Annotated in this window: 51 protein-coding genes (2 of these 51 running past the window's edge); 23 read left to right on the top strand and 28 right to left on the bottom strand. The window is 72.0% G+C overall.

From position 1 onward, the window contains the following. A protein-coding gene (locus ACQPZ4_RS44610) for a sigma-70 family RNA polymerase sigma factor (RefSeq protein WP_433050683.1) crosses the window boundary here: on the top strand, window positions 1-372 show its 3' portion. It extends 465 nt beyond the left edge of the window; only the last 372 of its 837 coding nucleotides appear in the window; its start codon lies off the left edge, out of view; the stop codon is at window positions 370-372. Here the strand turns inward: ACQPZ4_RS44610 and ACQPZ4_RS44615 are convergent. Then, complete coding sequence (locus ACQPZ4_RS44615) at window positions 338-1054, bottom strand: HAD family hydrolase (RefSeq protein WP_433050686.1); 717 nt, start codon at window positions 1052-1054, stop codon at window positions 338-340. The two genes, ACQPZ4_RS44610 and ACQPZ4_RS44615, sit on opposite strands and share 35 nt — an antisense overlap. Window positions 1055-1253: 199 nt before the next feature. On the opposite strand from ACQPZ4_RS44615, the gene ACQPZ4_RS44620 reads away from it, so the two are divergent. From ACQPZ4_RS44620 to ACQPZ4_RS44635, 4 genes are read left to right on the top strand one after another with little or no spacing between them, the layout of a single operon-like run. Next, entirely contained in the window at window positions 1254-4466 is a 3213-nt protein-coding gene (locus ACQPZ4_RS44620; protein WP_433050689.1) for an FtsK/SpoIIIE domain-containing protein, read from the top strand. 15 nt (window positions 4467-4481) lie between these two features. Further along, window positions 4482-5375 (top strand): GTPase Era, encoded by an 894-nt coding sequence (gene era, locus ACQPZ4_RS44625; RefSeq protein WP_433050692.1) that lies wholly within the window; start codon window positions 4482-4484, stop codon window positions 5373-5375. Beyond that, complete coding sequence (recO, locus tag ACQPZ4_RS44630; protein WP_433050695.1) at window positions 5375-6169, top strand: DNA repair protein RecO; 795 nt, start codon at window positions 5375-5377, stop codon at window positions 6167-6169. Before era ends, recO begins: the two co-directional genes overlap by 1 nt. Then, window positions 6166-6963 carry an isoprenyl transferase gene (locus ACQPZ4_RS44635; RefSeq protein ID WP_433050698.1) on the top strand — a complete coding sequence of 266 codons (798 nt, stop codon included), beginning with the start codon at window positions 6166-6168 and terminating at the stop codon, window positions 6961-6963. Before recO ends, ACQPZ4_RS44635 begins: the two co-directional genes overlap by 4 nt. 484 nt (window positions 6964-7447) lie before the next feature. On the opposite strand, the gene ACQPZ4_RS44640 is transcribed toward ACQPZ4_RS44635, so the two are convergent. From ACQPZ4_RS44640 to ACQPZ4_RS44655, 4 genes are read right to left on the bottom strand one after another with little or no spacing between them, the layout of a single operon-like run. Continuing rightward, a complete protein-coding gene (locus tag ACQPZ4_RS44640; protein WP_433050701.1) occupies window positions 7448-7786 on the bottom strand; it encodes a cytidine deaminase in 339 nt (112 codons plus the stop codon). Further along, window positions 7779-9101 carry a hemolysin family protein gene (locus tag ACQPZ4_RS44645; RefSeq protein WP_433050704.1) on the bottom strand — a complete coding sequence of 441 codons (1323 nt, stop codon included), beginning with the start codon at window positions 9099-9101 and terminating at the stop codon, window positions 7779-7781. Before ACQPZ4_RS44645 ends, ACQPZ4_RS44640 begins: the two co-directional genes overlap by 8 nt. A gap of 4 nt (window positions 9102-9105) precedes the next feature. After that, window positions 9106-9561: an rRNA maturation RNase YbeY gene (gene ybeY, locus ACQPZ4_RS44650; protein WP_433050707.1), complete on the bottom strand. Its 456-nt coding sequence runs from the start codon at window positions 9559-9561 to the stop codon at window positions 9106-9108. A 14-nt stretch (window positions 9562-9575) separates the two neighbouring features. Further along, window positions 9576-10649, bottom strand: coding sequence for a PhoH family protein (locus tag ACQPZ4_RS44655; protein WP_433050710.1), 1074 nt, complete (start codon window positions 10647-10649; stop codon window positions 9576-9578). 289 nt (window positions 10650-10938) lie between these two features. On the opposite strand from ACQPZ4_RS44655, the gene ACQPZ4_RS44660 reads away from it, so the two are divergent. Continuing rightward, window positions 10939-11724 carry a VOC family protein gene (locus tag ACQPZ4_RS44660; RefSeq protein WP_433050714.1) on the top strand — a complete coding sequence of 262 codons (786 nt, stop codon included), beginning with the start codon at window positions 10939-10941 and terminating at the stop codon, window positions 11722-11724. Window positions 11725-11736: 12 nt separating this feature from the next. Here ACQPZ4_RS44660 and ACQPZ4_RS44665 read toward each other — a convergent pair whose 3' ends face one another. Beyond that, complete coding sequence (locus ACQPZ4_RS44665) at window positions 11737-13059, bottom strand: serine hydrolase domain-containing protein (protein ID WP_433066962.1); 1323 nt, start codon at window positions 13057-13059, stop codon at window positions 11737-11739. A gap of 59 nt (window positions 13060-13118) precedes the next feature. On the opposite strand from ACQPZ4_RS44665, the gene ACQPZ4_RS44670 reads away from it, so the two are divergent. Next, complete coding sequence (locus ACQPZ4_RS44670; RefSeq protein WP_433050717.1) at window positions 13119-13841, top strand: SDR family NAD(P)-dependent oxidoreductase; 723 nt, start codon at window positions 13119-13121, stop codon at window positions 13839-13841. A gap of 12 nt (window positions 13842-13853) precedes the next feature. On the opposite strand, the gene ACQPZ4_RS44675 is transcribed toward ACQPZ4_RS44670, so the two are convergent. The 3 genes from ACQPZ4_RS44675 to hrcA are packed head-to-tail and all read right to left on the bottom strand — an operon-like array spanning window position 13854 to window position 16722. Continuing rightward, window positions 13854-14552, bottom strand: coding sequence for a 16S rRNA (uracil(1498)-N(3))-methyltransferase (locus tag ACQPZ4_RS44675; protein WP_433050720.1), 699 nt, complete (start codon window positions 14550-14552; stop codon window positions 13854-13856). Then, window positions 14549-15673 (bottom strand): molecular chaperone DnaJ, encoded by a 1125-nt coding sequence (gene dnaJ, locus ACQPZ4_RS44680; protein ID WP_433050723.1) that lies wholly within the window; start codon window positions 15671-15673, stop codon window positions 14549-14551. Before dnaJ ends, ACQPZ4_RS44675 begins: the two co-directional genes overlap by 4 nt. Window positions 15674-15699: 26 nt before the next feature. Continuing rightward, window positions 15700-16722, bottom strand: a complete 1023-nt coding sequence (gene hrcA / locus ACQPZ4_RS44685) for a heat-inducible transcriptional repressor HrcA (protein WP_433050726.1) — start codon at window positions 16720-16722, stop codon at window positions 15700-15702. A 183-nt stretch (window positions 16723-16905) separates the two neighbouring features. On the opposite strand from hrcA, the gene ACQPZ4_RS44690 reads away from it, so the two are divergent. Further along, the gene (locus ACQPZ4_RS44690; protein WP_433050729.1) at window positions 16906-17496 is read left to right on the top strand and encodes a DUF4870 domain-containing protein; all 591 of its coding nucleotides are present in this window, start codon (window positions 16906-16908) and stop codon (window positions 17494-17496) included. Between the two features lie 21 nt (window positions 17497-17517). On the opposite strand, the gene hemW is transcribed toward ACQPZ4_RS44690, so the two are convergent. Next, window positions 17518-18714: a radical SAM family heme chaperone HemW gene (gene hemW, locus ACQPZ4_RS44695; RefSeq protein ID WP_433050732.1), complete on the bottom strand. Its 1197-nt coding sequence runs from the start codon at window positions 18712-18714 to the stop codon at window positions 17518-17520. 17 nt (window positions 18715-18731) lie between these two features. On the opposite strand from hemW, the gene ACQPZ4_RS44700 reads away from it, so the two are divergent. The 3 genes from ACQPZ4_RS44700 (at window position 18732) to ACQPZ4_RS44710 (ending at window position 21548) form a co-directional block, all read left to right on the top strand. Continuing rightward, window positions 18732-19508 (top strand): enoyl-CoA hydratase-related protein, encoded by a 777-nt coding sequence (locus tag ACQPZ4_RS44700; RefSeq protein ID WP_433050735.1) that lies wholly within the window; start codon window positions 18732-18734, stop codon window positions 19506-19508. 79 nt (window positions 19509-19587) lie between these two features. Beyond that, window positions 19588-20481 (top strand): hypothetical protein, encoded by an 894-nt coding sequence (locus ACQPZ4_RS44705; protein WP_433050738.1) that lies wholly within the window; start codon window positions 19588-19590, stop codon window positions 20479-20481. A 146-nt stretch (window positions 20482-20627) separates the two neighbouring features. After that, window positions 20628-21548, top strand: coding sequence for a phytanoyl-CoA dioxygenase family protein (locus ACQPZ4_RS44710; protein ID WP_433050741.1), 921 nt, complete (start codon window positions 20628-20630; stop codon window positions 21546-21548). Between the two features lie 72 nt (window positions 21549-21620). On the opposite strand, the gene ACQPZ4_RS44715 is transcribed toward ACQPZ4_RS44710, so the two are convergent. From ACQPZ4_RS44715 to ACQPZ4_RS44750, 8 genes are all read right to left on the bottom strand, one after another. Then, on the bottom strand, window positions 21621-21899 hold the full coding sequence (locus ACQPZ4_RS44715) for a GlsB/YeaQ/YmgE family stress response membrane protein (RefSeq protein WP_433050744.1): 279 nt from the start codon (window positions 21897-21899) through the stop codon (window positions 21621-21623). 72 nt (window positions 21900-21971) lie between these two features. Then, the gene (locus tag ACQPZ4_RS44720; protein ID WP_433050746.1) at window positions 21972-22361 is read right to left on the bottom strand and encodes an NUDIX hydrolase; all 390 of its coding nucleotides are present in this window, start codon (window positions 22359-22361) and stop codon (window positions 21972-21974) included. Between the two features lie 107 nt (window positions 22362-22468). Further along, a complete protein-coding gene (gene lepA / locus ACQPZ4_RS44725; RefSeq protein ID WP_433050749.1) occupies window positions 22469-24346 on the bottom strand; it encodes a translation elongation factor 4 in 1878 nt (625 codons plus the stop codon). A 412-nt stretch (window positions 24347-24758) separates the two neighbouring features. Continuing rightward, a complete protein-coding gene (locus ACQPZ4_RS44730; RefSeq protein WP_433050752.1) occupies window positions 24759-25313 on the bottom strand; it encodes a YbjN domain-containing protein in 555 nt (184 codons plus the stop codon). Window positions 25314-25482: 169 nt separating this feature from the next. Continuing rightward, entirely contained in the window at window positions 25483-26106 is a 624-nt protein-coding gene (locus tag ACQPZ4_RS44735; protein WP_433050755.1) for a hypothetical protein, read from the bottom strand. A 3-nt stretch (window positions 26107-26109) separates the two neighbouring features. Then, window positions 26110-26517, bottom strand: a complete 408-nt coding sequence (locus ACQPZ4_RS44740; protein ID WP_433050758.1) for an acyl-CoA thioesterase — start codon at window positions 26515-26517, stop codon at window positions 26110-26112. Window positions 26518-26534: 17 nt separating this feature from the next. Next, window positions 26535-28214, bottom strand: a complete 1680-nt coding sequence (gene ettA / locus ACQPZ4_RS44745; RefSeq protein ID WP_433050760.1) for an energy-dependent translational throttle protein EttA — start codon at window positions 28212-28214, stop codon at window positions 26535-26537. A 99-nt stretch (window positions 28215-28313) separates the two neighbouring features. Then, the gene (locus ACQPZ4_RS44750; protein WP_433050763.1) at window positions 28314-28883 is read right to left on the bottom strand and encodes a hypothetical protein; all 570 of its coding nucleotides are present in this window, start codon (window positions 28881-28883) and stop codon (window positions 28314-28316) included. A gap of 110 nt (window positions 28884-28993) precedes the next feature. Between ACQPZ4_RS44750 and ACQPZ4_RS44755 the strand changes: the two genes are divergently transcribed. Together ACQPZ4_RS44755 and otsB are read left to right on the top strand one after the other, a co-directional pair. Next, entirely contained in the window at window positions 28994-30394 is a 1401-nt protein-coding gene (locus ACQPZ4_RS44755; protein WP_433050766.1) for an alpha,alpha-trehalose-phosphate synthase (UDP-forming), read from the top strand. Between the two features lie 93 nt (window positions 30395-30487). After that, a complete protein-coding gene (gene otsB, locus ACQPZ4_RS44760; protein WP_433050769.1) occupies window positions 30488-33046 on the top strand; it encodes a trehalose-phosphatase in 2559 nt (852 codons plus the stop codon). Window positions 33047-33096: 50 nt separating this feature from the next. Here otsB and cobA read toward each other — a convergent pair whose 3' ends face one another. Genes cobA through cobC form a run of 3 tightly spaced genes read right to left on the bottom strand, consistent with a single transcriptional unit; the run spans window position 33097 to window position 36358 of the window. Continuing rightward, window positions 33097-34296 carry a uroporphyrinogen-III C-methyltransferase gene (gene cobA / locus ACQPZ4_RS44765; RefSeq protein WP_433050772.1) on the bottom strand — a complete coding sequence of 400 codons (1200 nt, stop codon included), beginning with the start codon at window positions 34294-34296 and terminating at the stop codon, window positions 33097-33099. After that, window positions 34293-35336 (bottom strand): nicotinate-nucleotide--dimethylbenzimidazole phosphoribosyltransferase, encoded by a 1044-nt coding sequence (gene cobT, locus ACQPZ4_RS44770; RefSeq protein WP_433050775.1) that lies wholly within the window; start codon window positions 35334-35336, stop codon window positions 34293-34295. The genes cobA and cobT overlap by 4 nt, the downstream gene beginning before the upstream one ends. A gap of 5 nt (window positions 35337-35341) precedes the next feature. Next, entirely contained in the window at window positions 35342-36358 is a 1017-nt protein-coding gene (gene cobC, locus ACQPZ4_RS44775) for an Rv2231c family pyridoxal phosphate-dependent protein CobC (protein WP_433050778.1), read from the bottom strand. A gap of 47 nt (window positions 36359-36405) precedes the next feature. On the opposite strand from cobC, the gene ACQPZ4_RS44780 reads away from it, so the two are divergent. Continuing rightward, on the top strand, window positions 36406-38595 hold the full coding sequence (locus ACQPZ4_RS44780; protein WP_433050781.1) for a transglycosylase domain-containing protein: 2190 nt from the start codon (window positions 36406-36408) through the stop codon (window positions 38593-38595). A gap of 88 nt (window positions 38596-38683) precedes the next feature. On the opposite strand, the gene ACQPZ4_RS44785 is transcribed toward ACQPZ4_RS44780, so the two are convergent. Together ACQPZ4_RS44785 and ACQPZ4_RS44790 are read right to left on the bottom strand one after the other, a co-directional pair. After that, the gene (locus ACQPZ4_RS44785; protein WP_433050783.1) at window positions 38684-39259 is read right to left on the bottom strand and encodes a GNAT family N-acetyltransferase; all 576 of its coding nucleotides are present in this window, start codon (window positions 39257-39259) and stop codon (window positions 38684-38686) included. Next, on the bottom strand, window positions 39260-42859 hold the full coding sequence (locus ACQPZ4_RS44790; protein WP_433050786.1) for a cobyrinate a,c-diamide synthase: 3600 nt from the start codon (window positions 42857-42859) through the stop codon (window positions 39260-39262). A gap of 97 nt (window positions 42860-42956) precedes the next feature. Between ACQPZ4_RS44790 and ACQPZ4_RS44795 the strand changes: the two genes are divergently transcribed. Next, window positions 42957-43781 (top strand): SURF1 family cytochrome oxidase biogenesis protein, encoded by an 825-nt coding sequence (locus ACQPZ4_RS44795; protein ID WP_433050789.1) that lies wholly within the window; start codon window positions 42957-42959, stop codon window positions 43779-43781. A 4-nt stretch (window positions 43782-43785) separates the two neighbouring features. On the opposite strand, the gene ACQPZ4_RS44800 is transcribed toward ACQPZ4_RS44795, so the two are convergent. Together ACQPZ4_RS44800 and ACQPZ4_RS44805 are read right to left on the bottom strand one after the other, a co-directional pair. Further along, window positions 43786-45324 (bottom strand): ATP-dependent DNA ligase, encoded by a 1539-nt coding sequence (locus ACQPZ4_RS44800; RefSeq protein WP_433050792.1) that lies wholly within the window; start codon window positions 45322-45324, stop codon window positions 43786-43788. Between the two features lie 38 nt (window positions 45325-45362). After that, a complete protein-coding gene (locus tag ACQPZ4_RS44805; RefSeq protein ID WP_433050795.1) occupies window positions 45363-45608 on the bottom strand; it encodes a hypothetical protein in 246 nt (81 codons plus the stop codon). Window positions 45609-45718: 110 nt separating this feature from the next. On the opposite strand from ACQPZ4_RS44805, the gene ACQPZ4_RS44810 reads away from it, so the two are divergent. Next, window positions 45719-46660, top strand: a complete 942-nt coding sequence (locus ACQPZ4_RS44810; RefSeq protein WP_433050798.1) for a GGDEF domain-containing protein — start codon at window positions 45719-45721, stop codon at window positions 46658-46660. 7 nt (window positions 46661-46667) lie between these two features. Here the strand turns inward: ACQPZ4_RS44810 and ACQPZ4_RS44815 are convergent, their stop codons facing one another. Then, complete coding sequence (locus tag ACQPZ4_RS44815; RefSeq protein ID WP_433050801.1) at window positions 46668-48203, bottom strand: putative bifunctional diguanylate cyclase/phosphodiesterase; 1536 nt, start codon at window positions 48201-48203, stop codon at window positions 46668-46670. Window positions 48204-48364: 161 nt separating this feature from the next. Between ACQPZ4_RS44815 and ACQPZ4_RS44820 the strand changes: the two genes are divergently transcribed. Beyond that, a complete protein-coding gene (locus ACQPZ4_RS44820) occupies window positions 48365-48538 on the top strand; it encodes a hypothetical protein (protein WP_433050804.1) in 174 nt (57 codons plus the stop codon). Between the two features lie 159 nt (window positions 48539-48697). Here the strand turns inward: ACQPZ4_RS44820 and ACQPZ4_RS44825 are convergent, their stop codons facing one another. After that, window positions 48698-48916: a DUF7455 domain-containing protein gene (locus ACQPZ4_RS44825; protein ID WP_433050807.1), complete on the bottom strand. Its 219-nt coding sequence runs from the start codon at window positions 48914-48916 to the stop codon at window positions 48698-48700. A gap of 421 nt (window positions 48917-49337) precedes the next feature. On the opposite strand from ACQPZ4_RS44825, the gene ACQPZ4_RS44830 reads away from it, so the two are divergent. The 6 genes from ACQPZ4_RS44830 (at window position 49338) to ACQPZ4_RS44855 (ending at window position 56840) form a co-directional block, all read left to right on the top strand. Beyond that, on the top strand, window positions 49338-50987 hold the full coding sequence (locus tag ACQPZ4_RS44830) for a CBM96 family carbohydrate-binding protein (RefSeq protein ID WP_433050810.1): 1650 nt from the start codon (window positions 49338-49340) through the stop codon (window positions 50985-50987). Between the two features lie 277 nt (window positions 50988-51264). Further along, window positions 51265-52914 carry a S8 family serine peptidase gene (locus ACQPZ4_RS44835; RefSeq protein WP_433050813.1) on the top strand — a complete coding sequence of 550 codons (1650 nt, stop codon included), beginning with the start codon at window positions 51265-51267 and terminating at the stop codon, window positions 52912-52914. A gap of 140 nt (window positions 52915-53054) precedes the next feature. Further along, window positions 53055-53747 carry an SRPBCC family protein gene (locus ACQPZ4_RS44840; protein ID WP_433050815.1) on the top strand — a complete coding sequence of 231 codons (693 nt, stop codon included), beginning with the start codon at window positions 53055-53057 and terminating at the stop codon, window positions 53745-53747. A 92-nt stretch (window positions 53748-53839) separates the two neighbouring features. Then, window positions 53840-54214 (top strand): response regulator transcription factor, encoded by a 375-nt coding sequence (locus tag ACQPZ4_RS44845; RefSeq protein ID WP_432978563.1) that lies wholly within the window; start codon window positions 53840-53842, stop codon window positions 54212-54214. After that, window positions 54211-55341 carry a HEAT repeat domain-containing protein gene (locus ACQPZ4_RS44850; RefSeq protein WP_433050818.1) on the top strand — a complete coding sequence of 377 codons (1131 nt, stop codon included), beginning with the start codon at window positions 54211-54213 and terminating at the stop codon, window positions 55339-55341. The genes ACQPZ4_RS44845 and ACQPZ4_RS44850 overlap by 4 nt, the downstream gene beginning before the upstream one ends. After that, window positions 55341-56840, top strand: coding sequence for a glycosyltransferase (locus ACQPZ4_RS44855; RefSeq protein ID WP_433050821.1), 1500 nt, complete (start codon window positions 55341-55343; stop codon window positions 56838-56840). Before ACQPZ4_RS44850 ends, ACQPZ4_RS44855 begins: the two co-directional genes overlap by 1 nt. On the opposite strand, the gene ACQPZ4_RS44860 is transcribed toward ACQPZ4_RS44855, so the two are convergent. Continuing rightward, window positions 56800-56909 carry the final stretch of an ATP-binding protein gene (locus ACQPZ4_RS44860; RefSeq protein WP_433050824.1) on the bottom strand. Its footprint extends 1564 nt past the window's final position, so the window shows 110 of its 1674 coding nt (coding positions 1565-1674); its start codon lies off the right edge, out of view; it ends in the stop codon at window positions 56800-56802. The two genes, ACQPZ4_RS44855 and ACQPZ4_RS44860, sit on opposite strands and share 41 nt — an antisense overlap.

Below are 56909 nucleotides of genomic sequence, written 5' to 3' on the forward strand. Positions count from 1 at the left end.
GGCGTCGCCCCCGACGACAAGGTCCGGGAGCAGGCCGCCCGGTACGCGCGGGCCTGGGAGTCGGGCGACGTCGACGCGATCGTGGCGATGCTGACGCAGGACGCGCGGTACTCGATGCCGCCCCTGGAGGAGCGCTATGCCGGCCGCGACGCCGTCCGCGCGCTGGTGGCCGACCTGGCGGGGTTCGAGTGGCGGTTCCTGCCCGCCACGGCGAACGGACAGCTCGCGTTCGGCACCTACCGGAGGGTGGACGGCGGGTTCGTGCCGTCCGGCCTGGACGTGCTGCGGTTCGAGGGGCCGCTCGTGGCCGAGGTGGTGTCGTTCCTGGAGGCCGACTTCAGCCGGTTCGGCCTGCCCGCAGCGCCGCCGTAGCGAGCTCGTCGTACAGCGGCCGGGCCCGGTCCACCAGGCCCCGGAGGTGCTCGGGGACGTCGGCGGGCCTCGGGTCCCAGGGCGAGAAGCCGGTGGAGCGCTCGACCGCGGCGTACCAGTGCGGCGCCCAGACCCCGTCGGTGTCCCGCCGCCCGGCCGGCCAGCTCAGCATGGCCGGGTCCCAGTCCAGGCCGAGCGCGGCGCACAGGGCGGACAGCGTGCCCGCCGGGTCGCGCAGCACGTCCGCGGCGTCGACGACCGGGCCGCCGTGGGAGCGGAAGATCTCGACCTGCTGGGGGTACCCGAGATCCTCCAGCGTCGGCTCGCCGCGCACCTTGGCGTAGGAGGCGACCACGTACGCCGGGTCGCGGATCAGGAACGCGTTGCTGACCTGCCCGAGCCAGTCCCGCCCGATCTCCGTTAACAGGTGGTGGGTCATGTGCTTCTGGTAGAACACCGCGGCGTCGACGGGCGCGAGCAGCCCGGCCACGGCGTCCTGCCACCGCCGCGGCTGGGAGCCGAGGATCTCGTCCCGCCCCGGGTGCTCGAGGCCGGTCTCGGCCAGGTAGTGCGCGTAGAGGGGCTCGTCGACGACGACCGTGTCGGGCCGCGCGCCGAAGCTGCGCATCATCGCGGTGGAGATGTTTCTGGGCCCGGACCACATCGCCACTCGCGTTGTCATGGTCCACGAGGGTAACCCATACGGCTTTCGGCCCGTTTTATGAGGGAATAGCAGGAAATCCTGGCGCGCGTCGATGCGATCCACTCGGCGTCGCGGCGCTTACTGTCGAGGGCGGAGCCTCGCAGTGCGTCCGCCCCGCCACCAGGCTTTCTCGGGACCGACGACGGATTTCGCTGCGCGGGAAGAAAGGGGCCGGTCCATGGACCTGCTGATCGACGTGCGAGTGGCCAGGCGCGACTCGGCCGCGACCCTGGATCGCACCGTCCGGTTGCGGGCCGACCCGGGCGGGGCCGTGGCCGACCTCGTCGCCGCCCTGCTGGGGCTGCTCGACCCGGCCGACCGGCCGCAACAGACCACCTGGGCCTGGCTGGCCCGCACCGGCCGCCGCCTCGACCCCAACCGCCCGCTGGGCGACCAGGGGATCCGCTGCGGCGACGCGATCCTGCTGGCCCCGCCCGAGCAGCGCCCCGAGCGGCCGCAGCGGGCCGAGGGGCACCGCTTCGAGCTGCTGGTGCTGGCCGGGCCGGACGCCGGGGTCTGGCTGCCGCTGAGCCCGGGCGAGTTCGTGATCGGCACCGATCCGGCGAGCGACCTGGTGCTCACCGACCCGACGGCCGGCCGGCGCCACCTGCACCTGGGCATCGGCAGCCACGAGGTGGCCGCCACCGACCTGCGCTCCCCGGGCGGCACCCGGCTCGACGGGGAGCCGCTGGCCGGGACGGCCACGCTGGCCGGCGGGCAGCTGCTGCGGCTCGGGGCCACGCTGGTCACGGTCGAGGAGGTGCCCGCGGACGATCCGCTGCCGAAGGGTCCTCCGCCGGCGGTCTGGCTTCCCGTGGTACCGCAACCGCTCAAACGCCGCCGCCTGGCCCTGCGCCGCAAGTCCGCCGACCCCGCCGCCGAGTTCGACGCGGCCATGGAGCGGGCCGAGGCCGACGCGGCCATCAAGCACCGCGCCGTCGTGCAGGCCCGCCGCACCGAGGTGCCCAGCGTGGCCCACCTGGCCCGGGCGGCCGACCGGCAGGAGAAGCCGGCCCGCCGCCCCGACGACCGGGACTTCCTCACGCTGCGCATCGCCACCGCCGACCAGCCGAGCCGGCTGCGCTTCGAGCAGGCGGCGACCACCGGCGACTTCGATCCCGCGCACACCGAGCGGATCGGGGCGCTGCGGCAGCGGTACGCGACCGACCCCGACGTCCCGGTCGAGGCCGACCTGCGCACGCTCGGGGCGCTCGGCGCGCACGGCGACGAGGAGACCCGCCGGGCGCTGCTGCGCTCCTGGGTCGTCCAGCTGGCCACCCTGGCCGGCCCGAACGACCTGGCCCTGGTCGTGCTGGCCACGCCGGAGGAGGCCGAGCACTGGCGGTGGACCGGCTGGCTGCCGCACACCCGCACCCTGACCGCGGCCTTCGCGCCGGGCGCCCGCACGGTGGCCGCCCAGGAGGAGGACCGCCGCCGGGTCCTGGCCCTGGTGGAGGCCCTGCTGCGGCAGCGCCGGCTGGGCCGGCACGCGATCGCCGAGCAGTTCGTCCCCCATGTCGTCGTTCTACTGCCAGACCCGGATTCGGTACCGCCCGAGTCGCTCGCCCGTCTCGTCGAGGACGGCCCGCGCGGGGGGATCAGCCTGCTCACGGCGGCCGCGACGGCCCAGGAGCTGCCGGCCGGGGTCGTCGCGCTCACCGGCGACGGGATCGGCGCCGAGGTCGCCGACCGGGTCGCGCACGCCCTGGCCGCCAACCGCGACGCGGCCGGCGGCGCGGCGCCCCGGATCGCCCCGCTCGGCGAGGTCCTGGGCCTCGGCGGGGAGCCGGCCCCGAGCGCGATCGTGAAGCGCTGGGTGCCCGCCACCCGCGACCGCGGCCTGGCCGCCCCGATCGGCTTCGGCGGCACCGGCCCGCTCGTGGTCGACCTGCGCCGCGACGGGCCCAACGGCATCATCGCGGGCGCGCCCGGCTCCGGGCGGGCCTGGCTGCTGCGCTCCTACCTGGCCGCGCTGGCCGCGACGTACCCGGCGAACCGGCTCACCTTCGTGCTCGTCGACCACGCCGGCACCACGTTCGCCGAGTGCACCGAGCTGCCGCACACGGTCGGGCTGTTCACCGGCGACGACGCGTACATGGCCCGGCGCATCCTGGTCTCGCTCGGCGCCGAGGTGCGCCGGCGCGAGGCGGTGCTGCGCCGGCACGCGGTCAAGGACATCGTGGAGATGGAGCGGCGGCACCCGGCGGCCGCGCCCGCCAACCTGCTCATCGTGGTGGCCGAGTTCACCGCGGCGCCGCCGGAGTTCGTCACCGGCCTGCGCGAGCTGGCGAGACGGGGGCGGGCGGCGGGAGTACACCTGCTGCTGTCGACGGCGTGCCCGGCGGGCGAGATCGACGACGACATGCGCGCGGAGGCCCCGCTGCGCATCGCGCTGCGGGTCGAGGACGAGCAGGACAGCCTGGAGGTCCTGGAGCGCCCGGACGCCGCCCACCTGTCCCCGCTGCTGCCCGGCCGCGCGTTCGTGCGGACGGTGACCTCGGACCCCGACGCCGTGCAGATCGCCTACGGCGGGGCGCGCTCCCCGTCCGACCGCTCGCACGGCCCGACCCTGGTCAGCGAGTGGCGCTTCGAGTCGGGCCTGCACACGCCGGTTCCGGTTTTCGACCATGACGAGCCCGATGATCCTGAGCCGCCCGTCGTGGAGGACGGCGAGGTCACCGACCTGCAGCGGCTCGTGGTGGCCATCTCGGCCGCCCACCGGGAGGCGCGGGTGCCCGACCAGCCGAAGGCCTGGCACGCGCCGCTGGACGCGAGCTACGAGCTGGACGCGCTGCCGGAGCTGCCCGAGTCGAGCCGGGAGGCGTTCGCCGCCCCGATCGGCATGGTCGACCTGCCCAACTCCCAGGCCGTGCAGGTCTGGCCGCTGGACCTCGACGAGCTCGGCCACCTGCTGGTCTTCGGGCCCACGGGCGCCGGCAAGTCGACCCTGCTGGACACGGTGGCCGTCGCGTTCGCCAAGCGCTACGACGGTGGGGCACTCCGGGTGTACCGCGTTTCCTTCGACAGTCCGGCGGACGCCGCGAAGCTTCTGGGCACGATCGGCAAGCTCGTCACGGAGCGTGCGGCCCTCGCGGAACACGACGGCGCGCGCGTGCTCGTCCTCGTCGACGGCTACGACGCGCTGCTCAACGACGAGCTGACCGCGATCGCGACCGGCGGCAAGGCGGTCGGGGTGCACCTCGTCCTCGCCACCGAGCAGCGCAGCGCCATCCCGACGTCACTCTCCCGGCTGATGCCGGGCCGGATCGTGCTGCGCGCGGCGGGCCGCGGTGTGGTCGAGAGCACGGTGGAACTGCAGGTCGCCACGGCTTCTGCACACGTGCCCACAACTCCTGCACAGCGCCCGCGCCAGTTGCAGCTGGAGGTTTGAGTACGCTGAACCATCGTGCAGCACACACCGGGTGAGTACCGCGCGGGCTTCGCCTGCTTCGTCGGCCGTCCCAACGCCGGCAAGTCGACGCTGACCAACGCCATCGTCGGGCAGAAGATCGCGATCACCTCGCCGAAACCACAGACGACCCGGCACACCATCCGCGGCGTCGTGCACCGCGAGGACTCCCAGCTCGTGCTGGTCGACACGCCCGGGCTGCACCGCCCGCGCACGCTGCTCGGCGAGCGCCTCAACGACCTGGTCCGGGCGACCTGGAGCGAGGTCGACGTGATCGGCCTGTGCCTGCCCGCGGACGAGGAGATCGGCCGCGGCGACCGGTTCATCAGCGGCGAGATCGCCGAGCTCAAGGCCACCCTGGTCGCGGTCGTCACCAAGATCGACCTGGTCGACAAGGGGACCCTGGCCGAGCGGCTGCTGGCGGTGCACCGCCTCGCCGCGTTCGCCGACATCGTCCCGGTGAGCGCCCGCTCCGGCGAGCAGGTCGAGACCCTGGTCGACGTGATGGTCTCGCACCTGCCGAAGTCGCCGCAGCTGTACCCGGACGGCATGCTGACGGACGAGCCCGAGCAGGTCCTGATGGCCGAGCTCATCCGCGAGGCGGCCCTCGACGGGGTGCGCGACGAGCTGCCGCACTCGATCGCCGTCCTCGTCGAGGAGGTACTCCCCGAGGACGGCCTGACCCGCATCTACGCCGACATCTACGTCGAGCGGCCCAGCCAGAAGGCGATCGTCATCGGTCACCAGGCGAGCCGGCTCAAGGAGGTCGGCACCCGCGCCCGCCGCGAGATCGAGGACCTGCTGGGCGGCCGGGTGTACCTGGACCTGCACGTGCGCGTGGCCAAGGACTGGCAGCGCGACCCGAAGCAGCTTCGCCGCCTGGGCTTCTGATGTCCGGGGGCGGTTCTGGCTTTCGCGGGAAGCTGTACCGGGACGACGCCGTGGTCCTCCGGGTGCAGAAGCTCGGCGAGTCGGACCGGATCATCACGCTGTTCACCCGCCACCACGGCCGCATCCGCGCGGTGGCCAAGGGCGTGCGCCGCACCACCTCGAAGTTCGGCGGGCGGCTGGAGCCGTTCGGCCACATCGACGTACAGCTGCTGGAGGGCCGGACGCTCGACGTCATCAGCCAGGTGGAGGGCGTCGACCTGTTCGGGCGCCGCTTCCTGGAGGACTATTCGCGCTACACCGTGGCGAGCGCGATCGCCGAGACCGCCGAGCGCCTGACCCCGATCGAGCAGGAGCCCTCGCTGCGGCTCTTCCAGCTCACGCTGGGCGCGCTGCGGGCCCTGGCCGTGGCCGAGCACGCCTGCAGCCTCGTGCTGGACGCGTACCTGCTGCGCGCGATGGGCGCCGCGGGCTGGGCGCCGGCGCTGCGGGAGTGCGCGGTGTGCGGTACGCGCGGCCCGCACCGCGGCTTCTCGATCCCGGCCGGCGGCGCGGTCTGCCCCGACTGCCGCCCTCCCGGCGCGGCCCACCCCGCCCCCGCCACGATCGACCTGATGACCGCCCTGGCCGAGGGCGACTGGACGGTGGCCGACGCGGCCTCCCCGGTCCATCAGCGCGAGGCGAGCGGCCTGGTGGCCGCGCACCTGCAGTGGCACCTGGAACGCTCCCTGCGATCACTACCCTTGGTTGATCGCGAGGAGCGCCCCCGCCCCGTTTCTGGAAAGGACCGTCCGTGAGCAGCAACTTCCGCCCGCCGTCCGTGCACCCGACCGGTGCCCGCCCGCCGGCGCTGCCGAAGGAGGCCGTGCCCCAGCACGTGGCGATCATCATGGACGGCAACGGCCGCTGGGCCAAGGAGCGCGGGCTCCCCCGCACGGCCGGCCACACCGCCGGCGAGGCCGCCCTCTTCGACGTCATCGAGGGCGCGCTCGAACTCGGCGTGAAGTACGTCAGCGCCTACGCCTTCTCCACGGAAAACTGGAAGCGCTCCCCGGACGAGGTCCGCTTCCTCATGAACTTCAACCGCGACGTCATCCACCGCCGCCGCGACGAGTTCCACGAGATGGGCATCCGGGTCCGCTGGGCCGGCCGCCGCCCCCGCCTCTGGCGCTCGGTGATCTCGGAGCTGGAGTACGCGGAGCAGCTCACCCGCCACAACAACCTCCTCACGTTCACCATGTGCGTGAACTACGGCGGCCGAGCGGAGATCGCGGACGCGGCGGCCCGCATCGCCGCCGACGTGAAGGCGGGGCGCCTGAAGGCCGACCGCATCACGGAGAAGACCTTCGCCCGCTATCTGGACGAACCGGACCTGCCGGACGTCGACCTCTTGATCCGCAGCTCGGGCGAGATGCGGACGTCGAACTTCATGATCTGGCAGGCGGCGTACGCCGAGTTCGTCTCGGTGGACACGCTCTGGCCCGACTTCGACCGGCGCCACCTCTGGTACGCCTGCGAGGTCTACGCGAAGCGCGACCGCCGCTTCGGCGGAGCCATCCCGAATCCCGTCATCCCCACACTGACTGTCTAGCCGTTCCGTGGGGGAGGCTCCGCCTCCACCCACACCCCCTCACGGTCTCCGGCTCGCGTTCTGGCCTTGTGGGGCTTGGGTCACGAAATGTCGGGCGCTGGCGCGCCCGACATTTCGGACTTATCAGCATTTAGTCACCCACCGTAGTGCCGCGCCACGAAACCGCAGCTCACGCCCTTGCGATGCGGCTCGTCATGCGCTCTGCCGCAACGGCGAGCGAGCGTGGCCGGCCGCCGCTCCTGCGGTCGACGGCACCACGTTCCTGGCCCGCCGTGCGCAGGCCCAGGCCGACCTTCACGATGCGACGGGCATGGGCCGACGCGGGCCGACGCGGGCCGACGCGGGCCGACGCGGGCCGACGCGGGCCGACGCGGGCCGACGCGGGCCGACGCGGGCCGACGCGGGCCGACGCGGGCCGACGCGGGCCGACGCGGGCCGACGCGGGCCGACGCGGGCCGACGCGGGCCGACGCGGGCCGACGCGGTCAGTCGGTGACGGTGGCGAAGACGGTGGCGTCCGGGGCGGCCAGGTGGATCGGCGCCCCCGGCGACACGTCCCGCACCGCCGCGTGCCCCACCGAGTCCAGCGTCGAGGCCTCCGTGACGACCGCGGCCGCCTCCAGCTTCGTGGCCCCGGACGAGACGGCCGAGGCCACCGCGAGCTGCAGGGCCGTGAGCGAGAGCGACGGCAGCGCGACCGAGGCCGCGTTGTACGTCCGCCCGTCCTGGTCCCGCACCGCCGCGCCCTCCACGGCGCCGATGCGGGCTCGGGCCGCGCGGGCCAGGGTCACCAGTTTGGCGTCCTCGGCGGACAGGTCAGGCATCGGCGTGCTGCCTCTCGGTCTCGTGACTGGCCTGGTCCTCGTCGTCGGGGTCGGCCCGGCGTACGAGGACGGTGTCGATGCGGTTGCGCCGGCCCGCGGTGCCCTCGGCCACCAGGACCAGGCCGCCCACCACCGCCGTCGCGCCCGGGATGGGGACGCGGCCCAGGGCCTGCGCCAACAGGCCGGCGACGGTCTCGACCTCGTCGGCCGGGAGCTCGACGCTGAACAGCTCGCCCAGGTCCTCGATGGGCAGGCGGCCGACGACGCGGATCGAGCCGTCCGGGAGCTCCTCGACCGGCGGGCGCTCGGCCACGTCGTACTCGTCGGTGATCTCGCCGACGATCTCCTCGAGGATGTCCTCGATGGTGACCAGGCCCGCGGTGCCGCCGTACTCGTCGATGATCACGGCCATGTGCGTGCGCGCCGCCTGCATCTCGCGCAGGAGGTCGTCGACCGGCTTGGACTCGGGCACGAACGTGGCGTCGCGCATGACCTGGGCGACCGGCATCTCGCCGGCTCCGGACTCGTTGCCGGCGGTACGGCGAACCAGGTCCTTGAGGTACACGATGCCCAGAATGTCGTCGACGTTCTCGCCGACCACCGGGATGCGCGAGAACCCGCTGCGCATGGCGAGCATCAGGCCCTGCCGCACGGTCTTGTGGGCCTCTATCCAGACCATCTCGGTGCGCGGCACCATGACCTCGCGGGCGATGGTCGTGCCCAGGGCGAAGACCGAGTGGATCATGTCGCGCTCGCCGTGCTCGACCACGCCGCGCTGCTCGGCGATGTCGACCAGTTCGCGCAGCTCGATCGTGGTGGCGAAGGGGCCCTCGCGGTACCCCTTGCCGGGCGTCACCGCGTTGCCGATGAGGATCAGCAGCCGGGCGAGCGGCCCGAGCGCGGTGCCGAGCCAGCGCACGAGCGGCGCGGCGAAGCGGGCCACGTGGTACGCGTGCTGGCGCCCCATCGTGCGCGGGGCCACCCCGACCACCACGAAGTTGATGACGGTCATGACCCCGGCCGTGATGAGCGCGGCCAGCCAGTCGCGATGGCCCCCGACGGCGGCCGCGGTCTCGAGCGCGACGAGCGTCGTCGCCGTCAGCTCGCACAGCAGTCGCAGGAGCAAGAGCAGGTTGATGTACCGTGCCGGGTCCGCCGCGATCGATTCCAGCGCCCCGGCCCCGGGCTTCCCCTCGCGGGCCAGTTCGTGCGCACGAGCGGGCGACACGACGTTCAGCGCGGCGTCGGTCATCGCAAACAGCCCCGCGAGGACGACCAGTCCGGCCGCCGTAGTCAGCAGTGTGGCGTCGCTCACAGTGTCACGACTTTCGCCAGCTCTCCAGCAGCCTCGCCTGCAGGCCGAACATCTCGGCCTCCTCCTCGGGTTCCGCGTGGTCGTACCCGAGCAGGTGCAGAATCCCGTGCACGGTCAGCAGCGCCAGCTCGTCGATCGTGGCGTGCCCGGCGGCGGCGGCCTGCTTGGCGGCCACCTCCGGGCAGAGCACGATGTCGCCGAGCAGCGCCGGCTCGCCGGAGCCCTCGCCCGGCCCGTGGTCGACGCTGCCCTCGTCCATCGGGAAGGCCAGCACGTCCGTCGGGCCGTCGCCGTCCATCCAGCGGTGGTTGAGCTCGGTCATGTACTCGACGTCGACGCACAGGATCGACAGCTCGGCGAGGGGGTTGACCCCCATCTCGTCGAGCGCGTGCCGAGCCACCGCGAGGACGGTGTCGGAGTTGACGTCGACGCCGGACTCGTTGGCGATCTCGATGGACAACAGCGCTCCCGTGGCTATCTGCGTCGCCCGGGCCGGCCGCCCTGTGCGGCACGGTCCGGGACTGCGCGCACCGGCTGCTGAGCCTCCTGCGCTTCGTCCCATCGGGCGTAGGCGTCGACGATCTCACTGACCAGCCGGTGGCGCACGACGTCGGCGCTGCCGAGCTGGGCGAAGTGGACATCCTCGACGCCGTCGAGGATGTCACGGACGACCCGGAGGCCCGAGCGGGTACCCCCCGGCAGGTCGACCTGCGTCACGTCGCCGGTGACGACGATCTTCGAGCCGAAGCCGAGCCGCGTGAGGAACATCTTCATCTGCTCGGGCGTGGTGTTCTGGGCCTCGTCGAGAATGATGAAGGCGTCGTTGAGGGTGCGGCCGCGCATGTACGCCAGCGGCGCCACCTCGATCGTCCCGGCCGCCATCAGCTTCGGGATGGACTCCGGGTCGAGCATGTCGTGCAGCGCGTCGTACAGCGGCCGCAGATACGGATCGATCTTGTCGTACAGCGTCCCGGGCAGGAAGCCCAGCCGCTCGCCCGCCTCGACCGCCGGGCGCGTCAGGATGATCCGGTTGACCTGCTTGGCCTGCAGCGACTGGACGGCCTTGGCCATGGCCAGGTACGTCTTGCCCGTACCGGCCGGGCCGATGCCGAACACGATCGTGTGCTGGTCGATCGAGTCGACGTAGCGCTTCTGCCCCAGCGTCTTGGGCCGGATGGTGCGGCCCCGCCGGGACAGGATGTTGAGGGTCAGCACCTCGGCCGGGCGCTCGGTGGTGTTCTGCTGCAGCATGCCGACGGTGCGCCGGACGTTGTCCGGAGTGAGCGTCTCGCCCTTGCGCACCAGCTCGATGAGCTCGCTGAAGATGCGCTCGGCCATGGCGTTGTCGGCGGCCGCGCCGGTGATGGTGATCTCGTTGCCCCGCACGTGCACATCGCTCTGCACCGACCGCTCGACGAGCTTGAGGATCTCGTCGCCGGCCCCGAGCAGCCTGACCATGACGTGCGGGTCGGGAACAGTGATCTTGCTGATGGCCCGCACGGGCGGCTCCGACGAGGTTGCCGGCACGGGGTTCGGGGTCTCGGTCATACCTTGGCCCACGGTGGGCCTCAAGCACCTGCTTCCGGGCTCGCTCCAGTCTGGGCTCATGTCCAGGCTCTTCATGGTATCGGCTACCCGCTGCAGCGACCCGCCCGATTTTTTCCACCGGCCCGGTCCGGTGCCCCGGCGCGGCGCCGAACCCGTCCGGGGCCGGAAAACGGGCACACCTCCCCGAACGTGTTCGGCCGTTCATGCCGTCTGCGCCGAAACCGCCACGAAGGACCCGCCTGCGCTGGTAGGGAGGCAGTTGACCGATTTCCCGAGGAGGCCGCAAGCCATGGTCGAGCGCACCGGATACATCGACGGCGAGCCCTGCTGGGCGGATGTCGTGGCGGCCGACGTACCGGCCGCGCAGCACTTCTACGCGACCGTGTTCGGCTGGGAGTACGCCGACACCGGGGCCGACTTCGGCAACTACGTGATGTGCCTGAGGAACGGCCGGATCGTGGCCGGCATGAGCCCCCCGATGCCCGGCTCCGAGCAGCTGCCGGCCGCCTGGAGCCTGTACCTCATGTCGCACGACCTCGCCGAGACGTCCCACCGCATCGAGGAGCACGGCGGCAAGCTGCTCGTCGCGCCGATGGACATTCCGGACAACGGCCGGATGCTGTTCGCCATGGACCCGTCGGGCGCGGCGTTCGGCGCGTGGGAGCCGGGCCGGCACACCGGCTCGCAGCTGTTCGACGAGACCGGCGCCCTGTGCTGGGCCGAAGTGACGACGCGAGAGCCCACCGTGACCGACTTTTTCTACCACGGCCTTTTCGGGTACCGCCAAATCAAGGTCCCCGGCACCGCCGATGCCGACGACGAGCCGTTCGACTACTCAGCGTGGAGCCTCGGTGACGCCGACCCGGTCGCCGGGCGGCTCACGATGACGTCGGAGTGGGACGGCGTGCCCGCCCACTGGTCCGTCTACTTCGCCACCGACGACACCGACGCCGCCGCGGAGCGCGTCGTCCAGGCCGGCGGCCGCGTCCAGCACGGCCCCTTCGACTCCCCGCACGGCCGCCTGGCCGTGATCGAGGACCCGAACGGGGCGGTCTTCACGATGATCAATCGCTAGCAAGAGGCCGGATCAGAACTGGTGCCCGTCGAACGCTTCCTGCCCGCGCGTGAAGCGGTACGTGGCCCAGTGCATCCGCACCACGATCCCGTCGGCGTCGCGGGTGAGCCGCAGCAGCTCGCCCGCCTCCCGCCCGGAGACGGTCCGGAACACGTCCGGCTCCCCGTCGACGGGCGCGAACACGGCCGGCGGCCGCTTGCCCGGAGCGTCGATGGACCGTGCGTGCAGCATCCCGTCGTGCCAGCTGAACGCGTACTCGAAGCCCTCGCCCCACCATCGCCCGAGCACAGCGCGGTACCGTGGCGGCGCCTGCGGCCCGGGAACCCACGGCGCGATGTCGGCGGGGTCGTGCTCGACCACGGCCTCGAGCAGCTCGTGCGGCAGCTCGCAGATCTCCCCGGCGGTACCGGATGATCCCAGCGACGCCACCCCCAGCGCCCGGGGCGTGCCGGAGCCGCCGGCCCGGCCGTAGGCGCCGGCCAGGAACCCCGGCATGGCCCCGTCGTGCCCGACGTGCACGATCCGCTCCCCGCCCGGCCGCGGGTGCAGCACCAGCCCGAGCCCGAACCCGCGCGCCCAGAGCACATCCTCGGTGACCACCTGTGGTACCCGCATCTCCTCGACCGTCGCCGCCGACAGCACGGTCCCGTTCGGGTCCATCTCCCGCGGATCGGCCAGGAAGGCGGCCCACCGCGCCAGGTCGGCCGCGGTGCTCCACAGCTGCGCGGCCGGCCCCACGGCGCCGAAGTCGGTCGGCGGCTCGGGATGGGCATAGTCGGACCAGGCGTCGACCTGGTACCCGGTGATCGGCCGCTCCGGCGTCACCGCCGTGTCATGCAGCCCGAACGGGTCGAGAATGCGGTCCTGGAGCACCTCGGCCCAGGTACCTCCGCGCAGCCGCCCGACCAGGTGCCCGAGCAGCGCGATGGCCAGGTTCGAGTAGTGGAACCGCAGCCCCGGCCGCAGCACCTGCTCGGCCCGGTCCAGCCTGGCCAGCAGGCCCTCGACGTCGGGCGCCTGCATGGTGTCCCACACGTCCCCGAACGGCTCGCGCTGCAGCCCCGACAGGTGCGAGAGCATCCGCCCCACGGTGAGCTCCCCGTGCGCCTTGACGGGCAGGTGGCGCGCGATCTGGTCGTCGAGGTCGAGCAGGCCCTCGTCGCGGCACTGCATCACCAGTACGGCCGTGAAGGTCTTGGTGATCGACCCCATGCGCAACTGACTGCCGGCGTCGACCCCCGCACCGACCTGAAACGTCCACAGCGGACGGTCGGCCCGATGCACCGCGACGCTCAGGGCCGGAACCCGAGCCTCGGACTGAACCTGCCGGGCCATGCGCTCGTACCGCTGCGACACCTTCACCCCCGCATCCTATGGGCGTTTACGCTCTCGCCATGACTGCACGCAGGGTCCTCGTCACCGGCGCGGCGCGCGGCATCGGCGCCGCGATCGCCCACTCCTTCGCCGCGCAGGGCGACCGGGTGGCCGTCCACCGCCGCTCCCCCGCCCCGCTGGACCTCCCAGGCACGGGCCACGCGCTGGTGACGGGCGACCTGACCGACCCTTCCGCGGTGCGCGCCTTGGTCGACGAGGCCGCGGCAGCCCTGGGCGGCGGCCTGGACGTCGTGGTCAACAACGCCGCGGTGTACGTGGAGCACAAGATCGCGGAGACCACGTACGAGCAGTGGCAGGCCGCCTGGCGCGCAACCCTGGACGTCGACCTCCTGGCCCCGGCGAACATCTGCTGGTGCGCGGCCCGCCACCTGCCCCGCGGCGGCCGCATCATCAACGTGAGCTCGCGGGGCGCTTACCGCGGCGAGCCCGACCACCCCGCGTACGGCGCGGCGAAGGCTGCGTTGAATTCGATGACGCAGAGCTTGGCCAAGGCGCTCGCTCCGCGGGGCATCGCGGTGTCGGCGGTCGCGCCCGGCTTTGTCGCCACGGACATGGTGGCCGACTTGCTGGCTTCTCCGGAAGGCGCCGTCATCCGCGCTCAGAGCCCGTTCGATCGGGTCGCCGAACCGTCCGAGATTGCCGACGCGGTGCTGTTTCTGGCGTCCTCCGAATGGGCCTCCGGGACCATTCTCGACCTGACCGGCGCCAGTTACTTTCGGTAGGAGGAGACCGCTCTACCAGCGCCCGAGTCTGACGGAAAGTGCCGCAACAGCCGCCGCCCCCGCGGTCGAGGTCCGCAATACTTCGGGCCCCAGCCGCACGGCCGTCCCCCCGATGGCGTCCAATTCCTCGGGCGCCACGCCGCCTTCCGGCCCGACGACGAGCGTGATCTCTCCGGAAGCGGGCAGCGGCACGGCGGAGAGCGGTACCGAAGCCTCCTCATGCAGCACCAGCACCGTCCCCGACAAGGAGAGCTGCCGGGTCGCGCAAGCCGCGGAGACCGCGGGAACCCAAGCCCGCCGCGACTGCTTCGCCGCCTCGCGTGCCGTGGCCTGCCAGCGCAGCAAGGGCCGCTCGTCCTTCCACCTGGCGATGCTCCGCGCGGCCTGCCAGGGCACGATGCGGTCCACGCCGACCTCGGTCAGCAGTTGTACCGCCAGTTCCGCCCGCTCCCCCTTCGCGATGCCCTGCACCACGGTCAGTGACGGGTCGGGTGCGGGTACAAACGCAGGCTCATCGAGCGCGAGCGTCAGAGCACCCTTGCGGGCCGAAGTAACCACGCCGCGGACCAGGCCGCCCGCGCCGTCCGACAGGAGCAGGGCCTCGCCTGGCAGGAGACGCTGCACGTCGGCGGCGTGGTGGCCCTCCGGGCCGTCCAGGACGTGGGACGGGCCCGAGGGGAGAGCGGCGACCAGGAAGAGCGGCAGGCTCACGCGTGGCCGTTGAAGGCGTCGCGCATGCGTGAGAAGAAGCCGCCCTGCTTCGACAGCTCGGCGACCTCCTCGCCCCGGGTGCGGGCGAACTCGCGCAGCAGGCGCTCCTGCTCCGGTTCCAGGCGGGTCGGGGTGCGCACGTCCAGGTGCACGTACAGGTCGCCCCGGCCGGCGCCGCGCAGGTGGGGGACGCCCTTGCCGCGGATGCGCAGGGTCGAGGTGGGCTGGGTGCCCGCCTTGACGTCGACCGTCTCCTCGCCGTCCAGGGTCTTGATGGTCAGGCGGGTGCCGAGCGCGGCGGCGGTCATCGGGACCGTGACGCGGCAGTGCAGGTCGTCGTCCTTGCGCGAGTACACGTCGTGCGGGCGCTCGTGGATCTCGACGTAGAGGTCGCCGGGCGGGCCGCCGCCGGGGCCGACCTCGCCCTGCTGGGCCAGGCGGATGCGCATGCCGTCCTCGACGCCCGAGGGGATCTTGACGGTGAGCGAGCGGCGGGTGCGGACCCGGCCGTCGCCGCCGCACGTGGCGCAGGGGTGCGGGATGACGGTGCCGAAGCCCTGGCATGCCGCGCAGGGGCGGGCCGAGACGACCTGGCCGAGGAACGTGCGCTGGACCGACTGGACCTCGCCGCGGCCCTGGCAGATCTCGCAGGTCTGCGGGTGGGTGCCCGGCGCGGTGCCGGCGCCCTGGCAGGTGGTGCAGACCACGGCGGTGTCGACCTGGATCGGGGCCTCGACGCCGAACGCGGTCTCGTGCAGGTCGAGGTCGAGGCGCAGGATCGCGTCGGCGCCCGGGCGCACGCGCGGGCGGGGCCCGCGGGCGGACTGGGTGCCGAAGAAGGCGTCCATGATGTCCTGGAAGCCCACGAACGCGCCGCCGGCGGGGCCGCCCCCGCCGCCGCTGGGCGCGAGGGGGTCGCCGCCCAGGTCGACCATCTCCCGCTTGCGGGGGTCGGACAGGACCTCGTAGGCGGCGTTGATCTCTTTGAACTTCTCCTGCGCCGCCGGGTCGGGATTCACGTCCGGGTGGAATTCGCGGGCCAACCGCCGGTAGGCCCGCTTGATCTCATCGGCTGTGGAGTCCCGCTTGACGCCGAGAATCCCGTAATAGTCCTTCGCCACTGAGTCCTATGCCCCTGAGATAGATGTCAACTCTGTGCCAGCAGGTCGCCGACGTAGCGTGCCACGGCCCGCACGGTCGCGATGTTTCCGGGGTAGTCCATGCGGGTCGGGCCGAGCACGCCCATCCCGCCCACCACCATGGTGCCGGGTCCGTAGCCGGTCGCCACGATCGAGGCGGTGCGCAGGTCCTCGATCTCGTTCTCGTCGCCGATGCGCACCCGGGTCATGCTGGGCTCGACCTCGCCGAAGAGCTTGAGCAGGATGACCTCCTCCTCGAGGGCCTCGAGGATCGGGCGCAGCGAGCCCTGGAAGTCCAGCAGCCCGCCGCGGGCCAGGTTCGCGGTGCCGGCGAGCGCGATGCGCTCCTCCGTCCGCTCGACCAGCGTCTCCAGCAGCACCGTGGACAGCGCCGTCATCGGCGGCCGCAGGCTCGCCGCGGTCTCCTCGACCAGCGCCACGACCAGCGGCGGCGTCTCCGCCAGCCGCTTGCCGACGAGCTTCTCGTTGATCATGCGGCGCAGCTCGGTGACGTCGTCGGCCAGGATCGGGCCGGGCAGGTCCACGAGGCGCTGCTCGACCCGGCCGGTCTCGGCGATCATGACGACCATGAGCCGGGTGGTGGAGATCGGCACCAGCTCGAAGTGCCGCACGCTGGCCCGCGACAGGCTCGGGTACTGCACCACCGCGACCTGCCGGGTCAGCTGGGCGAGCAGCCGGACTGTGCGGTGCACCACGTCGTCGAGGTCGACCGCGCCGATCAGGAACCGCTCGATGGCCCGGCGCTCGGCCTGGCTCAGCGGCTTCACCCGGGAGAGTTTGTCGACGAACAGCCGGTAGCCGGCGTCGGTGGGCACCCGCCCCGCACTGGTGTGCGGCTGCCGGATGTAGCCCTCCTCCTCCAGGACCGCCATGTCGTTGCGGACCGTCGCCGGGGAGACCCGCAGGTTGTGCCGCTCGACGAGCGACTTGCTCCCGACCGGTTCCTGGGTGGCGACGTAGTCCTCGACGATGGCGCGAAGCACTTCGAGCTTCCGCTCGTCAAGGCCCATGGCACCTCCTCGAGGACTGGCACTCCCAACTGGTGAGTGCCAGTCTACGTCAGTCGCGCGAGGGCACGCGATGATCGTTTGGCGCACGATAGTCGCCAGTGATCCTGGGCTGGGCAAAAGTTGTCCAAAAGACGTCATGTCGTGTCGCTGGCGCCACTTGATCGATGCACCTACCGTGGCCCCATGAGTGAACCACCTCGCCCCCCGGGGGACTACGGCATGCCGCAGGACCCCAACTCCGGGTACCCCCCGCCGTCCAGTGGTGGCGGGGCCTACGGCACCCCGCCCACCTCGGGCGCCGGCTACGAGCAGCCGGGTTACCAGCAGCCGGGATATCAGCAGCAGCCCGGCGGCTACCAGCAGCCCGGATACCAGCAGCCGGGGTACCAGCAGCCCGGTTACCAGCAGCCCGGCGCCTACGGGCAGCCCGGCGCGCCGGCCGGCTACGCCAACAGCGACGAGAAGACGTGGGCGCTCATCGCCCACTTCGGCGGGATCATCGTCGGCTTCATCGCCCCGCTGGTCGCGCTCCTCGCGAAGGGCAACGAGTCGCCGACGGTCAAGGCGCACGCGAACGAGGCCCTGAACTTCCAGATCACCTGGGGCATCGCCATGATCGTGGCGGTGATCGTCTCGATCTGCTCGTTCGGGATCCTGTTCTTCCTGCCGTTCCTCGTGTGGATCGTCATCATCGTGTTCGGCATCCTCGGTGGCATGAAGGCCAACAACGGGGAGCTGTACCACTACCCGATGACCATCCGCCTGATCAAGTAGGCCTCACGGGGTGGCGCGGGCTCACGTCAGAGCCCGCGCCACCCCGTCGGCGAGCAGCCGGCCCCGCAGCGTGAGCACCGCCCGGCCGGCCGCGAAGGCCCCGGCATCGAGCTGCCCGTCGGCCAGGCAGTCCCGCGCGCCCGCCAGACCGGCCGCGTCCAGCGCATCGAGCGGCAGCCCGTCGGCGAGCCGGATGCGCAGCAGCACGTCCTCCATGTGCCGTTCTTCCGCCGTCAGTACCTCCCGTGCCTGCCCCGGCGACGCCGAGTCCGCCAGCCGCGCCGCATAGGCGTGCGGGTGCTTGACGTTCCACCAGCGCACCCCGCCGACGTGGCTGTGCGCGCCCGGGCCGAGCCCCCACCAGTCCCCGCCGCGCCAGTACAGCTCGTTGTGCCGGCACGGCGAGTCCGTGGACCAGTTCGACACCTCGTACCAGGTGAAACCGGCCGCGTGCAGGGCCTCGTCGGCGGCCAGGTAGCGGTCGGCGGCGACGTCGTCGTCCGGGTACGGCAGCTCCCCGCGGCGCATCCGCGCGGCCATCCGCGTGCCGTCCTCGACGATGAGCGCGTAGGCGCTGACGTGGTCCACCCCCGCGTCGATCACGGTCGCGAGCGACGCCGCGAAGTCCTCGGGCCGCTCCCCCGGCGTGCCGTAGATCAGGTCCAGGTTGACCCGCTCGAAGCCGGCCACGCGGGCCTCGGCGGCGGCCGCGGCGGGCCGGCCCGGGGTGTGCCGGCGGTCCAGGACGGCCAGCACGTGCGGGGCGGCCGACTGCATGCCGAGCGAGATCCGGTTGAACCCGGCCGCGCGCAGCTCCCGCAGGCCGGCCGGGTCGACCGACTCCGGGTTGGCCTCGGTGGTCACCTCGGCGTCCGCGGCCAGGCCCCACGTGCGGTCGATGCCCTCCAGGATGCGCCCGAGCTCGGCCGGCGGCAGCAGCGTCGGGGTGCCGCCGCCGAAGAAGACCGTGTCGACACGGGGCGGGCCGACCACCTTCGCGGCCAGGGCCAGCTCGTCGAGAACCTGCTCGGCGTACCCGGCGCTGAGCACGCCCTCGCCGGCCGTGTAGGTGTTGAAGTCGCAGTACCCGCAGCGGGTCGCGCAGAAGGGCACGTGCACGTACACGCCGAAGCCGCCGCGGCCCGCCCCCTCCGCGACGCCCGGGGGGAGGGCGCCGTCACGGGGTACCGGCTCGCCTTCTGGTAGTGCTCCTGGCATTTCACTAGTGTGCCCGCATGTCTCTGGTGCGATCCGAAACGGCCCGGGGCGTGGCGACCCTCACCCTGGACAGCCCGCCCAACCGCAACGCGCTGTCCACGGCGCTCATCGAGGAGCTGCTGGCGGCGCTGGCCGCGGCGGACGCCGACGACGCGGTCCGCGCGATCGTGCTCACCCACACCGGCCCGGTGTTCAGCTCCGGCGCCGACCTGAAGGAGACCGCGGCCGCCATCGGCTCCGGCAGGCCGCCGATCAGCCGGCTCGGCGACGTCCTCACCGCGATCTGGGAGGGCCGCAAGCCGGTCGTGGCGCGGGTGGCGGGCCCGGCGCGGGCGGGCGGGCTCGGCCTGATCGCCGCGGCCGACCTCGCCGTGTGCAGCACCGAGGCCACGTTCGCCTTCACCGAGGTCCGCATCGGCGTGGTGCCGGCCGTGATCTCGGCCACAGTGCTCCCGCGCCTCTCGTCACGAGACGCCGCCGAGTTGTACCTCACGGGCTCCACCTTCGACGGCCCGCGCGCCGAGCGGATCGGGCTGGTGACCGCCGCCGTCCCCGCCGAGCAGCTGGACGAGGCCGTGGCGGGCTACGTGGCCGCCCTGGTCCGCGGCGCCCCCGGGGCCCTGGCCGGCACCAAGGAGCTGCTGCGCAGTCGCCGGTCCGACACCTTCGGTGACCAGATCCGGGCCCTGACGGCGCTGTCCGTCTCCTACTTCGGCTCACCCGAGGGCATGGAGGGCATGCTGGCGTTCCGGGAGAAAAGGGACCCGAACTGGGTACCCGACGGCGCCGCCTGACACCGTCGGCCGGCCCGGTGCACGTACGCTGTTCGCTCTGATCTTCTTGACCTTCTCGTGACCTCGGAGGGACGTCCCGATGCGCGCGCGGCGAACCGTCACGATCGCGGCCCTGGCGGCCGTGGCCGTGGCGCTGTGCGCGTACGTCGTCATCAACAAGATCGGCAAGGACCTCCCGCTGACCATCGCCACCGGCCGGGCCTGCGTCGTGAACGCCGGCAACGCGGCCGTGGGGACCGGCGGCGATGCCGCCGAGGTCGAGCTCGACACCGAGCAGCTGGCCAACGCGGCCACCATCACCGCCGTCGGGCTGACCCGCAAGGTCCCGCACCGCGGCCTGGTCGTCGCCCTGGCCACCGCCTGGCAGGAGTCGAAGCTGGAGAACCTCACCGGCGGCGACCGCGACTCGATCGGGCTGTTCCAGCAGCGGCCGAGCCAGGGCTGGGGCAAGCCGGAGCAGATCGCCGACCCCCGGTACGCCGCCAACGCCTTCTTCACCGCCCTGCTCAAGGTCAAGGGGTGGGAGACCATGCGGGTCACCGACGCCGCCCAGCAGGTGCAGCGCAGCGCCCACCCCGAGGCGTACGAGAAGTGGACCGACGAGTCCGAGACCATGGTCAAGGCGCTCAGCGGCGAGGTCACCGGCGCGGTCGCGTGCAGCGTCACCGAGGAGGCCAGCCACGGCCCGGAGGCGGTCAAGTCGCTCGGGGCGAGCCTGAAGCTGGACTGGGGCAGCGTGAAGACCACGGACGTGCAGAACGTCGTCGGCGTCGCGCTGAAGGTCAACGAGGCGAAGTCCGGCTGGCAGTACGCCCACTGGCTGGTCGCCCACGCGCAGGACCAGGGCGTGAAGCGGGTCGTCTACGGCGACATGCAGTGGACGGCCGCGAGCGGAGCGTGGGCGCACGTGACGGAGCGTGGCGGCATCGACGCCGGTCCCGGCGGGGAACGGGTCGTCGCCGAGGTCTACTGAGGACCTTGACGTTCCGCGCGACCAGCGGGTTGTCACCCGATCGGACATTGTCAGGTGGCCAACTCCGGAGTCTGTCGCTCATACACCTCGCGTTACCATCGGTCGTTCGAGACAACGCGAGCGCACGACAAAGGTAAGGGGAGGACATGACGTCCGCTGCACCCGACTACGGCGGCCTCACCGGCTACGAGCCGATCAGCGAGGCCGACCGCAAGGAGTTCCTGGACAACGGCTTCCTGCTCGTTCGCAACGTCCTCACCGAGGACCACCGCAACCAGCTCGAGGCCGCGATGGACCGGGTCTACGGGGAGGAGAAGGCGGCCGGCTCCAAGAGCATGAAGAAGGACGGCACGCTGCACCTGCTGGGCTTCCTCAACCGCGACGAGCTCTTCGGGCACCTGCTGACCCAGCCGACCATCTTCCCCTACATGTGGGGCCTGGCCGGGTGGAACATCTACACGCACCACAACCACCTGGACGTGACCCCGCCCACCTCCGAGGAAGAGCCGCCCTCGTGGGGCTGGCACCAGGACGGGTACCGCCAGAACTCCGACCCGGAGACCATGGACCCGAACCTGCCGCGGCCCATGTTCTCGCTGAAGGTCGCGTACGTCATCTCCGACCTGTCGGAGACCGGCCGGGGCGCCACCAAGGTGATCCCGGGCAGCCACCTCTGGAACTCGCTGCCCCGCCCCGCCGACACCACGGTGCACAACCCCGACCCCGAGGGCACCGTCGAGATCACCGCGAACCCCGGTGACTGCTTCATCTTCGACCGCCGCCTCTGGCACTCCCGGTCGCCCAACTACTCCGCGATCACGCGCAAGATGCTGTTCGTGGGCTACACGTACCGGTGGATTCGCATCCTCGACGACATGCCGATCGACTTCGACGGCGAGTGGTGGAACAACCGCACCCCGGTGCAGCGCCAGCTGCTCGGCGAGGCGAGCCACACGGCGAACTACTGGGGCATCAACTGGAACGGCTACATCGACGAGGAGATTCCGCTCCGCAAGGAGCTGAAGACCCGCGGCCTGCTCGACCGTTCCATTCCCTGGCTTCGTTAAAGAATTGTCAGACGCGCAACGCCCCCGGCCATTCGAGGCCGGGGGCGTTGCGCGTTTTGCAGATGGTGAAACTTACAGGGCGCGGCGGCCGCGGCCGGCGAAACCGGCCACCAGGGCCACACCGATGGCGGCCACGACGACCTGGACGAGCAGCTCGCCCCAGTCGACGCCCGGGGTGTCCGTCGAGATGCCGATGGCGTTGGCGATCAGCGTGCCCAGGAAGGCGGCGATGATGCCGACCACGATCGTCAGCCAGATCGGCAGGTTCTGGCGGCCGGGGACGACCAGCCGGCCAAGCGCGCCGATGATAAGACCGACGATCAGCGCGGTGATAACTCCGGTGACAGTCACTGGTCTTCCTCCTTTTACCAAGCTCAACCAGGGGGGTCGTGCTTTGCGGTTGAACTTGTATTGCCCGGAGGCTCAGTGCGCCAAACGCGATCTAGAACGACCAATGACCGGATTGCGCAATACCGCGTCCATCGTCGGGAACGCCATCTCCGGCGGGTCGTCCAGGGGCAGCCAGGTGTACTCGCTCGCCTCCGCCGGATCGAGCACGATCTCGCCGCCGGCGATGGTCGCCAGCCAGAAGCAGTCCAGCACCGGCAGGCGCTCGCCCTGGAAGTCGTAGGAGCCGATGTGCATCCCGGCGAACTCGCCCAGCTCGACGGCGACCCCGAGCTCCTCGCGGGCCTCGCGCACGGCGGCGTCGGCCGGGTGCTCGAAGCCGTCGCAGAACCCGCCGGGCAGGTCCCACCAGCCCGCCCGGGGGTCGCGGGCCCGCCGGACGGCCAGGAACGTCCCGTCGCGCACGATGATGACGGTGCCGGTCGGGCGGGGATTGAGGTAGGCCTCGAAGCCGCAGGCGCCGCACTTGGCCGGCAGGGACCCCGTGGGGGCCCCGCAGCGGGGACAGTGCCTCATTTCTTGGGCTTGTCCCCCGCCGGGGCGTCGGAGGTCGACAGCGCGGCGATGAAGGCCTCCTGCGGCACCTCCACGCGCCCGACCATCTTCATCCGCTTCTTGCCTTCCTTCTGCTTCTCCAGCAGCTTGCGCTTGCGGCTGATGTCACCGCCGTAGCACTTGGCCAGCACGTCCTTGCGGATGGCGCGGATCGTCTCGCGGGCGATGATCCGGCTGCCGATGGCGGCCTGGATCGGCACCTCGAACTGCTGGCGCGGGATCAGCTTCTGCAGCTTGCCGGCGATGGTGACGCCGTAGTTGTACGCCTTGTCCTTGTGCACGATCGAGCTGAAGGCGTCGACCGGCTCCCCGTGCAGCAGGATGTCGACCTTCACCAGCTCGGACGCCTGCTCGCCGGAGGGCTCGTAGTCCAGGCTCGCGTAGCCCTTGGTGCGGCTCTTGAGCTGGTCGAAGAAGTCGTAGATGATCTCGCCGAGCGGCAGCGTGTAGCGCAGCTCGACGCGGTCGGCGGACAGGTAGTCCATGCCCAGCAGCGTGCCGCGGCGGCCCTGGCACAGCTCCATGACCGCGCCGACGTAGTCGTTCGGGGTCAGCACCGTGGCCCGGACCGTCGGCTCGAAGATCTCGCCGGTCTTGCCGTCCGGGAACTCGCTGGGGTTGGTGACCGCGACCTGCGTGCCGTCGGTGGTGATCACGCGGTACACCACGTTGGGCGCGGTCGAGATCAGGTCGAGGTTGAACTCGCGCTCCAGCCGCTCCTGGATGATCTCCAGGTGCAGCAGGCCGAGGAAGCCGCACCGGAACCCGAAGCCCAGGGCCGCGCTCGACTCCGGCTCGTACACCAGGGCGGCGTCGTTGAGCTTGAGCTTGTCGAGCGCGTCGCGCAGGAGGGGGTAGTCCGAGCCGTCGATCGGGTACAGCCCGGAGTACACCATCGGCTTGGGGTCTTTGTAGCCCCCCAGCGGCTCGGTGGCGGGCTTGGCGTTGATGGTGACGGTGTCGCCGACCCGGGACTGCCGCACGTCCTTCACGCCGGTGATGAGGTAACCCACCTCGCCGGCGCCCAGGCCGTCGCCCTTGATCGGCTCGGGCGAGATGACCCCGATCTCCAGCAGCTCGTGCACGGCGCCGGTGGACATCATCTTGATCCGGTCGCGGGCGCCCAGCCGGCCGTCGACGACCCGGATGTAGGTGACGACGCCGCGGTAGACGTCGTAGACCGAGTCGAAGATCATCGCGCGGGTGGCGCCGTCCTGGCCGGGCGTCGGGGCGGGCATCTGCCGCACGATCTCGTCGAGCAGGTGCGGGACGCCCACGCCGGTCTTGCCCGAGACCCGCAGGCAGTCGTCCGGCTCGCAGCCGATGAGGTGGGCCAGCTCCTCCGCGTACTTCTCCGGCTGCGCGGCCGGCAGGTCGATCTTGTTCAGCACGGGGATGATCTGCATGTCGTTCTCGAGCGCGAGATACAGGTTGGCCAGCGTCTGCGCCTCGATGCCCTGGGCCGCGTCGACCAGCAGGACGGCGCCCTCGCAGGCGGCCAGGCTGCGCGAGACCTCGTAGGTGAAGTCCACGTGGCCCGGGGTGTCGATCATGTTGAGGACGAAGCCCTCGCCGGCCAGGCCGCCCTCGCGCACCGTCCAGGGCATGCGCACGGCCTGGCTCTTGATCGTGATGCCGCGCTCGCGCTCGATGTCCATGCGGTCGAGGTACTGCGCCCGCATCTGCCGGACGTCGACCACCTCGGTGAGCTGCAGCATCCGGTCGGCCAGGGTCGACTTGCCGTGGTCGATGTGGGCGATGATGCAGAAGTTGCGAATCCGGTCCGGCGCGGTGGCGCCGGGGCGGTTCGCGCCGGGGTCGATCGTCGGTGGCACAGGCGTCCGTTCCTCATCGGGCTGGGGATCTCCTACATCGTCCCACGCCCGCCGCGAAACCGGCTCACGGCCGTGCCACCCGGGGATCTCTTCCGGGTCGGTTTTCCGGATTCCCGGCCAGTCCCACGCATATTTCGGGCACTATGGGGTACAGCGCCCAGGCGGGACGAGTCCGAGAGGCCCGTGAGAGCCGGCCGAGAGGACATCGAGAGACCTGCATCGAATACTGGACCGCGGTCCCCCGTCCACGTCCGGGACGAGGGTCGGCGAGTCAGGTCGCGCGCCCGGCCTCGCCGGCCGGGCGTCACGTGGGATCGCATCAGGCACGCTCCGGAGCGGGTCCTGTCGCCTTCACCCGCGGCCGCAGGGCTGGACAACTGAACAGGCTCGGCCCGCGCCCGCACGGCGGACGCTAGAGCAGTGCGCCCTCGTCGTGGAGCCAGTCGACGAAGCCGAGGGCCACCACGGCCGCGCAGTCGACGAGCTCGGCGATGAGCGCGTCGTGCACGCCCGACAGCAGGGGCACCTGCATCTCGGCGTAGATGGGCAGCTGGCCGCGGTCGGTCGGGTCGGCCACATACGCCTTGTAGAAGCGGCGCGTGTGGTTCCACTCGTTGATCACCCGGTAGGCGCGGTCGGACCAGTCCGGCGGCACGGTCGCGTGCGGCCGGGCCCGGATGACCAGGATCTCGTCCGACGGCCCCTCCAGCGCGAAGAGCACCGCGTGGCGCTCCCACAGCGCGAGCAGGCTGCCGTCGCCGTCGGTCAGGTATCGGATGTCGAGCTTCTCGAGGGCCTCCGCGACCCGTAGCAGTGTCACCGGCGCGATGACGCCCGCGCCGTCCTCCTGCGGCTTCTCGCACGCTCCGTCGATCGTCGGGGTCGCGTCTTCCCGCGGCAGCTGAGCGACGATCGAGTCGGTCTTCGACCCGTTCGCCTGCTCGGCCCGCCATGGCCACCTTGGCATCGTCCCGGCTCCCTGCTCCCCCGTGCGCCTCCACCCGCATGTGCGGTCCGTCGCCGAGTGAATTCGCTCGGCGGTGGACCCGAAAGAGGACGGTACCCGTTCGGCCGAGTTTCAGCAGCCCCCAATTTCACCCTCGCACCACCCGTTCGGGTGAGGGTCTTACAGCCGTCTATCCGATGAGGGGCGACCCGCCCCCACGATGCCAGGCAGAGCCATATGCGCAGGCCAGGGCCGTCCATGGGCCCGAAATCCGGACATCGACGAAGTCTCCGGAGCCGTCGGCGACGAAGCCCATCCGGATGACCGCCTGGACCAGCCGCTGCGAGACCGGTATACGCCGGCCACCCTCGGTGGTCACCACGATCGGCTCGTGATCGAGCAGCGCGTCGCGCAGCATCCGGGAGCCGACCGGCCGGCCGCCGACCCCCTCGGCGGCGGCGGTGCGCAGGGTCGCCGCGGCGGCCGCCCCGACCCGCAGCACGTCGGCCGCGGGGATCCGCTCGACGACGGTGCCGGGCAGCGGCGGGAGCGACCAGCGCCAATCCGTGTCCCGCGATGTGGGAACGCGCTCATCGACCGGGCCGAGCAGCTCGCGGGCCGCGACGGTGCGGTCCCGGTCGACCCAGGCGGGCACCCCGCGGCAGACCAGCACCCCCCACGGCAGCCGCGACCAGAGGGCCACCGCGCCCTCCCCGGCGGGGCGCAGCCGCACGACCGCGCCGGGGTCCAGGCGGGCCACCCGCGCGGCGAACGCGCGGGCGTCGGTACGGCCGGAATCGGCCAGCCAGCCCAATTCCTAACCGGTTTCCGCGTAGGGCGAGAGGAACTCCCGCTCGATGTCGCGCACCCGGCGGGGCCGGCCGGCCTCCAGGTCGTAAGGGACGCACACCGTGCGCGCCCTTGACGCGAGCTCGTCCCCGTCGAAGAGCTCGTAGGCCACCGTCAATCGAGAGACCCGGATCTCCTCGATCCACAGCTCGATGCGGACGGGGTCGCCGTAGTCGACCGGCCGGAGGTAGTCGATCTCATGACGTGAGATGACGATGCCGTTCTCGAACGACTCCAGGCCGGCCGCCCGGGCGGCGGTGAACATCAGGGCAACGCGCGCCTCCTCGTAGAGCGTGAGGAAGCGCGCGTTGTTGACGTGCCCGTACGCGTCCAGGTCGGACCAGCGCAGGGCGCAGTGATAGATGAACCGGGCCACCTACTGAGCCGTCACCGTCAGTCGCGGGTGAGCTTGCGGTAGGTGACGCTGTGCGGCCGGGCCGCCTCGGCGCCGAGCCGGTCCACCTTGTTCTTCTCGTACGACTCGAAGTTGCCCTCGAACCAGAACCACTTGGCCGGGTTCTCGTCGTCGCCCTCCCACGCCAGGATGTGGGTGGCCACGCGGTCCAGGAACATCCGGTCGTGGGAGATGACCACGGCGCAGCCGGGGAACTCCAGCAGCGCGTTCTCCAGCGAGGAGAGCGTCTCGACGTCGAGGTCGTTGGTCGGCTCGTCCAGCAGGATCACGTTGCCGCCGATCTTCAGCGTCAGCGCGAGGTTGAGCCGGTTGCGCTCACCGCCGGAGAGCACCTTGGTCGGCTTCTGCTGGTCCGGGCCCTTGAAGCCGAACGCGGCCACGTAGGCCCGCGAGGGCATCTCGACCTTGCCGACCATCAGGTGGTCCAGGCCGTCGGAGACGACCTCCCACACCGTCTTGTCGCCGTCGAGGCCGGAGCGGTTCTGGTCGACGTAGGACAGCTTGACCGTCTCGCCGACCCGGACCGAGCCGGCGTCCGGCTTCTCCAGCCCGACGATGGTCTTGAACAGCGTGGTCTTGCCCACACCGTTGGGGCCGATGATGCCCACGATGCCGTTGCGGGGCATCGTGAACGACAGCCCGTCGATCAGCACGCCGCGCTCGTCGAAGCCCTTGACCAGGTCCTTGGCCTCGATCACGAGGTTGCCCAGGCGCGGGCCCGGCGGGATCTGGATCTCCTCGAAGTCCAGCTTGCGGGTCTTCTCGGCCTCGTTGGCCATCTCCTCGTAGCGCTCGAGGCGGGCCTTGGACTTGGTCTGCCGGGCCTTGGCGTTGGACCGGACCCACTCGAGCTCCTCGCTGAGGCGCTTCTGCAGCTTCTGGTCCTTGCGGCCGGCCACGGCGAGGCGCTGGGCCTTCTTCTCCAGGTAGGTGGAGTAGTTGCCCTGGTAGCCGTGGACCTGGCCGCGGTCGACCTCGGCGATCCACTCGGCCACGTGGTCCAGGAAGTACCGGTCGTGGGTGACGGCCAGCACGGCGCCGGCGTACTTCTGCAGGTGCTGCTCCAGCCAGTTGACGCTCTCCGCGTCGAGGTGGTTGGTCGGCTCGTCCAGCAGCAGCAGGTCGGGCGCCTCGAGCAGCAGCTTGCACAGCGCGACGCGGCGGCGCTCACCCCCGGAGAGCTGGGTCACGTCGGCGTCCGGCGGCGGGCAGCGCAGGGCGTCCATGGCCAGCTGCAGCTTGGAGTCGATGTCCCACGCGTCGGCGTGGTCGAGCTCCTCCTGCAGGCGGCCCATCTCCTCCATGAGCTCCTCGGTGTAGTCGGTCGCCATGAGCTCGGCGACCTCGTTGAACCGGGCGAGCTTGGTCTTGGTGTCGGCGACGGCCTCCTCGATGTTGCCCAGGACCGTCTTGCTCTCGTTGAGCGGCGGCTCCTGCAGCAGCATGCCGACGGTGTAGCCGGGCATGAGCCGGGCCTCGCCGTTGCTGGGCTTGTCCAGCCCCGCCATGATCTTGAGCAGGCTCGACTTGCCGGCGCCGTTCGGGCCGACCACACCGATCTTCGCGCCGGGCAGGAACGACAGCGTGACGTTGTCGAGCACGACCTTGTCGCCGTGCGCCTTGCGCGCCTTCTCGAGCACGTAGATGTACTGCGCCACGGTGCGCCCCTACCTCCGGTCAGCTGTATGTGTGCGAAATGTTTGCATGCGGATGGCCCCAATCTTTCCAGGCCCGCCGCGAACCGCCCAACCGGCCCCTCACGGAGCGGGGTAGGCCTGGATCGCGCCGTAGGTCCGGGTGCCGATCGACAGGCCCCGCGGGGTCACCACGTAGGTCACGTCCTGGTTGGTCACCGCGTAGGTCCGGTTGCCGCGGTCCTGCACGTCGGGCCGCAGCAGGCCGTTCTTGCCCTCCTCCGGGATCTCGCCGCCGTCGTACCAGTTCTCCTTGCGGTCGTGGCCCTGGTACCACAGCCCCGAGCCGTCGCTCTCGCGGCAGATCCAGGCCTCCTTGTTGCTGTCCGTCCGCACGTACTGCACCTGCTTCAACGGCGTCGCGGCGTCCGGGCGCAACTGCTTGGCCGCGGCGCTGATGAACGGCGGGCAGTCCACCACCTTGACGGGCGGCGCGGCGCCGGCCGACGTCACATCAGACGGTACCGCCGACGGAACGTCACCGGATGCTGACTTATCCTCATCGATGTCGCGTAAACCGAGCACGTATCCGAACAGCGCCCCGACGACGGTGAGGATCAGCAACGACAGCAGAACGACGGTGGGGGTGCGGCTCGATCCCTGTTCGGGTTGATCGGCCCCGATTCGCGACATGCACAGCAGGATCGCACCTGTGAGCCAGCACTCCGCATGCTGCCAGGTCGCTACGGGGATCAGTAGGCTGAAAGTACGAGGGTGGATCACCCAGGGGGAGGACTCGACACGTGGCTGGAGACAGTGCATTCGTAGTGGTCGCCAACAGGTTGCCCGTCGACAAGGTGGTCGGCCCGGACGGAGAGGTCAGCTACCGCAGAAGCCCGGGCGGACTCGTGACGGCGCTCGAGCCGGTGCTCCAGCAGCGCAACGGCACCTGGGTGGGATGGCCCGGCGGGGCGGGGGACGCCGACGCCAAGGAGGAGACCTTCGAGGCCGGCGGCATCCACCTGCACACCGTGCCGCTCAGCGCCGGCGAGATCGAGCGGTACTACGAGGGCTTCTCCAATTCCAGCCTGTGGCCGCTCTATCACGATGCGGTGGAGACACCGATCTTCAAGCGTCGATGGTGGGAGTCGTACCGGCTGGTCAACGAGCGATTCGCCAAGGCCGTCGCCGACGATGCCGCACCGGGCGCGACGGTGTGGATCCAGGACTATCAGTTGCAGCTCGTACCCGCACTGTTGCGCGAGTCCCGGCCCGATCTCAAGATCGGGTTTTTTCTGCACATCCCATTCCCGCCCGTCGAACTGTTCATGCAACTACCGCGCCGCGCGGACATTCTCAAGGGTTTGCTCGGTGCCGATCTGGTCGGTTTCCAACGGCCACTCGGCGCACAGAACTTCGTCCAACTGGCCCGACATCTGCTGGGCACCCGGGTGCGCCGCGGAATCGTTGAGTGGGAGGGGCGCACCGTGCGCGCCGAGGCCTTCCCGATCTCCATCGACGTCGAGGAGATGCGCCGGCTCGCCGCGTCCCCGGAAGTGCAGGCCAGAGCGGCCGCCATCCGCACGGAGCTGGGTGAGCCGCGGACGATCATTCTGGGGGTGGACCGGCTCGACTACACCAAAGGCATCGAAAGAAGGCTCAAGGCATTCAGGGAACTGCTGTCGGATGGACGACTCACGGCGCCCGAGACGGTGATGGTACAAGTGGCTACGCCGAGCCGGGAGCGGGTGGAGCACTACCAGACGCTCCGGGTGAACGTCGAGCGTGAGGTCGGGCGGATCAATGGGGAGTACGGACGAGTTGGCCAACCCGCCGTGCACTATCTCCATCAGTCGTACAGTCGGGCTGAGCTGGCCGCGTTGTATGTTGCGGCCGACGTGATGATGGTGACTCCGCTGAGGGATGGCATGAACCTGGTGGCCAAGGAGTACGTCGGCGCCCACGCCGACGGCCGGGGCGCCATCGTGCTGTCGGAATTCGCGGGCGCGGCCGCCGAGCTGCGTCAGGCGTTCCTGTGCAATCCGCACGACCTCGACGGGGTGAAAGACGCACTCATGCGTGCGATCCATGTCGACCCGGTCGAGGGCCGCAAGCGGATGCATGCTATGCATTCCCACCTGCGCGCCCACGATGTCCGAACTTGGGCGGACTCGTTCCTGGACGCGCTCGGCGCCGCATCATGACCCGCCCGTCGGCTCGGCGCCCGTACGACCGCACCACCCGACACCCAGTCGAACACCCTGCATGCACAACCGACTTCCACGAACAGGCCGGACATGAACCAGATCTCGGCGACAGGCAACGGCCTCTCGCTCGACCCGGACCTCCGCGCGGCGGTGCTTCGCGTCGCCCGCGTGCCCAACCTCTTGGTGGCATGTGACTACGACGGCACCCTCGCGCCGATCGTCGCGGACCCCACCAAGGCGACTCCGACCGCTGAGTCCGTAGCCGCCGTGCGCGCCCTCTCGTCGCTGCCGCAGACGACGGTGGGCGTGATCAGCGGCCGGGCCCTGCGCGATCTCGCGGCCCTGTCCCGCCTCCCCGCCGAGGTGCGCCTCGTCGGCAGCCACGGCTCCGAGTTCGACGTCGGCTACGTCGACGAGCTCCCCCCGGAGCGCCAGCAGCGCCGCAACGAGCTGCAGGCCGCGCTCAACGCCATCTGCAAGGACCAGCCGGGCGTCCGGCTGGAGGGCAAGCCGGCGAGCATCGCCGTGCACACCCGGGCCGCGCCGCGGGACGTGGCCCAGCGGGTCTTCGACGCCGTGCGCAGCGGGGCCGCGCTCTGGCCCGACATCGAGGTGACCACCGGCAAGGAGGTCATCGAGCTGTCCGTCGTGCCGACCGACAAGGGCCTCGCCGTCGACGCGCTGCGCATGCAGGTCGGCGCCAGCGCGGTGGTGTACCTCGGCGACGACGCCACCGACGAGAAGGCCTTCGCGCACCTGCACGGGCCGGACCTCGGCATCAAGGTCGGCGACGCGCAGGAGGAGACCCAGGCCCGCTTCCACATCGACGACGCCGCGGCGGCGGTGGGGGTGCTCGAGCTGCTGCTGTACACCCGGCGGCGTTGGCTCTTCGGCGAGCAGGCCGTGCCCATCGAGCGGCACTCGATGCTCTCGAACACCCACACGGTCGCCCTGCTCACCCCGGCGGCCCGGGTCACCTGGCTGTGCCACCCGAAGCCGGACTCCGGCGCGGTCTTCGCCGACCTGCTCGGCGACACGGCGGCCGGGCACTTCACGGTGCAGCCGGAGCGCGGCGGCACCCCGCTCGGGCAGCGCTACCGCCCGGGCACGATGACGGTGGAGACCCGCTGGTCGGGGCTGACCGTCACCGACTGGCTGGACCACCACCGCACCGGCAACTCGCTGATCCGGGTGCTGTCGGGCAGCTCCCGGGCCCGCATCGACTTCGTCCCGCGCCCCGACTTCGGCCAGGTGCACATCCGCCTGCAGCCGCTCGGCGGCGACGGCCTGCTGGTGCTGGGCAGCAACGAGCCGATCGCGCTGTACTCCCCCGGCATCGAATGGGAGATCACCTCCGACGGCCACAGCGACACCGCGCGCGCGACCGTCGACCTGAACGCCGCCGGCGGCACGGCCATGCTGGAGCTGCGCCTGGGCACCGACTCGATCGAGGCCCCGCGGGTGGCCCTGGAGGAGCGCCAGATCGCCGCCGAGGCCGCCTGGCGGGACTGGGCCGAGTCGCTCAAGCTGCCCTCGGTGGCCAAGGACCTCGTCCGCCGCAGCGCGCTCACCCTGCGCGGCCTGTGGCACAAGCCGACCGGCGCCATCCTCGCCGCGGCCACGTCCTCGCTGCCGGAGGAGATCGGCGGCTCCCGCAACTGGGACTACCGGTACTGCTGGCTGCGCGACGCCTCGCTCACGGCCAAGGCCCTCGTGGACCTCGGCTCGACCGAGGAGGCCGAGAGCCTGGTGCGCTGGACGCTGCGGGTCTCCGACAACACCGACGGGCATCCGGAGCGGCTCCACCCGCTGTACACCCTCGACGGCAACGAGCTCGGCCCGGAGGCCGTGATCGAGGCGCTGCCCGGGTACGCCGGATCCCGCCCGGTGCGCATCGGCAACGCCGCCAACGGCCAGGTCCAGCTCGACGTGTTCGGCCCGGTCGCCGACCTGATCTGCGCCCTGGCCGACGTGCGCCCGCCCGAGGAGGGCGACTTCGCGCTCATGACCGCGATGGTCGAGGCCGTCGAGCGCCGCTGGCACGAGCCGGACCACGGCATCTGGGAGGCCCGCCGGCGGCCGCGGCACTACGTGTACTCCAAGGTCATGTGCTGGATGACCGTCGACCGCGGCATCCAGCTCCTGGAGCGCCAGGGCCGCCCGGTCCCCGACGCCTGGAGCACGCTGCGCAAGACGATCGCGGACAACGTGCTCGACAAGGGCTGGAACGAGAAGATCGGCGCCTACACGGTCGCCTACGGCTACGAGGAGATGGACGCCTCGGTGCTGTGGATCGGCCTGTCGGGGCTGCTGCAGGACGACGACCCGCGCTTCCTGGCGACGGTCCTGGCCGTGGAGGCCGACCTGCGCGAGGGCCCGACGGTGTACCGCTACCGCTGGGACGACGGCCTGCCGGGCGCCGAGGGCGGCTTCCACCTGTGCACCACGTGGATGATCGAGGCGTACCTGCGCACCGGGCGGCGGGCCGACGCCGAGGAGCTGTTCGCGCAGTTCATCGAGTGCGCCGGGCCGACGGGGCTGATTCCGGAGGAGTACGACCCGATGACCGAGCGGGCGCTGGGCAACCACCCGCAGGCGTACTCGCACCTCGGGCTGATCCGGTGTGCCCTGGAGCTCGACCGCTCCTGAAGTTTTTTTCGAGCGCCCCTTCGCCGTTCTCCGGCGGAGGGGCGCTCGCTTCAGTTCACCAGTGCGTCCACGACCGGGCCGATGACGATCACCGCCGGCGGCCGCAGGGCCGCCTCCTTCGCCGCGTCCGCGACCGTGCCCAGCGTCGCCCGCAGCGTCCGCTGATCCCGCGTCGTCCCCTCCTGCACGACCGCGACCGGCGTGTCCGGCGCCCGCCCGTGCGACTGCAGCACCGCCGCGATCGAGGCCAGGTTCTTCAGCCCCATCAGCACGCACACGGTCCCGCGCAGCCGGGCGAGCGCCGCCCAGTCCACGAGCGACTCCGCGTGGCCGGGCGCCAGGTGGCCGGACACGACCGTGAACTCGTGCGCGACGCCGCGGTGGGTGACCGGGATCCCGGCCGCCGACGGCACCGCGATCGCGCTGGTCACGCCCGGCACCACCACGACCGGCACGCCCGCCGCGGCGCAGGCCAGCAGCTCCTCGCCCCCGCGCCCGAAGACGTACGGGTCGCCGCCCTTGAGCCGGACCACGAACTTGCCGGCCAGGGCGCGGTCGACCAGGACGCGGTTGATCTCCTCCTGCGCGGCCGACGGGCCGTACGGGATCTTCGAGGCGTCGACCAGCTCGACCTCGGGCCGCAGCTCGTCCAGCAGCAGCCCGGCGGCCAGCCGGTCGATCACGACCACGTCGGCCGCGGCGAGCAGCCGGCGCCCCTTGACGGTCAGCAGCTCCGGATCGCCCGGCCCCGAGCCGACCAGCGCGACCGTGCCCGCGCGGCCCTCGTCGGCGGCGTCCAGTACACCCGCGGTGAGCTGCTCGCCGATCGCGTCGCGCACCGCGACCGCGCGCACCGGGTCGCCGCCGGCCAGGACCGCGACCGTGACCGGGCCCTGGCGGGTCACCGCGGGCGTCCACGCGGTCGCGGCGTGCCGGTCGTCGGCGCGGACGGTGAAGATCCGCTTCGCCGCGGTCACCTCGCTGATCGCCTGGGCCGCCGCCGGGTCGCTGACGGCCACGTGCACCAGCCACGCGTCGTCGGCGTCGGCGGGCTCGAAGCGCCGCTCGCGCCAGGTGAGGCGGCCGGCGTCGACGTGCGCGCGCAGGGCGGGGGTGATGTGGGGCGAGACGAGCACGACGTCCGCGCCCGCGTCGAGCAGCGCGGGCACGCGCCTGGTGGCGACCGTACCGCCGCCGACCACCAGGACGCGCAACCCTTCCAGCCGCAAACCGAGGGGGTAGGGGTTCACTTGTGGGCAACTCCAGCGGAATCGAAGGTGGCAACCTCGTGCAGGACGCGGACAGCACTGGCCACGATCGGCAGCGCCAGCACGGCGCCGGTGCCCTCGCCCAGGCGCAGGCCCAGGTCGACGAGCGGTTCGAGCTCAAGATAGCTCAGGGCGACGGTGGCCCCGGGCTCGGCCGAGCGGTGCCCGGCGACCATCGCGGCCGTCGCGAGCGGCGCCAGGGCCTGGGCGGCGAGCGCGGCCGAGGCGGCGATCACGCCGTCGAGCACGACCGGCACGCGCAGCTCGGCCGCCTTGAGGATGTACCCCGCGAGCGCCGCATGCTCCAGCCCGCCCACGGCGGCCAGGACGTCGATCGGGTCGTCCGCGCGCAGCCCGACCACGGCCGACGTGACCACGGCGACCTTGCGGGCGTGCGTCTCGCTGTCGATGCCGGTGCCCAGCCCGGTCACCGCGGCCGGGTCGGCGTGCGTGAACGCGGCGATGAGCGCGGCCGACGGGGTCGTGTTGGCGATGCCCATGTCGCCGGTCAGCAGCGCCCGCGCGCCGCCCGCCACGAGGTCCGCCGCCACCTGCATGCCGACCTCGACCGCCTGGATCGCCTCCTCGCGGGTCATCGCCGGCTCGGCGCTCAGGTCCCGGGTCCCGGCCCGGACCTTGCGGTCGAGCAGGCCCTCGGCCGGGTCGAGGGTGGCCTTCACGCCGACGTCCACCACGGTCACGTCGACCCCGGCCTGGCGCGCGAACGCGTTCACCACGGCGCCGCCGGCCACGAAGTTGGCCACCATCTGCGCGGTGACCTCCTGCGGCCACGGCGTCACACCCTGCTCGTGTACCCCATGATCCCCCGCGAAGATCGCCAGCGCGGCGGGCTGCGGCAGCGGCGGCGGGCACGTGCCGGCCAGGCCCGCCAGCCGTACCGCCAGCGTCTCCAGTGACCCCAGCGACCCCATCGGCTTCGTCAGGCGCCCCTGCAGGGCCCGCGCGGCCGCGATGGCCTCGTCGTCGAGCGGCCGGATCGCGGCGATCGTCTCGTGCAGCATGTTGCTCACCTTCCCAGTACTTCGGACAACACCGCGACGAAGGCGTCACTGGTGGCAGTGTCCCGCACGGCAATACGTAACCAGTCCGGGCCCAGTCCCGGGAAGGTTTCGCCCCGGCGCACCGCGAACCCGCGCTCGCGCAGCGCGGCCCGCACCCTCTCGCCATCGTCCACCCTGATCAGGACGAACGAGCTCGCGGGGCGGCCGGCCACCCGCACGCCCGCGCGCTCCAGGGCGGCGACGAGGTGGGCGCGGTCGGCCACGAGCCGGACGGCGATCTCGCGCTCGGTGTGCACCGCGCGCTCGGACGCGCACGCGATCGCCGCGGCCAGGGCGGGCGTCGAGACGCTCCACAGTGGAGCATGCTCGCGCAGCCGGTCGAGCAGCGGCGCGGGGCCGAGCACGTAGCCGATCCGCAGGCCGGCCAGGCCCCAGGTCTTGGTGAGGCTGCGGATCACCAGCAGGCCGGGCAGGTCGCGCGCGCCGGCCAGCGACTCGGGCTCGCCGGGAACCGTGTCGGCGAACGCCTCGTCGACCACGGTGACGCGCCCGGGCCTGGTGAAGCGGGCGAGGTCGGTTGCTTCGTGCAGTACCGACGTGGGGTTTGTGGGGTTGCCGACGACGACGAGATCGGCCGTCTCCGGGATCGGCGCGCCGGGGAGCCGGAACCCGTCGGACTCGCGCAGCACGACCCGCTCGACCGCGTGGCCCGCGGTCACCAGGGCGGCTTCGGGTTCCGTGAACTGCGGGTGTACCACCACCGCCCGCTCCGGCCGCAGCGCCTGCGCGACGAGCACGAAGGCCTGCGCGGCGCCCGAGGTCAGCAGCACCTCCTCGGGCGGGCGGCCGTGCCGGGCCGCGATCGCCGCGGTGGCCTCGGCCGGGTCCGGGTAGGCGCCGAGGTGGGCCAGCGAGGCCGTGATGGGCCCCATGAGCCACTCCGGGGGCGCCTCCTGCCGCACGTTCACGGCGAGGTCGACGAGGCCCGGCGCGACTTCAAGATCGCCGTGGAACCGCAGCATCAGGCGATCGTCGCGTACGGCACGCCGATTTGTCCTAGCTTAAGAATGTGATCGCGCGCACGCTGCGAGTGGCCGGCGGCTTCCTCGCGCTCCTGCGGACCGGCCTCATCGTCGGGCTGGCGGTGGCCGCGCTGATCTACCCGCTGGCCGCCGTGAGCGGCATGGGGGCCAAGAAGGGCGCGGACGCGCTGGTCATGCCGCCGGACGCGCTGCGGCAGTCCATGCCGGCCCAGACGACCCATGTGTACGCCGCCGACGGCTCGATGCTCGCGCAGTTCTACGAGGAGTACCGGACGTACACGCCGATCGCGTCGATGTCGCCGAACATCCAGCACGCGATCGTCGCCGCCGAGGACGCGCGCTTCTGGGAGCACCACGGCGTGGACTTCAAGGGCGTCGCGCGCGCGTTCGTGGCCAACCAGAAGGCGGGCGGCGTGTCCCAGGGCGCTTCGACCATCACGATGCAGTACGTGCGCAACGTCCTGCGCGACACCGCGCGCACGCCGGCCGAGGTGAACGAGGCGACCGAGCAGACCGGCGCGCGCAAACTGCGCGAGATGAAGCTGGCCCTCGAGCTCGAAAAGCACATGAGCAAGCAGGAGATCCTGGAGCGGTACCTGAACGTCGCGTACTTCGGCCACCGCGCGTACGGGGTGCAGGCCGCGGCGGAGGTGTACTTCTCGAAGAAGGCGGCCGATCTGACGGTACCGGAGGCAGCTCTTCTGGCCGGTCTCGTGCAGGCGCCGTCGTCGTACGACCCCTCCGGCTCCGACGCGAAGGCGGCCACGACGCGGCGCGACTACGTGATCGACCGGATGGTGGACCTCAAGTACCTCAGCCGCACCGACGCCGCGGCCGCGCACGCCGTGCCGATCGCACTCAAGCTGACCGAGCCGCCGAACGACTGCCTGGCCACCCGCCCCGGGTACGGCTTCTTCTGCGCGATGTTCCGCTCCTGGTGGGCCAACCAGCCGGTGTTCGGCGCGAACTCGACCGAGCGCCTGGACAGGCTGCGCCGCGGCGGGTTCACCATCGTGACGTCGATCGACCCGCGCGTGCAGGACATCGCGCAGGCCCAGATCGACAAGCGGGAGAAGAGCCGCAGCCCCTACGCGCTCGGGCAGGTCGCGATCGAGCCGGGGACGGGACTCGTGCGGGCGATGGCCGTGAACCGGGTGTACTCCCTGGACCGCGCGAGCAACGGCCCGCACTCCGACCCGCGGCAGCGCAAGCGGTTGCGCGGCAACTACCCGAACACGGTCAACCCGCTCCTCGGCGGCGGGGACGGCATGGCGGGGTACCAGGCCGGCTCCACCTTCAAGATGTTCACGATGCTCGCGGCGCTCGAACAGGGGCTGCCCCTGTCGACGTCGATCTATGCTCCGAAGACGGTGCAGACGAAGTACCGGACGGGTCGCAACAGCCCGGCCCACTGCGGCAACGACTTCTGGTGCCCGTCCAACGCCTCGGACTCGATGACCGGGCGGCAGACCATGTGGTCGGGCTTCGGCAAGTCCGTGAACACCTACTGGGTGCAGCTCGAACAGCGCGTGGGCGCCGACTCCGCCGTGCGGATGGCCGAGCGGCTGGGGCTGCACTGGCGCACGAGCATCGACCAGCAGCTCGCCGCGCCCGCGCGGGCCAAGGGCTGGGGCGCGTTCACCCTGGGCGTGGCCGACACGACGCCGATGGAGATGGCGGGCGCCTTCGCCACGGTCGCCGCGGACGGCGTGCACTGCGAGCCGACCCCGGTCGTGTCCATCACGGACGTGAGCGGCAAGCCGGTCGTGGACGACAAGGGCGTCGAGGTGGCCAAGCCGCGGTGCGCGCAGGTGCTCTCCCCCGATGTCGCGCGGGGCGCGGTGGACGCCGCCCGGTGCGTGACGGGCTACAAGGCCGCGACCGGGGACTGCGGCGGATGGTCGACGGCGCCCCGGGTGTTCTCCACGGTACGGCGGCCCGTCGCCGGCAAGTCCGGCACGACCGACGACGACCGGACGGCTTGGTTCGTCGGCATGACGCCGGGGCTCACGATCGCGGGGTTCATCGCCGATCCGGACAATCCGCTGCACCGGGTGGGGTCGGGGAACGCGAGCAAGCCGCGGGAGACGGTGGCGGACACGTTGCACGACTCGCTGGCCGCGATGCCTTGGCGCGGGTTCACGCCGCCTTCGCCGCAGATCGTGGGGAAGAAGCCTGCGGCCAAGGCGAAGCCGCGTTCTTCGCGCGGCCTTTGAGCGCTTGCGCGTTTGGTGGCTGCGCGTTTGCCGGCTGCGCGTTTGCGCGTTTGGTGGCTGCGCGTTTGCGCGTTCGTCTGGCGGGTCTTCAGCGAATGTCCGACGGGAGGAGCGACCAGCTTTCGAGGTCGACCCGGCCGCTGGCGAGGGAGCCGGCGTTGCGCATCAGTCCCTCGTACGTGAACCCGGCCTTCTCCGCGACCCGCCGCGACGCCACGTTCCCGGGCGCGACCCGCAGCTCGATACGCTGGAACCGGTGCTCGAGCAGCAGCGACAGCGCGAGCACGTCGACGGCCTCGGGCGCGACCCCGAACCCGCGGGCGTCGGCGGCCACCGCGTACGCGATCTCGGTCGACCGCGTCAGCCAGTCCGTGTTCTTGGTCCACAGACAGCCCACGAGCCGCTCGTCCTCGCGCCGCACGATGCCGTAGTGGTCCCCGGCGCCGCTGTCCCGCCGCTCGACGGCCAGCTCGGTGCACCACGCGTAGCCGTCGAAGGCCTCCAGCTCGTCGGCCGCGACCGGAAGCCACCGCCGGACGAGCCGGTCGGCGAAGATCTCCCCGACCCGCTTGTCGTCATCGGCACAGAGCGGCCGCACGGTGAGCCGCGGCGTTTCGACGAGCAGCGAGGGAAAGCGCCGCAGCGCCACCGACCAGGTCGACACTCAGGCCGCCTCGTCCCCGTCACCGTTCTTACCTTTGGCGGCTTCGTCTTCGGACGCGCTTCCCGAAACTGGCGATGTGGGCACGGAACCGGACACTACCGAACCGGGAGGCGCCGAGACGGGCCCCGACACGGACACAACGGGAATCGACGCAGTTCCGACAGAACGCCCCGTGGCCGGCGGCCCCGAAACCGGCGGCGCGGACACGGGCGCCTCGGCCACGTCCCCGTGAAGCTCGGCCTCACCGGCCGGCATGGCGGTGACCCCACCGGGCGCAGCGGACACGGGCGCGGAGGCCTGCGGCGCGGACTCGGCGAACACGGGCATGGGCGCCGACGAAACCGGCACGGCGGCCGAGGTCGAGGGCCCCGGCCCGGCGACACCCCCCGGCCCGTACGCGGTGATCGGCCCCGTCACCGACCCCGAAACCGGCGAACTGGAGGGCGATGAGACGGGCTGAGCGGCGGAACTCTGGACGGGCACAACCAAAGACGATGGCAGCCCGCTCGCCACCGCGGGCCCGTTCCCCGCGGAAGGCACCCCAACGCTCGCCTCGCCGTCCCCACCCCCACCACCAGCCACACCCAACACCGTCGTGGCCTCATCGCCGGCGTTGCTGGTGTCCGAAATGTCGCTTGACGCACTCCCCGAACCCCGGGTGGTGGCGGAAACCGAACCGCCCTCGGAAACCGATGAGGGGATGAAGCCCGAGCCGGCGGGCCGCTCGGAAGCACTGGAGGTGGAGGACCCGGAAACCGAACCGACATGGCCGAATTCCGCAGGCTCTTCGTTCGTCACACCCGCGGCCGCGGGCGAACCTGGGCCCGACCCGGCGGGACCGGAAACGGAAGCACTCGACCCGGCGGGGCCGGAAACCGAAGCACTCGGCCCGGCGGGGCCGGAGATCGGAGCACTGGAACCGGCAGAATCAGACACCGGAACGCTCGATCCAGCGGAACCAGAAACCGGAACGGTCGAGGCAGGCACACCGGAGACCGAGCCACTCGGCGGCGGGGTCAGCGGCGTCGGGCCCGAAACGAAGCCACCGGGAGCGGAAACCGGGACAGCCGAAACCGGAACCGCGGAAACGGAGCCGGCCGGAGCGGAAACGGCCGCCACGGAAGCGGCGGGGCTGGAAACCGACGCGGCCGGGACCGAGGCGGAGCCGGCAGCGGCAGACGACGAGGCCGCCGGGACAGACGCGGAGCCCGTCGGAGCAGGGTCGGACGAGGTCCACGGGGTCGGCATCGCCGGTCCCAGCGCGGGCCCGAACGGTGACGACGCCCCTGGCGAGGTCGGCGCGCTGGCGGGCACCGCGGCCCGGTAGGTCGTCCCGGTCACCGGATACGACCCGGTCGCCGAGGCAGTCGCCGGAACGGTCGGCATGGCCTGCGCGCCCGACGCGGCGGTCCAGCCCGGCGCCGCGGCATCGCCCGCCGCAGCCGACGCGGGGGTCCAGCCGGGAGCTGCCGCATCGCCCGCCGCGGCGGACGGGGCGATCCAGCTCGGGATCGGGGCACCTGCGGCAGGGGCGGTCCAGCCTGGAATCGGGTCACTGCCCGCGGCCGCGGTCTCGGCGCTCCACCCGGCGGCCGCCGCAGTGGTCGGGGTGGCCACTGCGAGGACGTTGGGCTGGGCAAACGGATCTCTCGGGCCACTCGACCCGGCGTGCGAGCCTGGGCCGCCCGACGCGGCAACCGAGCCCGCGCCACCCGAACCGGCGACCGTGCCCGCGACACCCGAACCGGCGACCGTGCCCGCGACACCCGAACCGGCGACCGTGCCCGCGACACCCGAACCGGCGACCGTGCCCGCGACACCCGAACCGGCGACCGAACCCGCGACGCCAGAAGCGGCGACCGTGCCCGGGGCAGCCGGACCGGCGGCCGAGCTCGCGTCAGCCGAAGGAGTGATCGGGCCCGGAGTGGCCGCGGCGGCGATCGAGCCCGGGCCGGCCGGGCTGGCCAGGATCGAGCCGGGGATCGCGGCCGGCAGGCGGGGCGGCGGGGCATCCGGGGTCGTGTAGTCGGCCGCGTAGCTCGGGGTGCCGCCGGCGATGTCGTCCATCGCCGGGGTGACCGGGGCCGCCGCCGGGATCGCCGTGACCGGGGTCGCCGCCGACAGCATCGGGGCGGTCGGGAAGGTCATGACGGGGACCGAGGGCCGGCCGTACGGGCTCGTCGACGGGGTGCTCCACAACCCGGGCTGCGGGGCGGCCGTCGCACCCGCCGCGGTGACGAAGCGGGACGCGATCGCGGGGGTGCCGGCCCAGTGCAGGCCGAGGTACGACGCGTGGACGCCGCGCTGGACGAAGCCCTCGGCCGGGCCGCCCGCCCAGGTCCAGGCGGCCTGGAGGCCGGCCCTGGGGGTGATGCTCGTGCGGTGCATCTTGTGGCCGATGACCTGGGCGCCGACCGGCAGGATGACCGAGGACGAGCGGGCCGTGGCCTCGCGGTAGCCCAGGACCACCAGGTCTGTCTCGCGGGCCGAGGCGTCCACGACGCCGCACATCGGGCGGCCGTTGTAGTCGCGGCAGAGCCAGACCAGGCCGGTGCCCTCGGCCGCGATCGGCTTGCCCGCCGCGGCGTGGGCGGCCACGGCGGTGCGCAGGCGGCCGTTGAAGGTGAGTTCCTCGGCGTACGACTCGGGGAGGGCGGCGCCGATGACCAGGCCGTCGACGCCGGCCGGGAGGACCTCGTCGCGCAGCGGGTCGAAGGGGACGACCTCGGCGCCGGCCGCGGTGAGCAGTTCGGCGGTCTCCGGGTACGCGAACGCCACGCCGATCACCGGGCGGCGGCCGATGCGGGTGGCGGCGAGCGACGACTGCGACTCGGCGGCCGCGGCGATCTCGGCCTCGGCGCTCCACGGGTCGGAGGTCAGGCGCGGGGCGGAGCGGGCCAGGGCCATGGTGCGGTCGATGTCGACGGCGCCGGCGATGACCTCGCCGAGGCGGCGTACGGCGCGCACGGCGTCCAGGTTGTGGTGCACCACCGGGGCGACGCCGTGGTGGCGGGAGGGCAGCGGGGCCCCGGTCTCGCCGGCGTCGGTGAGCGCGTGGCGGCGCAGGGCGCCCAGCACCGGCACCCCGATGTCGTCCAGCGCCTCGCGCAGCAGCTGCTCGTGGCGGGTGGAGGCGACCCGGTTGAGGATGACGCCGCCGAGCCAGAGCAGTTCGTCGTACGCGCGGAAGCCGTGCACCAGCGCCGCGACCGACTGCCCCATGGCGCCGACGTCGACGACCAGGATCACCGGGGCGCGCAGCAGGCCGGAGATCTGCGCGGTGGACTCGCTGTCGGTACGCCCGGCCAGCCCGTCGAACAGCCCCATCGTCCCCTCGACGACGGCGATGTCCAGCGACGCGGCCCCGTGCGCGAACAGCGGCCCCATCCGCTTCGCGCCGACCATGCGCGGGTCGAGGTTGCGGCCGGGCCGGCCGGCGGCGAGCCCCAGGTAGGAGGCGTCGACGTGGTCCGGTCCGATCTTGAACCCGGCGGCGCGGTAGCCACGCGCGGACAGCGCCGCGAGCAGCCCGACCGACACGGCCGTCTTGCCGTGACCGGACGACGGGGCGCTGATCACCAGCCGCGGGATCGTGCTCATGTGCTCCTCCGGCCCTCAGGCATACGTGTGACCCGGACGATACCGAACGGGCGCCACCATGACCGTCCGCAAAGTGGACGGGCTACCGTGCATGGTTGTGTACCGGTTTCTCGCGTCGCCCCGGTGGCTCGGCTACGCCGCGCTGACCTTGGCCGCGGCGGCGGTCATGGTGCTGCTCGGCCTGTGGCAGCTCGACCGCTACCACCAGCGTGCGGAGATCAACGCCCGGATCGACGCGGGCACCTCCGCCACCCCGGTGGCGCTGACGGACGTCGTCGGCGCGCCGCACGGGGGCGCCGGGACGGTCGGACCGGAGCCCGCGGAGCACTCCGAGTGGACCCGGGTCACCGTGACCGGCCGCTTCGACCCGCAGCACGAGATCCTCGTCCGCGGCCGCACGGTCGAGGGCGCCGTCGGTTTCGAGGTGCTCACGCCGCTCGTGCTGCAGGACGGCACCGCGGTCCTGATCGACCGCGGCTGGGTCCGGCCCGCCTCCGCCGGCGCCTCGACCACGCCCGACGTGCCCGCCGCGCCCTCCGGCACCGTCACCGTCGCCGGCCGGCTGCGTCCCCCGGAGAGCCGGGGCGGCCGCCCGCAGGAGGTCTCCAGCCACGCGGAGATCCGCCGCATCACGCCGAGCGCGATCGCGCCCACCATGCCGTACGCCCTGTTCGACGCCTACGTCAGCGCCGACGAACCCGCCCCGGGCTTCGTCGCGGTGCCGGCCGAGAAGCAGAACGCCCTGCAGAACGCGGGCTACGTCCTGCAGTGGGGACTGTTCGCCGCCATGACCCTCTACGGCTTCGTCTACCTGGCCCGCCGCGAGGGCCGCGGCCCGCGCCCGGACGACCTGCTGGACGACGATGACGAAGAAGAGGACGAGGACGAGGACAGGGACCAGCTGCACGAGGCCCCGCGCTGAAGCCCTACGACCCGTGCGGCGCGCCCTTGTGGATGGCGCGGACGGCGTCGATCGTGTCGGCCTCGGCGGGGGTCTTGTCCTCCCGGTACCGCAGCACCCGCGCGAACCGCAGCGCCACCCCGCCCGGGTAGCGGGGCGAGGTCTGCACCCCGTCGAAGGCGATCTCGACCACCAGCTCCGGCCGCACCGTGACGACCCAGTCGGACTCCGAGACGGCCAGGGACTGCAGCTTCTCCGTCTGCCAGCGCAGCATCTCGTCGGTCATGCCCTTGAAGGTCTTGCCGAGCATCACGAACCCGCCGGTCTCCGGGTCGCGGGCGCCCAGGTGGAGGTTGGACAGCCAGCCCCGCCGGCGGCCGTGGCCCCGTTCGACGGCCAGGACCACCAGGTCGAGCGTGTGGCGCGGCTTCACCTTGACCCAGGCCCCGCCGCGGCGGCCCACGTCGTACGGCGCCGAGACCGACTTGAGGACCAGTCCCTCGTGGCCGGCCGCGACCGCCGACGCGAAGGCCTCCTCGGCCTGCTCGGGCGAGTCGACCATGGTGCGGCCGACCCGCAGCGGCTCGGGTACGACCCGCTCCAGCGCCGCCCACCGCTCCCCCGCCGGCCGGTCGAGCAGGTCCTCGCCGTCGAGGTGCAGGACGTCGAAGAAGAACGGGTGCAGGATCGACACCCCGTCGCGCCGGGCCGCGCGGCTGGAGGTCTCCTGGAACGGCAGGGCGCGGCCGGTGCCGGGATCCACGCCGACCGCCTCGCCGTCGAGGACGATCGCGGCCGCGTCCAGCGCCGCGACGGCGGCCACGACGCCGGGGAGGCGGGCGGTGATGTCGTCGAGGCTCCGGCTGTACACAGAAATGGTCTCGGCGCTTTTGTGGACCTGGATCCGGATGCCGTCGATCTTGATGTCGGCGGCCGCGGGGAGGCCGGTGCCGGTCAGGGCCTCGGTGGCGTTGGGCGCGCTGGAGGCGAGCATCGGGGCGAGCGGGCGGCCGACGGTGAGCCGGTATGCGTCCAGGGCCGCGGGTCCGTGCAGGAGCGCGTCGGCGGCGACGGCCTTGAGATCGCCCGCGAGCAGCAGGGCGCGGCGCACGGCGGTGGAGGGGATGTCGGCGGCGCGGGCGACGGCGTCGGCGAGGAGGCCGGCCTGGGCGCCCTGGCGCAGTTCGCCGCTGAGCAGCCCGACGAGGTGGCCGCGCTCCACGTCGGTCGCGGCGCCGAACAGGGCGTCGACCTCGGCCCGGCGGGCGGCCTGCGAGCCCTTGCCGGCGAGGGCGGCCATGCGTTCGAAGGCCAGGTCGACGTCGCCGACGCTCAGCGACGGCTCGGCCGCCGGCGGGGGCAGGTCGCGCAGGCTCGCATAGCCCACCCCGGTCTGGCGTTGGCGCAGCTCACCGGCGAGATAGCCGGCCCCCGCGGCCACCGTCCGCCCGTCCCCGGAGGCGGCCAGGTCGCGCAGCGCGGCGGCCAGCAGGTCGATCTTGGCGTTGCGCGCGCTCGTCGCCGCCACCGCCCGGGACACCTCTGCCAGCCGCTCGAATCGCATACCGGGATTCTCGCGCAGGGGTACGACAAAAAACGGGTTCAGGCCATCGCGCGGGCGTAGGCGCGGCGGATGCAGTCCAGCACCCAGCCCATCCGGCTCACGGCGGTGTCCGGGTGCTCGCCGAACTCGTGCGCGACCAGCGCGGCGCACCCGCGCGGCCCGTGCCGGCGGACGCTGACCATGACCGCCTCCCGGATGTGCTCCGGATCAAGCGGGTCCGTCGACTGCACGTCCGACACGAACAGTGCCTCCGCGCGAACGTGTTCGAGCAGCTGTGGCGTCATGCTGTGCTCCCTTCGCTGCCTCAAGTCCACGCTTCGCGCAGAGCACGACCGTGCCCGTCGGGTTGCAGACAGGGTTGGATCCGCTTGACCAAATGACGGAAAATAGCGGTGTGAATACGTTCCGTGAGCGCAGGTCGGCCCCGGCACTGCTCGACGCCGGCGTCGCGGCCACCGCTGCGGGCCTGCTCAGCTGGGCATTCCTCGACCGGCGGGGCGCCCTGCTGGTGGTGCCCGCGGTGCTGCTCGCCGTGATCGCGCTCCCCCGGCCGCGGCTCCCCCGCCCGGCCGGCCCGCTCACCCTGGTCCTCGGTGCGCTGTTCGCTCCGGGTGTACTGCTCGTGCAGTACACCCGCGGCAGAACGCACGACGTCCCGGTTGTCGCGGCCGTCAGCGCCCTGCTGTTCCTGCTGGTCCTCGGGCGCATGGCGGCGGAGATCGCGCGCCAGCACCGGATCGCGGCCACCGACGCGCTGACGGGTCTGGAGAACCGGCGCGCCTTCGAGGAGCGCCTGCGCGACCTGGCCCCGGGCCGCCCGGCCGCCGTCGTCCTGCTCGACCTCGACCGGTTCAAGCGCATCAACGACGCGTTCGGCCACCCCGCGGGCGACCGGGTCCTGCGCACGGTCGCGGACACGCTGCGCGCGACGTCCGGCCCGGGCGTGGCCGTCGCCCGCTACGGCGGCGAGGAGTTCGCCCTGCTCGTCCCGGGCGCGGACGCCACCCGCGCGGCCGACCTGGCCGACCGGGTGCGCGCGGCGATCGGCGCGGCCGCGCTCGACCTGGGCGATGGGGTGCTGCGCTCCGTGACCATTTCCGCCGGTACCGCCCTGCTCCCCGCCGACACCGCCCACCCCGACGAGCTGATCCCCCTGGCCGACCGCGCCCTCTACGCCGCCAAGCGCACCGGCCGCGACCGCGTCGTCGCGAGCGCCACGGCGACGCGCGACTGGATCGCGGTCGACGAGGCGGGCCCGAGCCGCCCGCCGGCCGAGACCGAGGACTGGCCCGCGCCACTGCCGCGCCCGCGCCGCACGAAGCTCGAGGCCGCCTGACGAACCGCTAGCCCGCGCGGGCGGCGCCCAGTTCGAGGCGGCCCGACAGCAGCGGCGCGATCTCCACCGGCGGCACCGGGCGGGAGAACAGGAAGCCCTGCGCGTGCTCGCACCCGAGCGCCCGCAAGGTGGCCGCCTGGTCCTCGGTCTCCACGCCCTCCGCGACCGTCTGCAGGGACAAGCCGCCCGCCAGCTGCAGGATCGCCCGCATCAGCGTGGTGTCGACCGCCGTGGCCAGGAAGGTGCGGTCGATCTTCAGGACGTCGACGGGCAGGTGGACGAGGTAGGCGAGGGAGGAGTACCCGGTGCCGAAGTCGTCGATCGCGACCCGTACCCCGTCCGCGCGCAGCGTGTCCAGGCGGGCGGTCGACTCGGCGTCCGCGACCAGGGTGCTCTCCGTCACCTCCAGCACCAGCGCGCTCGCCGGGAGGCCGCCCGCCGTCAGGGCCGCGCGGACGCGGTCCACGAAGTCCGGCTCGCGCAGCTGGTGGGCGGCCACGTTGACGGTCACGCTGATCCCGGACCGCTCGTGCCATTCCCGGGCCTGCGCGCACGCGCGTTCGAGGACCCACCAGCCCAGCGGCACGATCAGGCCGGTGGCCTCGGCGACGGGGATGAACACACCGGGTGGGATCGCCTCCGCGCCCGGCGGGAACCAGCGCAGCAGCGCCTCCACGGCGGTGATGCGGCCGTCGGCGAGGCGTACGACCGGCTGGTAGTACACCTCCAGCTCGCCCTCCCGCAGCGCCCGCCGCAGCCCGGCCGCGAGCTCGCGCTGGCGGTCGGCGGCCGTGCGCAGGCCGGCCTCGAAGCGGACGATGCGGTCCCGGCCGCCGTCCTTGGCCGCCTGCAGGGCCAGCCCGGCGTCGCGCAGCACCTCGGCCGAGCTGCGCCTCCCGTCGGCGACGACCAGGCCCGCGCTGCCGGTGAGGTAGACGGTGCGCTCCTCGAGGCGGTACCCGGGCCGCAGCCGCGCCAGGGCCCGCTCGGCCGCGCCGGACGGGGCCGCGCCGCGCCAGACGGCGGCGAACTCGTCGTCGCCGAGGCGGGCCAGCAGGTCGGCCTTGGGCAGCGCGGACCGCAGCCGCCGGGCCACCTCCAGCAGCAGCGCGTCGCCGGCCGCGTGCCCGAGCTCGTCGTTGATCGCCTGGAAGCCGTCGAGGTCGAGCAGCATGAGGGTGAGGTCGGGCCCGCGTACCGGTCCGCGCCCGTCGAGTACCGCCGTGAGCAGCGCGCGGTTGGCCAGGCCGGTGACCGGGTCGGTGGTGGCCCGCTCCCGCAGGGCCCGCTCCAGGCCGCGCCGCCGCTCGGAGGAGTGCTCCAGCGAGGAGGCCAGCCGCCGCGACCGCGCGCGGAGCAGCAGCACGGCGACGGCGGCGGCCGCGAGCGCGACGCAGCCGGCCAGCAGGGACGAGAATTCGTGCAGCAGCGCCGGTACCGCGGCCAGAAACGCCGCCCCGGCCACCCACACGGCGACGAGCAGCCCCGTCTCGCGGCCCACGAGCCCGGGCCGCCGCGGACCAGGGCTCGGCTTGCGACGCACACACGAATGCTATCGGGCAAATGTCCGATATTTCCGACTTAACGGTCAACACGCTGATGGCGTCGTCAACGTCCCCGTTGACGCGACGTACACCGTACGTCTAACGTCGATGACGTACACCATACGTCCACGGGGTACGACGTACGTCAACGGAGGCCGCGATGCCCGACAACCTGCTGCACCGCCTCGTCCACCGAGTTCCCGGGGTCCCGGAGCACCGGGAGAACCGGCCGCACCGGCACGCCCACGCTTCGCGGAACCACACCCACGACCGCCCGCCGCGCGTGCTGGTCGGCTGGCAGCGCCGCATCGCCGCCCTGTTCGGCCGGCGCTAGACGATCATGCCGAAAAACCGGAGTAATCCGACATAAACCCTGTCGGGGTATAAATCCGATAAGTCGCGGCGCGTCAGCGCCCGACTTATCGGCACGAAAAAGGGCGCCGCGGCCCAGGAGGAAGCCGCGACGCCCTGTCTACGAAGAATGCAAGAAAAACTAGCTCCGCCAGTCGAAGCCCTGCTCCACCACGACCTTGTCCGCCGTAGCCGTGATCCGATCCGCGAACTTCTTCGCGTGGTGGCCGCAGAAGGCCAGGTCGCCGGCGGCACCGAAGGTCACGATCGCCTTCGCCGCGGCGCCGCAGCTGTCGCAGCGCTCACCTGCCAGCTCGGGGACGACGTGAACGGCCGGGCGCGAGATCAGCATCGGGGTCATCTCAGTCTCCTCGAGGTCGCGACGGGGAAGTTGCGGTCCGATTTGTGGCTTATCCGTGTCTTGCGTCGTACCTGACCAACATTACGTTCGCCGGATTTGACCGCCTAGTTCGGAAGCGTTGGCATTGGGTCGCCAGTCGGTTGCCACCTCTGTCCGTTCGTCTGATGCATCACTGGGGCGCTTCACATACCCGCTCGGCAACATTTCGACACCAGGCCCCCGGAAGGGTGGCACTGAGCGTGGCGCACACGGCACAAATCCACAGTGGACAGACCCGCCGGCTGGCGCACAACCCAACGGCAACTTGCGGCGAACCAGGGGCGTAACCCGGACTGCCGAATCTTGTGGAGGTCCGGATGACAACGCCGGACGCAATACCTGATCCACAGGATTCCACCAGCCACGGAAGGGCTTTGAATAGATGATTCGCCGCAACGCCCGCACATTCATGCCGATCGCCGCGCTTGCGCTGGGTGCCGGTTTCGGCCCCATGATCCACAGCGGTGCCGCCGCCGCTGCGGAGACGACCGACGTCGTGCGCTCGGGCGCCGCGGAGGACACCTACAGCTCCTCCACCCGGCCCACCTACAACTTCGGCGCCGCCCCGACGCTGGCCGTCGGCCGCAACGCCGGTGACACGCTGACCGGGTACGTCAAGTTCAAGGTCGGCCCGCTGGGCACCGGCACCGTCAAGGGCGCGAAGGTCACGCTGACCCGCGACGCCGCCAAGGCGCTGCCCGCCTCGGTGTCGCTCAGCCGCGTGGCCGACACCGCGTGGACCGAGAAGTCGCTGACCGGCAAGACCGCCCCGAAGCTGGGCGCCGTGGTCGCCACCGTGAAGCCGTCCGCCACCGCCAACGCCGTGACGTTCGACGTCAGCTCGGTCGTCAAGGGCGCCGGGACGTACACCTTCGCGATCACCTCCACGGTCGCGAACGCCCAGGCCCGCTTCCGCTCGGCCGAGGCCACCACCGGCCAGCCGGCGCTCGACGTGAACGTGGCCCGCCCGGTCGCGACGAAGCCGGCCACGCCGACCAAGCCGGTCGCCACCACGCCGGTCACCACCCCGACGACCCCGGTCACCACGACCCCGACCACGCCGGTCACCACCACCCCGACCACCCCGGCCAACTGCAAGGTGGACGTCAAGCTCGTCCCGACCTGCGGCGTGCTGTGGGGCGCGGCGGCCGGCGGCTTCTCCGACGTGCCGCGCGACGAGGCCCTGAAGACGTTCGAGGCCAAGTCCGGCCGGACGTCGACGATCTACCACACGTACCACAAGGGCGACGAGGTCTGGCCGACCAAGGACGAGATCGCCATGACCAACGACCCGGCGCACCCGCGCACCCTGATGCTGAACTGGAAGGTCGGCTACGGCACCACGTGGGCCAAGGTCGCCGCCGGCGCGCAGGACGCCCGCATCGACAAGGCCGCCGCCTACCTCAAGGCCAACTTCGCCACCAAGCCGTTCTTCCTGGTGCTGCACCACGAGCCGGAGAACGACGTGAACCCGGCGGCCGGCTCCGGCCAGACCGCCAAGGACTTCGCGGCCATGTTCCGCCACACCGCGCTGCGCCTGAAGGCCGACGGCGTCACCAACGCCGTGTTCACCGTCGCGTACATGAACTACGAGAAGTGGAACAACACCGCGTGGTGGGGCGACCTGTACCCGGGTGACGACGTCGTGGACTGGGTCGGCGTGGACACGTACAACAACGCCGAGAAGGGCGCGTTCCACTACGGCGACTTCAACTACCTGATGAACCGCACCAACGACCCGAAGTTCCCCGGCTTCTACACCTGGGCCACCACCAAGCACCCGAGCAAGCCGATCATGGTCGCCGAGTGGGGCGTCTACGACTCGTCGAAGACGGTCCAGGGCAAGAACAAGGCCGACGTGTACGCCACTGTGCTCCCGCAGCTCGCCAAGATGCCCCAGATCAAGGGTCTGGTGTACTTCGAGACCGCCAAGGACCAGAGCGGCCACGACATCCGCATGGACGACACCCCGGAGGCGCTCGCCGGCTTCAAGAAGATCGCCGCCGACCCGCGCTTCGACGTGCAGCTCTGATTCCCGGTTCCCCCCGGTGAGTGAAGGCCGTCAGGACGAAATGCCCTGGCGGCCTTCGCCATTTTCCTCAACATTCGCGCGAAACCGTTCGGCAACCGGCGGCAACCGGGGCCGGCCAGCGCGGCCGGAAGCCCGGCAACTGCCCTGCTACCTGCGTGGTCCCGGAGCAACCACCCGGGTGCCGCAATCTTGTTTCAGCAAGGAAATGCACCACTGAATCTCGGCAAATCTTATGACGCAACGATATGCCGGCTAACCGTAAAGGGATGCAGACATAATGACGAAGAACATCGCCCGTCGCGCCATTACCGGAATCGTCCTCGGCACCGCCGCCTCGGCCGCTACCGCTTTCACGTTCGGCGCCGCCGCCTTCGCCGCGCCGGCCCAGGGCACCGTGCAGAACACGGACGCCCCGGGTGCGCTCAAGGACCAGTACATCGTGGTCATGAAGGACGGCAGCTCGACGACCTCGGACGCCCTCGCGGGCAAGGTCGGCGGCAAGGTCAAGGACCGTTTCGACAGCGCGGTGCGCGGGTTCTCCGGGCAGATGAGCGCCGAGGGTGCCCGCCGCCTGGCGGCCGACCCGGCCGTCGCCTACGTCGAGCAGGACCGCCGCGTGCAGGTCGAGTCGACCGAGTCCAACGCCACCTGGGGCCTGGACCGCATCGACCAGAAGGCGCTGCCGCTGGACAAGAACTACACGTACGGCCCGGCGAGCAACGTCACGGCCTACATCATCGACACCGGCGTCCGCATGACGCACAGCGAGTTCGCCGGCCGCGTGCGCTCCGGCTACGACTTCGTCGACAACGACGCGGACGCCAGCGACTGCCAGGGTCACGGCACCCACGTGGCCGGCACCGTCGGCGGCAAGTCCTACGGCGTGGCCAAGGACGTCAAGCTCGTCGCGGTGCGCGTGCTGGACTGCTCCGGCGGCGGCTCGTACTCGCAGATCATCGCCGGCGTCGACTGGGTCACCAAGAACGCCGTCAAGCCGGCCGTGGCGAACATGAGCCTCGGCGGTTCCGCGGGCGCCACCCTGGACAACGCGGTCAAGAAGTCGATCGCGTCCGGCGTGACCTACGCGGTCGCCGGCGGCAACGACTCCGCCAACGCCTGCACCAAGTCCCCGGCCCGCCTGCCGGAGGCGATCACCGTCGGCGCGACCGACAGCAACGACACCCGCGCCAGCTTCTCCAACTTCGGCAACTGCCTCGACATCTTCGCGCCGGGCGTGAACATCACCTCCAGCTCGAAGGCGTCCGACACCGGCACGCAGAAGATGAGCGGCACCTCGATGGCCACCCCCGAGGTTGCCGGTGCGGCCGCCCTGTACCTGGCCGCGCACCCGACCGCCACGCCGCAGCAGGTCCGTGACGCCCTCGTCGCCGCCGCCACCAACGGCGTCGTGAAGAGCGCGGGCAGCGGCTCGCCGAACAAGCTGCTCTTCACCGGCACGCTGGGCGCCACCACCCCGGCCGCCCCGGTGACCACCCCGGCCACGCCGACCACGCCGGTCACGACCCCGGCCACGCCGGTCACCACCCCGGCCACCCCGGCCACGCCGAGCACCCCGGCCACCTGCACCCCGGCCGTGAACAGCACGCCGATCGCGATCGCCGACCGCGGTACCGTCGCCAGCAAGCTCGTCGTCGCGAACTGCGCCGGCACCGGCTCCAAGACCGCCACCGTCAAGGTCGCGATCAACCACGCCGACCGCGGCGACCTGCGCATCGACCTGATCGCCCCGGACGGCACCGACTACAAGGTCAAGAGCTCCATCGCCGCCGACGACGTGGCCTTCGGCACCGCGACCTACACGGTCGACCTGTCCTCCGAGGTCCGCAACGGCACCTGGACCCTGCAGGTCAAGGACGTCTTCGCGGGCGACGCCGGCACCCTGACCGGCTGGACGCTGAACGTCTGACCCACAAGAAAACAGCGATAACGAGGGCCCTCGCCGACTTCGGCGGGGGCCTTCGCCATTCCCGCAAATCACCCGCAAAGGGTGCGAATCGGCCGTACGGTGTGGTCATTCCAAGAAGCTCTACGGCGAGGGGGACCACCATGAGCACCGCCCGGGAATCGATCGAGGTGGCCGTACCGGTGGCAGTGGCCTACGAGCAGCTCACCCACTTCGAGAACTATCCGCAGTTCATGTCCGGCGTCATGAGCATGGCCCCGATCGACGCCTCGACCGCGCACATGGTGCTCGACATCGGCGGCACGCGGGCCGAGTTCGACGCGCGGATCACCGAGAGCCGCACGGACGAGTTCCTGTGCTGGGAGGCCACGGACGGCCCGCAGGTCATCGAGGCGCTGCGGCTGGAGCCGATGGCCGGGGACATGACGCGGGTCATCGCCGAGCTGCAGATCGACGCGCGCGAGCTGATGCCCGCCGAGGAGCACGCGGTGGAGGTGCTCAACCGCCGGCTCAAGGCCGACCTCAAGGGCTTCAAGCGGTTCTGCGAGGAGTCCGCGCAGACGGCGGCGATGCGTACCACCGCGAACACGACCATCACGGCGAGCGGCACCGGCAGCAGCGCCCCGACCCGCGAGATCAAGCCGTCGCCGGCGAACATGCCCGGGGCGCGGCCGAACCCGGGGACCGTCGCGCGCGGCATCGCCTCCGCCTCCGGCATCACGCACGCGGCCAACGAGCGGCCCGCGCAGCCGATGCCGACCGGCGGCAACCTCGGCGGGCACCACGCGCCCGAGCGCGCCTCGCGCACGCGGCCCACGCCGCAGCAGCCACTCTGACCGCCATCAGGCACACGGGGCGTCGGCCAACGGCCGGCGCCCTTTCGCCATATTTCGGGATATCAACCGTATATGCCGCATAAGATCGAGATATGACCGCGATCCTGGTCGCCGACGACGACATGGACATCCGGGACCTCGTCGCCTTCAAGCTGGAGCAGGCGGGCTACGACGTGGTCGCGGTGGACAACGGCCTGGCCGCCCTCACCGCGGCGACCGAGAACCCCCCGGACCTCGTCGTGCTCGACGTCATGATGCCCGGCATGTCGGGCATCGACGTGTGCCGGCAGCTGCGCCAGGAGCAGGGCACCAAGGCCCTGCCGATCATCCTGCTGACCGCGCGCGCCCAGGAGGGCGACGTCGAGGTCGGCTTCGGCGCCGGCGCGGACGACTACATCGTCAAACCCTTCAGCCCGCGGGAGTTGGTGAGCCGGGTCGAGGCGGTCCTGGCCCGCATGCGCACGTGACGCTCGCGAGCGCCGCGCTGGTGGCGCTGATCGTCCTGCTCTTCGCCGCGCTCGTCTTCGGTGGCCTCATCGTGGTCGGCCGCACCGTGCGCGGCTCCCGCGAGGCCCGGCGCGCGCGGCTCGCCAAGCCCGCCCGTCAGCTGCTGCTCGCCATCGCCGCCGGCGACGACGACCCCGCGCAGATCGAGGAACTGGTGCGCCTTCCCGAGGACGTCTGGCTCGCCGTCGAGCCGAGCGCGATCGCCCTGCTGGGCAAGGTCCGCGGCGAGGCGCACACCGCGCTCGTGGACGTCTTCGAGCGCCGCGGCGCCGCCTGGCGGGCCCGCAGCCAGCTCAAGCGGCGCGACCCGGTCGCCCGGGCGCTCGCCGCCGAGGTGCTGGGCAACCTGGGCCGCAAGGACGCGCTGCTGCCGCTGTGCGACCTGCTCGGCGACCCGGACGCGGACGTGCGCGTGGTCGCGGCGCGCTCGCTCGGGCGCATCGGCGACGCCGGGGCCACCCAGCCGCTGCTGGCCACGCTGCCCAGCCGCCGCACGGTGCCCGCGCACGTGGTCGCAACCGCCCTGACCCGCCTCGGTACCGCCGCCCAGGGCGCCCTCCTCGCCGCCCTCGACGACCCGCGGGCGCCGATCCGCGCCTGCGCGGCCGAGGTGCTCGGGCTGATCGGCGCGGCCGGCGCGACCGTGCGCGTGGAGAGCGCGCTGCGTGCGGATCCGGCCGTCGAGGTCCGCGTCGCGGCCGCGCGCACCCTGGGCCGGCTCGGCACCCGCACCGCCCTGGCCCCGCTGCTGGACGCCCTGGAGCCCCAGCACCCGCCGGTCCTGCGCGCGGAGGCGGCCAAGGCCCTCGGCGAGCTCGGCGCGGTGAGCGCGGCCCCGAACCTGACGGCGCTGCTGGCCGACGAGCAGTACGCGGTCGCCCACAACGCCGCGCGTTCCCTGCTGCGGCTGGGCAACGCGGGCCGGGCCGCCCTGGTCGCGACCGAGCACCGCGCGCACGTGCGGCCGCGGCACAGCGCCGACCCCGACGAGGAACCGGACCCCGACATCCTGCTGAGCGCCGCGCACGCCCGCGAGGCCCTGGCCGCCGCCGAGCTCGACGACCGCCGCAAGCAGCTGGTGCCCTAGTGGTCGCCGACTGGGTCCGGGACGTCCTCGCGGTGACGGACGTCTTCATCCTCACGTACTTCCTGCTCATCAACAGCAGCTACCTGGTGCTCATCGTGCTCGCGGGCGCCGAGTTCGTGCATCACCTGCGGCGGATTCCGTTCGCCGGGCACGAGGAGACGTACCGCAGCCCGCTCACCGAACCCGTCTCGGTGCTCGTTCCCGCGCACAACGAGTCGGCCGGCATCGTGCAGTCCGTCCAGGCGATGCTCGCCCTGCGCTACCCCGTCTTCGAGGTCATCGTCATCGACGACGGCTCCACCGACGACACCTTCGAGCGGCTGCGGGAGGAGTTCGGACTCGTCGAGGTGCCCCGTGTCGTACCGGATGCGACCCCGACCCGCGGCGGCATCATCTCCATCCACGTGCCCCGCGACCGGCCCGACCCGCTCGTGGTGGTGCGCAAGGAGAACGGCGGCAAGACCGACGCGCTCAACACCGGCATCAACGTCGCGCAGCATCCGCTCGTGTGCATGGTCGACGCGGACTCCATTCTGGACCCGCAGGCGTTGCTGTCCGTGGCCAAGCCGTTCTCCGACGACCCGGTGCGCACGGTCGCGTCGGGCGGCGTCATCCGCGTCGCCAACGGCTGCACCGTGGTGGCGGGCCGCATCGTCGACGTCAAGATGCCCCGGAACTGGCTGCCGCGCGTGCAGGTGGTCGAGTACCTGCGCGCGTTTCTGCTCGGGCGCACCGGCTGGTCGCGCATCGGCGGGCTGCTCATCATCTCCGGCGCGTTCGGCATCTTCCGCCGCGAACTGCTCATCGAGGTCGGCGGGCTCGCGCACGACTGCATCGGCGAGGACGCGGAGCTGGTGGTGCGGCTGCACAAGCACCTGCGCCGGCAGAAGCGCGACTACCGCATCGTGTTCGTGGCCGAGCCGGTCTCCTGGAGCGAGGCGCCCAGCACGCTCAAGGTGCTGGGCAAGCAGCGCCGCCGGTGGCACCGCGGGATCAGCGAGATCCTCGGCAAGCACAAGAGCATGATCCTGAATCCGCGGTACGGGCGGATCGGCATGGTCGCGATGCCGTACTACGTCCTGTTCGAACTGCTCGCGCCGCTGATCGAGCTGGCCGGCGTGATCCTGGTGCCGCTCGGGCTGTACGTCGGCGCCGTCAACGCGCGCTTCGCCCTCGTGTTCATCGCCGTCGCCTACGGCTACGCGCTGCTGCTCAACCTGATCGCGCTGACCGTGGAGGAGTACTCGTTCCACCGCTACCACCGGTGGACGGACCTGGTCGCCTCGGTGCTCGCGTCCATCCTGGAGAACGTCGGCTACCGGCAGCTCACCGCCCTGTGGCGGGTCATGGGCATGTGGTCGGCGATCCGCGGGAGCAAGCACGTGTGGGGCGAGATGACGCGGACGGGCTTTCAGACGGTACAGACGCAGGCTTTTGAACAGACGGCGCAGGAGCCGGCTAAAGCCAGAGAGGACGCGCGCGCGGAATCCGGATCGTGAACGTGGTGCCGTGCCCGAGCAGGCTGTCCACGGCGATCTCGCCGCCGTGACCCTCCACAATGGTCTTCG

The sequence above is a fragment of the Dactylosporangium sp. CS-033363 genome (genome assembly GCF_050942475.1).
GTDB lineage: Bacteria > Actinomycetota > Actinomycetes > Mycobacteriales > Micromonosporaceae > Dactylosporangium.

Excerpts from the sequence above, each read along its gene's own strand:
- ACQPZ4_RS44615 (WP_433050686.1), bottom strand. The coding sequence starts at position 1,054 with ATGACAACGCGAGTGGCGATGTGGTCCGGGCCCAGAAACATCTCCACC.
- ACQPZ4_RS44620 (WP_433050689.1), top strand. The coding sequence starts at position 1,254 with ATGGACCTGCTGATCGACGTGCGAGTGGCCAGGCGCGACTCGGCCGCG.
- recO (WP_433050695.1), top strand. The coding sequence starts at position 5,375 with ATGTCCGGGGGCGGTTCTGGCTTTCGCGGGAAGCTGTACCGGGACGAC.
- ACQPZ4_RS44640 (WP_433050701.1), bottom strand. The coding sequence starts at position 7,786 with ATGCCTGACCTGTCCGCCGAGGACGCCAAACTGGTGACCCTGGCCCGC.
- ACQPZ4_RS44655 (WP_433050710.1), bottom strand. The coding sequence starts at position 10,649 with ATGACCGAGACCCCGAACCCCGTGCCGGCAACCTCGTCGGAGCCGCCC.
- ACQPZ4_RS44660 (WP_433050714.1), top strand. The coding sequence starts at position 10,939 with ATGGTCGAGCGCACCGGATACATCGACGGCGAGCCCTGCTGGGCGGAT.
- ACQPZ4_RS44665 (WP_433066962.1), bottom strand. The coding sequence starts at position 13,059 with ATGGCCCGGCAGGTTCAGTCCGAGGCTCGGGTTCCGGCCCTGAGCGTC.
- ACQPZ4_RS44670 (WP_433050717.1), top strand. The coding sequence starts at position 13,119 with ATGACTGCACGCAGGGTCCTCGTCACCGGCGCGGCGCGCGGCATCGGC.
- hrcA (WP_433050726.1), bottom strand. The coding sequence starts at position 16,722 with ATGGGCCTTGACGAGCGGAAGCTCGAAGTGCTTCGCGCCATCGTCGAG.
- ACQPZ4_RS44690 (WP_433050729.1), top strand. The coding sequence starts at position 16,906 with ATGAGTGAACCACCTCGCCCCCCGGGGGACTACGGCATGCCGCAGGAC.
- hemW (WP_433050732.1), bottom strand. The coding sequence starts at position 18,714 with ATGCCAGGAGCACTACCAGAAGGCGAGCCGGTACCCCGTGACGGCGCC.
- ACQPZ4_RS44700 (WP_433050735.1), top strand. The coding sequence starts at position 18,732 with ATGTCTCTGGTGCGATCCGAAACGGCCCGGGGCGTGGCGACCCTCACC.
- ACQPZ4_RS44705 (WP_433050738.1), top strand. The coding sequence starts at position 19,588 with ATGCGCGCGCGGCGAACCGTCACGATCGCGGCCCTGGCGGCCGTGGCC.
- ACQPZ4_RS44710 (WP_433050741.1), top strand. The coding sequence starts at position 20,628 with ATGACGTCCGCTGCACCCGACTACGGCGGCCTCACCGGCTACGAGCCG.
- ACQPZ4_RS44730 (WP_433050752.1), bottom strand. The coding sequence starts at position 25,313 with ATGCCAAGGTGGCCATGGCGGGCCGAGCAGGCGAACGGGTCGAAGACC.
- ACQPZ4_RS44750 (WP_433050763.1), bottom strand. The coding sequence starts at position 28,883 with ATGTCGCGAATCGGGGCCGATCAACCCGAACAGGGATCGAGCCGCACC.
- otsB (WP_433050769.1), top strand. The coding sequence starts at position 30,488 with ATGAACCAGATCTCGGCGACAGGCAACGGCCTCTCGCTCGACCCGGAC.
- cobT (WP_433050775.1), bottom strand. The coding sequence starts at position 35,336 with ATGCTGCACGAGACGATCGCCGCGATCCGGCCGCTCGACGACGAGGCC.
- cobC (WP_433050778.1), bottom strand. The coding sequence starts at position 36,358 with ATGCTGCGGTTCCACGGCGATCTTGAAGTCGCGCCGGGCCTCGTCGAC.
- ACQPZ4_RS44790 (WP_433050786.1), bottom strand. The coding sequence starts at position 42,859 with ATGAGCACGATCCCGCGGCTGGTGATCAGCGCCCCGTCGTCCGGTCAC.
- ACQPZ4_RS44800 (WP_433050792.1), bottom strand. The coding sequence starts at position 45,324 with ATGCGATTCGAGCGGCTGGCAGAGGTGTCCCGGGCGGTGGCGGCGACG.
- ACQPZ4_RS44805 (WP_433050795.1), bottom strand. The coding sequence starts at position 45,608 with ATGACGCCACAGCTGCTCGAACACGTTCGCGCGGAGGCACTGTTCGTG.
- ACQPZ4_RS44820 (WP_433050804.1), top strand. The coding sequence starts at position 48,365 with ATGCCCGACAACCTGCTGCACCGCCTCGTCCACCGAGTTCCCGGGGTC.
- ACQPZ4_RS44825 (WP_433050807.1), bottom strand. The coding sequence starts at position 48,916 with ATGACCCCGATGCTGATCTCGCGCCCGGCCGTTCACGTCGTCCCCGAG.
- ACQPZ4_RS44830 (WP_433050810.1), top strand. The coding sequence starts at position 49,338 with ATGATTCGCCGCAACGCCCGCACATTCATGCCGATCGCCGCGCTTGCG.
- ACQPZ4_RS44835 (WP_433050813.1), top strand. The coding sequence starts at position 51,265 with ATGACGAAGAACATCGCCCGTCGCGCCATTACCGGAATCGTCCTCGGC.
- ACQPZ4_RS44840 (WP_433050815.1), top strand. The coding sequence starts at position 53,055 with ATGAGCACCGCCCGGGAATCGATCGAGGTGGCCGTACCGGTGGCAGTG.
- ACQPZ4_RS44845 (WP_432978563.1), top strand. The coding sequence starts at position 53,840 with ATGACCGCGATCCTGGTCGCCGACGACGACATGGACATCCGGGACCTC.